We start from the raw sequence: 54,702 nt of genomic DNA, 5'->3' as shown, positions 1-54,702 counted from the left end.
GGCCGTGCGCAACGCCGGGGCGACGCTGCACTGGGGCGTCGACGACCCGCGCGAGGTCGAGGCGCTGCACCCCGGACTGACCACTGTGGACGCCTGGCGCAGCGTGGACCTGCCGCACCTGGACGCGTTGCCCAGGTCCGGCAGGATCCAGATGAAGGTCGTCAGCGCCATCCCGAAGCTCCGCGACGTCGGGAAGCTGCTGCGCCTGCGGTGGTGATTTCCGGGGTGGTCACTCGATGACGAAGTCGAACCGGGCCGTGTAGCGGTTGCCGACGAGCGGGCTTAGCTCGACCGTGCAGTCGCGGTTGATGAAGCCGTCGCGCCGGTTCGGCGCGGCCACGTTCATCCCGTACGCCTGGAGGTTGTCCGGGAAGAACAGCCGCGTCGTGAGGATCGGGCCGTTCCGGGGGAGAGGAGCGCTGAACGCCTTGGTGGTGCCGGCGGCGGTGAGCGCGACCACGGTGGCCGCACCCGTCGCCGGGAACGCCCGGCGTGAGTGGTTGTCGTGTTCGGGCATGTTCGGACTCCGATGGTTGCAACCCGCGGCAGGGGTCTTGGGCTGACCAAACGGCTGCGAACGTTAGTGACCCGACGATGCCCGGAACCAGGGACGGTCCAGACCAAAGGCGCCGATCAGAGATCGATGTGGGCTAGTTTGTCCGGATTCGCGATGTCGTAGACGGCGAGGACCTTGCCGTCGTGCACGGTGAACGTCGTGACGCGGCCGGCCACGTCGCCCTGCGCCGCCATGACGACGCCGAGGTCGCCGTTGACCAGCACAGGCCGCATCTCCGGGAACCCGTACTTGCGCACGAGGCCGAGGAAGAAGCGGGCGACCTTGTCCGCTCCGGCGACCGTGTTGACCGCCGTGCGCGCCTTGCCGCCGCCGTCGCCGATCATCACCGCGTCCGGGTGCAACAGGCCCAGCACGGCGTCGATGTCGCCGCTCGACATGGCCTGGAGGAACTTCTCCAGCACCTCCTGCTGCTCGGCCAGCGCGGCGCGCGGAGGTGGCTCGGCGCCCGCGACGGCCTTGCGCGCACGGGAGGCGTGCTGCCGGGCGGCCTCGGGCGTGACGCCCAGGACGTCCGCGATCTCCGTGAACGGCAACGAGAACGCGTCGTGCAGCACGAACGCGACGCGCTGCTCCGGGGTCAGCCGGTCCAGCACGACCAGCGCCGCCATGCGCACGCCGTCGGACCGCACCACCGATGCCAGCGGGTCGTCGTCCTCGCCGGTGGTGAGCAGCGGTTCCGGCAGCCACGAGCCCACGTAGGTCTCCCGGCGCACGGCCGCGGACCGCAGCCGGTCCAGGCAGATGCGGCTGACGACGGTCGTGAGCCAGCCGCGGACGTCCCGGATGCCCTCGGCCGCCGAGAAGCGCAGCCACGCCTCCTGCACGGCGTCCTCGGCGTCGGCGACGCTGCCGGTCAACCGGTAGGCGACACCGACGAGATGCGTCCGGTGGAGTGCGAAGTCCTCGGTGGTGGTCACGTTTGTAAGTTTTACAAGGCTTACACTCGCTCACGTGGCAGGACGCATCAGGGAGAGCGACATCGCATTGGTGCGTGAGCGCAGCCGCATCGATGAGGTCGTCGGCGACCAGGTTTCGCTGAAGAGAGCCGGTGGAGGCGCACTCAAGGGGCTTTGCCCCTTCCACGACGAGAAGACGCCGTCGTTCAACGTGCGCCCGTCGCACGGCACGTTCCACTGCTTCGGCTGCGGCGAGGGCGGCGACGTGATCGCCTTCGTGATGAAGGTCGAGCACCTGTCGTTCGTGGAGGCCGTCGAACGGCTCGCGGACCGGGCGGGCATCCAGCTCACCTACGAGGGCGGCGGCGTCACGATCCAGCGCGACCGCGGCACCCGCAGCAGGCTGATCGAGGCGCACAAGGTGGCCGCCGAGTTCTACGCCGAGCAGCTCGCCTCACCGGAGGCGCAGGCGGCGCGCGAGTTCCTGGCCGAACGCGGGTTCGACGAGGCGGCGGCACGCCAGTTCGGCTGCGGGTTCGCGCCCGGCGGCTGGGACAAGCTCACCAAGCACCTGCTGGGCCGCGGGTTCGAGCTCACCGAGCTGATCAAGTCGCAGCTCACCAAGGAGGGCAGGCAGGGGCCGATCGACCGGTTCCACCGGCGGCTGCTGTGGCCGATCAAGGACATCGGCGGCGAGGTCGTCGGGTTCGGGGCTCGGCGCATCTTCGACGACGACCCGATCCAGGCGAAGTACCTCAACACCAGCGAGTCGATGATCTACAAGAAGTCGCAGGTGCTGTTCGGGCTCGACCAGGCCAAGCGGGAGATCGCCAAGCGCAAGCAGGCCGTCATCGTCGAGGGCTACACCGACGTGATGGCGATGCACCTGGCCGGCGTGCCGACCGCGGTCGCCTCCTGCGGCACGGCGTTCGGCACGGACCACATGAACGTGCTGCGCAGGCTGCTGATCGACGACGACGTGAACGGCGAGGTGATCTTCACCTTCGACGGCGACGAGGCCGGCCAGAAGGCCGCGCTGAAGGCGTTCGAGGGGGAGCAGCAGTTCTCCGCGCAGACCTACATCGCGGTCGCGCCGGACGGCATGGACCCGTGCGAGCTGCGGCAGGCCAAGGGCGACGTGGCGGTGCGCGACCTGGTGGCGCGGCGCACGCCGTTGATCGAGTTCGCGATCAAGGCGCAGCTCAAGGCCTACGACCTCGACTCGGTGGACGGACGCGTCGAGGCGCTCAAGAAGATGGTGCCGTTCGTCGCGCAGATCAAGGACCGCGCCAAGCGCGACGGTTACGCGACGCGCCTGGCCTGGTGGGTGGGCTGGGACGACGAGGCCATGGTGGTGCGCCGGGTGCGTCAGGTCGCCGGCGGCAAGACGCCGGTCGTGGCTGCTCAGCGCGTCGACCCGAACCAGATGGCGCTGGGCGTGGAGGTCGACGGCCCGCCGCGGCCGAACCCGCGCGACCCGAGGCTGGTGCCCGAACGCGAGGTGCTCAAGGTCGCGCTGCGGCTGCCCGAGTACGCCGGGCCGCTGTACGACTCGTTGCCCGACGAGGCGTTCACGCACCCCGCTTACGTGGCGTTGCACCGCGCGATCCGCGACGCCGGCGGCGCGTCCTCCGGGCTCGCGGGCACGGCGTACCTCGACGCGATCTCGCAGGCCTGCTCGCACGCCTCGGTGCGGTCGGTGCTGACCGAGCTCGCGGTGGAACCGCTGGCGGTCAAGCAGGACGACGAGTTCCGCTACGTGTCGATGGTGATCGCACGGCTGCAGGAGGTGCAGGTCGGCAAGCAGATCGAGGACGTGAAGTCGCGGCTGCGCCGGCTGTCGCCGATCAAGGACGCCGACGAGTACCGGGCGCTGTGGGGCGACCTGGTGGCGCTGGAGGAGTACCGCAAGGCGCTCCTGCAGCAGAGCGCTGGAGTGCTGTAGTGGGGTTGTTCCGCCGCTTGTTCGGCTCCGGCGCGCCGGACGGGTTCACCGGGTCGCTGGAGCCGGACGAGACCGTGATCGCGTCCGCTCCCGTGCAGGACGGGCACCTCGTCGTCACCTCGCTCGGGCTGTGGGTGCCCGGTCCCAAGCGGATCGGGTGGCACCTGATCAGCAAGGTGAAGTGGGAGGGCGCGCTGCGGGTCGTCGAGGCGCGGGAGGCCGGCGCGGAAGGTCCCGTCGTGCTGCTGGAAGACCTTCCCGCGCAACGGTTCGCGGTCGAGGAGCCCGGCCGGGTGCTGCGGGCGATCAGCCAGCGCGTGGAGAGCTCGATCCGGCACCGGGAGCGCGTCGAGTCGCCGGGTGTGTGGATCCTGCAGCGCAAGATCCCCGGTCAGGACGGGGTCGTGTGGCAGGCGCGCGGGGACGCCGGGGTGGATCTCCCGGACGTGCGCGTGGCTGTTTCCGCGTTCGTTTCGAGGCTGTCGCACTGAAGGGCTGACGGGCTAGCAGTACGCGTGTACTGTTAGCCGTATGTGGGATCCGGCGCAGTACCTGGCCTTCGCCGATCACCGGGCGCGGCCGTTCTACGAGTTGATGGCACGCGTGGGGGCTTCGGAGCCCCGTCGTGTGGTGGATGTGGGCTGTGGGCCCGGAAACCTGACCGTGTCGCTGTCCTCGCGGTGGCCTTCCGCGGTCGTGGAGGCGTTCGACTCGTCGGTCGAGATGGTCGAGGCCGCCCGTGCCGCGGGTGTGGACGCGCGGGTCGGCGACGTGACGACCTGGGAACCGTTGCCGGACACCGATGTCCTGGTGTCCAACGCGGTGCTGCAGTGGGTTCCGTCACATCCCTCGATCGTGGAGAAGTGGGCGGCGGCGCTGCCTGCCGGCGCGTGGCTCGCGTTCCAGGTGCCCGGCAACTACTCCGACGCGTCGCACCGGTTGATCCGCGAGGTCGCCGGACCGTCGTTGGCGCACGTCTTCCGGGCGGAGAAACCCGTGCTGGACCCCGTGGAGTACGCCGAACTGCTGGCCGGCTGCTCCTCTGTGGACGCCTGGGAAACCACGTACGTGCAGCGGCTGTCCGGACCCGATCCGGTGCTCGAATGGGTTACCGGCACGGCGTTGCGACCGGTGCGCGCGGCACTGTCCTCATCGGACTGGGAGGCGTACGTCGCCGAGCTGGCACCGCGGCTGCGCGAGGCCTACCCGCAGCGGGCCGACGGCACGACGTGGTTCCCGTTCAGGCGGATCTTCGTGGTGGCCCGGGTGTGAAGATGATCACGCCCGAGGGGTGACGGGTCGCCCGTTGGCCTCCTCCTGGTGCCGCCACGGAGCCTTCTCGGCGGCCTTCTCCGCGGCATCCACGGCGAGGTCTTTTGCCTGGTGAGCGGCCTCGAACGCCTTGTCCTTGGCCTGGCTCGCAGTCCTGCGCACCGTGGGGTTCTCCGTGATCCGGTGCCAGAGCCTGACGATCTGGTCGTAGCGCTCCCGCCCGGCCTTGGCGCCGAGCACGTAGCCGACCGCCATGCCGACCAAGATGCCCTTCATGGGGTCTCCTCTCGCATTGTGGCTGGTCAGAGGCCATTTAACCGCAAAACGGGGGGTGCCTGCAGAACCCGTTTTGAGGCTCATGTAGAGTTACCCACTGTCAGGAGGAACCAAGCCTGACAGGCAAGACCACAACAGAACATTCCCCCATAGCTCAATTGGCAGAGCATGCGACTGTTAATCGCAGGGTTACTGGTTCGAGTCCAGTTGGGGGAGCGTAACAGCAGGTGAGGCCCCGTCCCTAGTGGATGGGGCTTCACCTCGTTTTGGGATTCGCATGCTTTACCCACTCCAGTGGGCGCGACTCACTCGGGTGTGACCACGGCCTCCAGGACCTTCGCGGCGCCCGTCTTGGCGACCTTGCGCTTGAAGTAGTTGTCTTGGGTCATCGAGACCTTGGCGTGTCCGAGCTGGTTGGCGGCGGCCCGTGCACTCAGGCCGGCGTCGTCCATCATCGAGGCCACCGTCTTGCGGTAGACGTGGCTGGTAACCCAGCCGTAGTCCGCCGCCGTGAACGTCTCCTTGAGGTCCGCGTTGGTGTTCGACGGGTCCCGCAGGCTGCCCATCGGCGCCGTGAAGATCGGATCATTGGGCTTGGCGTCGGCCGGACGTCGGCGGCGGAGCATCTCCACGGCCCAGGACGGCAGTTCGAGCGTACGGTATCCCGACTTGCTCTTGGGCTTCGGCTTGAGCACCAGTCCGACGCCCACGACCCGGATGACGATGGCCCGGAGCTCCACCGTCCCGGCGTCGAGGTCCACCGCGCCCCATACGATGCCTGCCGTCTCGCCGATGCGGAGCCCGGTCGCCAGCATCATGTCCGTGAAGTCCGGCAGGTCCCGGCGGACCGCGACCGGGTCAGCGGCGACCTTGGCACGCAGATCCTGAGCCTGGTTCAGCTCCAGAGCGCGAGCCGACTTGTACGAGCCCTCGATCGTCCGCACGGTCCCGCACCGGGTTGTGGTCGAACGCGTCGTGGCGAGCACACCGCTCAGAACCGTGCGGGTCATCTTCGCCACCGCGTTGCCGTGCTTCTCGGCCGTGTTCTTCACCACGCGGTCCACCCTGCAGACCGTGACCTCGCACATCCGCAGTTCGCCGATGGCGGGGATGATCTGCTGGTCCAGCCGGTCGCGGTATTGCTTGCCGGTGTTCGGCGACTTCTTGCCGGACTCAACCTCATATAGCCGACCGGGAACGGTGATCTTGATGAGCGGCACTCCCAAGCACTCAGTCAGCATCGCGGGGGTTGCCGTCGACGCCGAGAACCGAGTCCTCGTCATCCGGCGTGCCGACAAACGACCACTGGGAGTTGCCTGGAGGCGTCCTCGAACTCGATGAGTCCTTTGAGGACGGTCTACGCCGAGAGGTTCTTGAAGAGACTGGTGTCTCCATTGGTGTGGACCGACTGTCCGGCGTGCACAAGAACCTCACGCGTGGGATCGTCGCGCTCGTGTTCCGGTGTCACCTGGTTGGTGGTGCGCCACATGCAACGGATGAGGCCAAGGACGTGCGGTGGATGACACGCTCGGAGGTCAGTGCGTCCATGGACCCCGCGTTCGCGGTGCGCATCCTCGGTGCGTTCGGGCCGGAGTCTCAGGTACGTGCCCATGACGGCGTCAACCTGATCAACGTCTAATCCCACCTGATTGGCCGTGCAAACCCTGTCCGCGGCCCACGATCATGGAACCTTCAGCCCTCACTTGGGAGGTCGTTCCGTGGTGGATGTGTCAGCGCAAGCTCGGTTCGACATCACGACTGGTCATGCCAGCGAGCCAGCCTGGTCAGAACAACTGGACCTGATTCGCAAAGCAGGAGCGCAGTTCGATCGCGACACTAGGCAGTGGTTCCTCCTTGTCAGCCTGGACGATCTGCCACTAGATCGAATCAACATCTTGTTCGAAGCAGCATCCCGGTTCGGAACCCGCGTGGTGCTCCAGCAACTCACGTAGACCGATCTCGTAACTACCGCTGCGATGGCAGTGTCCAGAGTTTCTTCTCTTCATCAAGGCGGCCCCTGCGGGGCCGCTCAGGTCGCCGCTCCATCCCCGTTCGGCAGGGGCTTCACGGCCTCATCTCTTTGTCGCCGGGCAAGCGGGCGGGGCCCGGCCACCCGCCCGCACCCGGCGACGGAGGCAGGCCTACCCCGACCGAACGGGACAGCAACCCGACCGGCCCCACAGCCACCGCGAGAGAATGACGTTTCCGACGGGGTCCCCGCGCCCGTGTCCCGACATCGTTTAACGCCTGGACGCCGGCGCAAAGAGCGCTACGCGTCGCTACGCGATGGCCTACGGCCACTCTTGACACCACCGTCCAGCCGCTAAGCGCAGCAGGGACAAGGGAACGGGGAGGTGTGGTTGCTGATGCGTCTCTGAAGGTCGGTCGCGAACTCTCCGAACGAGCACCTTGCGTGCAAGCAACCGCCATCCGCGAAAAGTTCAAGTGATTTGCATCACAAATATTGGTCTAGACCCACTAGGCCATTCGAGTGACTTCCATGCGTGTAGTCCCTGGCCAGGATCGTCCAGTACGGACGGTCAATTTTGCATATGTGCGCAACAAATGCCTCCAGTGCCCCACATGTAGGGCCGAACACGAGTTCGACCAGTTGATCCAACAGGGTGCGCATGGTCAAATTTTGGTTACGCGCAGAACACGGCGCGTGACCTACTACAGAAGCGAGCCCTTGATGAAGTTTCCGATCTTGAAGTCTACCAACGGCCAGTGGTTCTTCCGCATCGTCGCGAGCAACAGCAACGTTCTCGCGCACAGCGAGACCTACTGGAACAAGGCGGATGCGCGGAGCGCCGCCCAGACGATCATCAACCAGGCTGGCAGCGGCCAGATCGTCGAGTAGAACTCCGCCTTAACGCGAAGCCCCGCCTTCCGAGGTGCTGCGAACAGCTCGGACTGCGGGGCTTCCACCAAGGCTACAACCTTTCGCCGAACCCGCAGTCAAGTCGAGATGAACTTGAACGATCCGTTTGAGGAGCGCACGTGGCAGTAGAAGTCGACTACAGGAGCACGACGAAGACGCACAACGAGGCTGTGGCGATTCGCGTCCACGATGGCCACCTGTTCCTCCTGGACTCGCCCAGGCCGGACGCCGACATCTTGGGTGCCTATGCACCCCAGCAGTGGAGCAGGGCTCGCGTGGTGACGAGCTGAGGGCGAGTCAAGGGAAGATCATCTCCGCACTTTACCCTTGCCAATCGGCGCGAAGTGACGCGAACTGTTGCCGGATTCCCTGCTGTTGAACCGCCGATACGCGCAGTTCACCACAGGTGAGGACCAACGACGACAAACGTCGAAAGATGTCGATCTTAAATCGCAGGGTTACTGGTTCGAGTCCAGTTGGGGGAGCGTAAGCCACTAGGCCCCAGTCATCCGACTGGGGCCTAGTGCTTTGTCGACACTTGGGTCAGCTTTGGGGGCATGGCCCGCTTCTCGAACCTCCGCCGCATCACCTCGCTGGACCCCGTCACCGACCACGAGGAGATCATGCGGATCTCCGCGGGCCTGGAGTTCCCGTGGGACTACCAGAAATCGCTGGAGCTCGCCCTGTTCCGCACGTACTGCGTGCCGTCGATCTCGGGCCTGCTGGAGCGCACTGGCGAGTTCGAACGCCGCCCGCAGAAGCGCTACGACGACACCGCCGTCCTCATGGCCGAGCTCGTCGAGCACGGCTACGACTCACCACGCGGCCGTGAGGCGCTGCGCGTCGTGAACCGGCAGCACGGCCGTTACGACATCTCCAACGACGACATGCTGTACGTGCTGGCGACGTTCATCTACGACCCGATCGACTGGCTTCTGCAGTACGGCTGGCGCCCGTTGACGCGCACCGAACAGCTGGCGGCGTTCCACTTCTACCGCGCGGTCGGCGCCCGCATGGGCATCCGGGAGATTCCGGGGGACTTCGACGCCTACCGGGCGTTCAAGTCGGCCTACGAGCAGGAGCACTTCGTTTTCGCGCCGTCGAACCGCCGCATCGGCCAGTACACCCTCGACCTGTTCTGCTCGTGGTACCCGTCGGTGCTCGCGCCGGTCGTCTCCCGCGCCGTGGTCGGCATGCTGGACCCGTTGATGGTGCGCGCGTTCGGGTTCACCGCGCCGCCTTCGTGGGTCGGGGCGGTGGGACGGCTGGCGTTGCGAGCACGAGCCCTGGTGGTGCGCCGCATGCCCGTGCGCCGGTCGTTGAAGCTGACCCGCGCCCGCAACCGCACCTATCCCGGCTACCCGGACGGCTACCGGCCGTCGGACCTCGGCGCGACCTCCAGCACCGCGCGCTGACCGTTGAGGGTGAAGCCCATGGCCTTGAGGAACTCGTTGCCGGGCTTGAAGTCCGTGAGGCTCACGTGGACGTGCGTCACGCCGGGATAGCGCTGCGTGAGCGCCTTCGCCATCTCGGTGCCGATGCCCCACCGCCGCAGGTCGCGCGGCACCAGGAAGAACCCGACGGTGGCGTGCCCCGGCTCCGGGTGGTCCACGACCAGGTCCACGAACCCGATCATCCCCTGCGCCTCCGCGACCAGCAGGTGCTTCTGCTCGTCACGCGCACCCTCCGGCAGCGCGTAGAAGAGGCTCTGCACGTCACCGGGCCCGGACGGATGACCCGTGGCGGCCTGGAACCAGTCGTCGCAGTCGGCGAACAGCCGCAGCACCTCGGGCTCGTCCGCCGGGGTGAAGTCGCGGAGGGTCAAACGCACGCGTGCAGCCTATGTGTCGCTCGCCACGGGGGCGCGCAAGACCCGTTCGGCGTGATCGGTATCCTCCACCACACAGCGTGAGCCGGGGGGAAGTAGCTCAGTTGGTCAGAGCAGCGGACTCATAATCCGTCAGGTCGTGGGTTCGAGCCCCACCTTCCCCATTCCGCTCTGGGCGAGGTGTGTCGACGGAAAGCGTCGACCGCCTCGCTCCATTGTGTTTCGCTTCGCTCGGCCGTCCGGGTGGTGTGCAGGAGGTTCGAGAACTACTGCGCGCGCAGGCCGTCCACGTAGATGGACAGGAAGCGCCGCCACTCGCCGGGCGAGTCCCGGATGACCTGCGCCATCGCCCTCGTGAGCGTGGCCATGTCCGCGATCGAGTAGTCGTCCCGCAGCACGCCCGCCTCGACCGCGCGGGCGATCAGGACCTCCGCGTGGCCCGCGCCCCGGTGGCACGCCGAGACGACCTCCGGGGCGTTCGGCAGGTCGCGGGCCAGGACGTCGTTGAGGCCGCGGTCCTGGGCTTGCAGGGCGAAGAGGTCGTCGAGGTAGCCGGCGAACGCGTGCCACGGGTCCGGGTCGGCCAGGGCCTTCTCGCCGATGACGTCCAGGGCGGCCAGGCGTTCGGGGAAGATCGCCGCCGCGAAGTCCTCGCGGGTCGGGAAGTGCTTGTAGAGCGTGCCGATGCTGACCTCGGCGCGGCGGGCGATGTGTTCCAGGGGGACGTCGAGGCCGCGTTCCGCGAACAGGGCGGCGGCCGCTGCCAGCAGTTTTTCGCGGTTGCGGGCCGCGTCCGCACGCAGGGGCCTCGACGCGGTGGACATGGTCGGATCCTACTCGGCACGGTTAAGTCGAGGGTGACCTCGACTTCCGTGGTAGCGTGGAACTAAGTCGAGGGTTGCCTCGAATTGGCGTCGGGAAGGAAACCCATGTCTCGCACTGCGGTTGTGCTCGGTGTCGGTCCCGGGCTCGGCATGTCCATCGCGCACCGGTTCGGACGGGAGGGGTACGGCATCGTGCTGGTTTCGCGCACCAGCGCCAGGCACGGTGGTTATCTCGACGAGCTCGCCGACGCCGGGGTCGAGGCGCGGGCGTTCGCCGTCGACGTGCTCGACCGCGGGCGGCTGCTGTCCACATTGGACGAAACAGGACCGGTCGACGTCGTGTACTACGGGCCTGGGGCCACGGACTTCGACGACCTGCCCGGCGAGATCACGTCGACCACGTCGGACGACGCACGGGCTGCGATGCGGTGGGTCTACCCGGCGATCGACGTCGTTCAGCACGTGCTGCCGAAGATCGTGGAGCGCGAAGGCGGGCTGCTGTTCGCCGGTGGGCTGAGCTCGGTGGTGCCGATGCCCGTGCTCGGTGCGTTCGCGGTGGCGTCGGCGGCGTTGCGCAACTACGCCGTGACGCTGAACGCGGCGTTGGCGGACAAAGGCGCTTACGCGGGCACGTTGACCATCGGCGGTGTCGTCGAACGTGGTGACATCCACCGCATGGTGCAAAACAGGCCGGAGCAGTTCGGTGACCTGGCCGGGCACACGCTCGACCCGGACGAGGTCGCCGAGGCCGCGTGGCGGATGTTCGTCCAGCGGGACCGGGCGGAGGAGGTGTTCTCGGCTCTCTGAGAGCTCGATGCGGGCTTGAGCCGCGGTGACTACGGTGGAACTCGTGCGAGTGGCGACCTGGAACGTGAACTCCGTCAAGCAGCGCGTGCCGAGGCTGCTGCCGTGGCTGGACCAGCGCAAGCCCGACGTCGTGTGCCTGCAGGAGACCAAGCTGGCCGACGACGCCTTCACCGCGCTGCTCGGTTCGGAGCTGGCCGACCGGGGCTATGAGGTGGCGCTGTTCGGCGAGACGCAGTGGAACGGCGTGGCGCTGTTGTCCCGCGTCGGGCTCACCGACGTCGCGGTCGGGGTGGCCGGGGCGCCCGGTTTCCCGCACGTCGAGGCACGCGCCGTAGCTGCCACGTGCGGCGGCGTCCGGGTGCACTCGCTGTACGTGCCCAACGGTCGCGAACCCGAGTCGGACCACTACAAGTACAAGCTGGAGTGGCTCGCCGCGCTGCGTGACGTCCTGGAAGCCGGCCCGGCGGACGCGTTGGTGTGCGGTGACATCAACATCGCGCCCACCGACGCGGACGTGTTCGATCCCGAGGCCTACATCGGGCAGACGCACGTGACCGAGCCGGAACGCGCGGCGCTGCGGGCGATCCAGGCGCTCGGGTTCCACGACGTGGTGCGCGACCGCTGGCCGAACGAACGGATCTTCAGCTACTGGGACTACCGGGCCGGGATGTTCCACCGGGACCTCGGCATGCGCATCGACCTGGTCCTGGCCTCCACCCCGGTCGCGGACCGGGTGCGGGCGGCGTGGATCGACCGGCACGCGCGCAAGGGCACCGGGCCGAGCGACCACGCGCCGGTGATCGTGGACCTGGACGAGGCACCGGACGGCGACATCGGGCCCGTGGTGCCGCCGCCGTCTTCGCCGGGGGCGAAGAAGAAGGTCAAACTGCCGCAGTCGAAGTGATCACGCCACGGGCAGTTGCCGGGTGGCGTCCGAGGGGCCGGGCAGCGTCACGGTGAAGGCCGCGCCGCCTTCCGCGGCCGGTCCCGCCGTGATCGTGCCGCCCATCCGCGTCACCAGCCCGTGCACCAGTGCGAGCCCGACGCCGGTCCCCACCGGCCGCGACTCCTTGTACCGGGCGTGCAGCACGCCCCGGTCGAACGCCACCGGGTAGTCCTCCGGTGCGAGTCCGGGGCCGCCGTCGCGCACCTGGAGCACGGACGACAGCGACAGCACCACCGGGCGGCCGGCGGGTGTGACGCGCAGGGCGTTCTCCATCAGGCCGTCGATGACCTGGCGCAGCCTTCGCGCGTCCGCCCACACCGTCGGCGAGGCGGACACCTCCAGCGAGAAGACCACGCCGCGGGCGTGTGAACGGGCGTGCCACACCTCGGCGGCGGAACGGACCACGGGCTCCAGGTCGACCGCGGCCATGTCCAGGCGGAAGTCGTCGGCGCCCAGGCGGGCGAGGTCGAGCAGGTCGGTCACCAGGCGGTCCAACCGCCGGGCCTCGTCGAGGATCACCGCGCCGACGGGAGCCACCTGGGAGCCCGAGACCACGCCGTCCGCGAGCGACTCCGCGAAACCCGTCACGGCGGTCAGCGGTGTGCGGAGCTCGTGCGAGACGGACAGCAGGAAGTCGCGCTGGCGGGATTCGCTGCGCTGCAGGGCATCGGCCAGCGAGTTCACGGACGTGGCGACCTCGGCCAGCTCGACCGTGCCCACCACGGGGACCCGCAGGTCTCGGCGACCCGCGCTCATCGAGTGCGCCACCGACGCCACGCGGCGCAGCGGGCGGGCCAGGACGGTGCCCAGGGCGAGACCCGCCACGCAGGCGACCACCAGGCCGATGCCCAGCGCGAAGATGATGTTGCGGACCAGCTTGCGGTAGGTGGTGCCGGTCTCGGTCTCCTGCACCAGCGCGAAACCGCCGGCACCGGACGCACGGGCCTCCACGTTCAGACGGCCGCTCACGCCGGACACGGGTGTGCCACCGAGCACCCGGCCCACCTTGACGTCACGTGCCGCCCGCACGGCCGCCTTGTCCGAGCCCGTCACCTCACCGGACGGCGAGATGCGGACGATCGCGATGCCCTGGCCCTCCAGCACCTGCTCGATCTTGTTGTTGGAGATCTGGCCGGAGACCACGTCGGCCTGGTTGCGCAGGATGTCGCGGCTCACCTGCTGCGACGTCGACAGCACCAGCCGGCTCGACACGACACCGGCCACCAGGACGGCGACGAACGCGACTCCCAGGCACAGCAGGGCGATGCGCGTGGCGAGGTTCATGACGCGTCCGCCGAGTAACCCACGCCCCGAACCGTCCGAATAGGACTGTCCGCGCCGAACTTCGCCCGCAGCTGGGCGATGTGCACGTCGACCGTGCGGGTTCCGGCGACGGAGGCGTAACCCCACACGGCGCTGAGCAGCTGCTCGCGCGAGAACACCTGGCGCGGGTGCTTCATCAGGTAGGCGAGCAGCCCGAACTCCGTCGAGGTCAGGGACACCTCGACGGAGCCGGCGAACGCGCGGCGCTCGCCGACGTCCAGACGCACCGACCCCACCTGCAGCACGTCCGGCACACCGCCGGCGGAGCGCCGCAGCACCGTGCGGACGCGCAGGGCCAGCTCGCGGGGGCTGAACGGCTTGGTGATGTAGTCGTCCGCGCCCAGCTCCAGGCCCAGCAACCGGTCCACCTCGTCGTCGCGGGCCGTCACGAACAGCACCGGCGTCCAGTCACCCGCGGCACGCAGCTCGCGGCAGACCTCGATGCCGTTCTTGCCCGGCAGGCCGACGTCCAGCACCACCGCGACCGGCGACAGCGAACGGACCGCGGCCAGTGCCGCGTCCCCCGAGGACTCGACCCGCACGCCGAAGCCGTCGCGCCGCAGGTACAGCGCGACGAGCTCGGCGATCGCCGGTTCGTCCTCCACGACGAGCACCAGGCCACGTTCCACGCGTTCACCCCGGCTGGTTGATGTCCGACTCGATGCTGTTCAGCGTTGATTCCACATCATCGAGGTCCGACGCCGGCGCCTCGCCCCGGCACGCCGTCAGCGACACCAGGAGCACGGCCGCGAGCACCCACCTCACTTGGACCCGCAGTGCTCGGACTTGAACTTGGCGACCTTCTCCGCGGCCTTGGACAGCTTCACCAGCTGCGCGTCCCGCAGTTTCAGGCGTGCGTCCAGGACGTCCGCGCGTGCCGTGTTGCCCGCCTTGCGGGCGTCGGCGGCCTTCTGCTCGAGCCACTTCTTGGAGCCCAGCGTCTCGGGGCCACCGTTGATCTTGTCGGTCAACGCCTTCACCCGAGCCTCGACGCGGGGCACGCGGTTGGAGCAGATCTGCTGCACCTTCTCCGGGCTGATCGTGATCGGTTCCTGCGCGGACGCGGTTCCCGCGCCCAACAGCAGCATCCCCGCCACGAGCCCACCGATTCGCGAAATGTTCATGCACAGAACGATGGCGGAGCACCATCAGAAGACGGTCCGCCGAATGTTCGGGTTCTGCAAAGATCAGCGCAACGGGACTCCGCGCGAGGCGGCGACCTGGAGCATCGGCCGCATCCGGTCCCACACCCGCTCGGACCGCAGCTTCTCCGCGGCACTGATGGCCTGCATCCCGACGGTCTGCCCCTGATCGTCGTCACCGTCCATGAAGTGGCACGACGCCAACGTGATCTGACAGAACGCCGAGCTGCGCGCCATCTCCGGCCCGAACCGCTCGATCGCGGACGTCAGCGCCGGGATCGCTCGCCGCGTGTCCCCGAGCTCGGCGTGCACGGTGCCGATCATGGCCGTCAGGTCGGTCTCGTCGTGGAACCTCGCCCAGTCCGGCACGTGCGCGTGGTCCGCCCGTGCGAACGCGTCCTTCGCCTTGCCCAACGCTCGCAACGCTTCGTCGGAACGGCCCTGACGCGCGCAAGCCCAGGCCTCGTTCGAATGCATGATGCTCGACGCCAACGGTGCGTGAGTGCCTCTCTGGAAGTAAGCCAACGCATCACCGGGTGCGCCGTGGTGCAGGTGCACGCGCCCACGCCGGTAAACGATGTTGGTCGTCAGGTCCTCGTCGTGCCGCGCGAAGTCGAGAGCGCGGTCGAAGTGGTGGTAGGCCGCCCCGACCTGACCGCTGTCGAACGACGTCCAGCCCGCCAGGTTGTGCAGATCGGCCACCGCGGACAGCAGGCGCGCGTGCACGTCGTCCGAAGCCGACGCGGCCAGCAGCTGCTGCGCCCAGTAGATCCGCACGACGACGGCGTCCCGGCACGCCCCACCGCCGTACCGGTAGTCGACCGACCTGAGCGAATGCGTCTGCGCCTCCAGCTGTTCCACATCGCTCATCCCGATGCGGGCGGAGTGCGGAGGAGGGAAGTACGCGGGATCTGCCATGTGGAATACCTCTGCGCCGACCAGAATTCGAGCGTAGGGTGCGCGGGACCGGGTGAGAAGAGGTCGCTGCACCGAATGGAATTCTGTGCGCGCGATGATTAAACAGGTATTAATGCGGGTATACCTGGCCCCGCCGATGCCGCAGAGTTGTTCCCATGAGGCGACGCGCGCACTTGCGGTTGGTGACTTCCTCCGAGGCCGGGGACTCGGCTTTGACCGAGGTCCTCAGCGCCGAGGACCTCGCGGAGGAACTCGGTCTCGACCCCCACGCCCGAGTGACGTGCGGCCTGCATCGTTGCTGGTTGCACCAGTGCGTCGCCTCACCGGACCACGTCATCCCCGTCACCGGGCACCGCTGGTGCCGTCCGTGCCGCTGCGCCCTCGACGTGGTCGTCGACGACACGACCGCTCGCCTGTCCTGTCCCAGGTGCGGCACGGGCACCCCGGACACGGCGGCGAACCGTCAGGTCGTGCGGGCGTGCCGCACCAGCATCGCGGCCGCCCACGCGCGGTAGAAGAACCCGGAAGCGTTAAGCCTGGTGGGTGAAGACGGCGGCCTCCGGGAGGTAGCTCGGGGGCCGCTGGCTGTCCTCCGGCACGTCGAGCAAGGCCCAGATGACGTGCCGCCCGCCACCGGCCGGCGTCTCGCCCATGGTGAAGTTGCAGACGGCGATCGACGCGACGTTGCGCCGCATGATGTTCCACTGCCTGAGGTCCAGGCGTGCGGTCGTGCGCACGGCGATGGACATCTTGTCGCCGCGCATGCGCAGCAGCAGTGCCAACGGGCTGTTGTCGTCCTCGATGTGCGACACGAGCTCCACCGCCACCTGCGGTGCCACGTCGAGCAAAGACTGGACGCCCCACCGTTCGCAGGCGCGTTCGGTGATGCGCTCGGCCACGTGTGGCAGGCATCGGCACGTGGGCAGTGCCGCGTCCACCCTGTCCTCGTGACGCAACCGCACGACGGAGGCCAACGCGGCCGTGGTGGTGGTGTGCATCGGAATGTGGCGGGGGAGTCCGCGCGAACCGAGCGTGGCCCGCAGCTGGTGATCACTGACGACGAGGCTCAGCGAGATGCCCGGCCAGCGCGCCGCGGACAGCCACACGACGTCGAACACCACGAGCAGCGCGGGCGACTCGGCGACGAGGTCGTCGAGCTCCACCACCACGCCGACGAGTTCCTTGGTCGCGCAGTCGAGCAGCACGTCCTGCACGCGCATGTACGTCGACCAGTCGAGGCGCCCGCGGAACCGGACGACGAGCACGCCGTTCTGCTCGCGGATGTCCACGTCGAGGCCGTCACCGGTCATGACCCGTCCCCTCCCGCAGTCGTCGCCGACCCGTCAAGGCTGGCGACGTGACGGCAGGAGCCCCAGGGGGTAACTACCCGTGTTTCGGCGTTGGTGCCTCCGGGGGACCGCGTTGCAGCAGGAGATCGGGCCGACCTAGGGTGCCGCTGTGGGCGGTTCGCTTTTCCCAGGTCGCAAAGGCAATTTGCCTGCTGACACAACTAGTTTCGTCGGCCGCAGGAACGATGTCGCCGAGGTGAGACGACTCCTGGCGGAGTCCCGTCTCGTCACCCTCACGGGTGTTGGTGGCGTCGGGAAGACCCGGCTGGCGCTGCGGGCCGCCGCCGAGACGCACCGAGCCTTCCGCGACGGGGTGTGGTTCGTCGAACTGGCCGGCGTCACCGACCCGGAACTGGTCGTGCACACGGTCCTGGAACAGCTCGGCGTCCACGACGACACGGTCCGCCAGCACCGCACCGTCCTGGTGGAACACCTGCGCGACCGGCAGGTGCTGATGATCCTCGACAACTGCGAGCACGTCGTCGAGGCCACCGCCGACCTCGTCGACGTGCTGCTGCGCGGCGTGCCGGGACTGCGGGTCCTGACCACCAGCCGCGAACGGCTCGGCATCAACGGCGAACACCTCTGGCAGGTCGTCCCGCTGCGGCAGGATCCCGCGCTGACCCTCTTCGCGGAACGGGCCGCGGCGGTGGAACCGGGCTTCACCATCGGCGCGGACAACCACCGCACGGTGACCCAGATCTGCGCGCTGCTGGGTGGAATCCCGTTGGCCATCGAACTGGCGGCGGTGCGCCTGCGCGTGCTGACGCTCGACCACCTCCTGTCCAGATTGGACGACACGTTCCGGGTGCTGGGGGAGGGCAAGCGCGGCGGCGACCCGCGCCACCAGACGTTGCTGGCCGCGGTCGACTGGAGCTTCCACCTCTGCACGCGGTCCGAGCAGATCCTCTGGGCGCGGGCGTCGGTCTTCTCCGGCACGTTCGACCTGGAGGCCGCGGAACGGGTCTGCTCCGGTGACAGCGTCGCGGTCGCGGAGATCATGCGCTCGCTCGCGGGCCTGGTGGACAAGTCGGTCGTCATCGCGGAACAACACCCGTCCGGCACGCGCTTCCGGTTGCTGGAACCGTTGCGCCAGTACGGCTTGGAGAAGCTGCGCGGCGCCGGCCGCGAGCAGGTGCTGCGGGAACGGCACCGCGACCACTTCATCGAGTGGGCCGAGCGCCGGGAAGAGGAGTGGTTCGGGCCGATCCAGCCGCAGATCTTCTCGCGCACGCGCCTGGAACACCCGAATTTGCGGTCAGCACTGGACTTCTGCTTCGAAGAGAGCAGCGAACGCGGCGTGCACCTCGCGTCGACGTTGTGGTTCTACTGGGCCTGCTGCGGCATGCTCGGCGAGGGCCGCCACTGGCTCGACCGCTCACTGCTCGTTCCGGCACCCGACGCCGAGCGCGCGAAAACCCTGTGGGTCAACGGATACGTGGCGACGTTGCAGGGCGATCTCACCGCGTCGGCGGCCATGCTGGAGGAGTGCCGCCAGTACGCGAAGGCCTCGGGGGACGCGACCGCGCTGGCCTACGCGACGCATCGGCTGGCGTGCACGCACCTCGTCGGCGACGACCTCGACCAGGCCGACGAGCTGTTCTCCGAGGCCATCGACCTGTACCGGGACCAGGGCACGGTCAACAGCCACACCATGCTCGCCGGCATCGAGCTCGCGATCTCGGCGACGTTCCGGCACGACTTCGCCACTGCGGAACGGCTCTGCCTCGAAGCGAAGACGGTCGGCGAGGCGCACGGCGAGCTGTGGGCGCAGGCGTACGCGATCTACGTGCTGGCGTTGTGCGCGTGGGCCAGCGGCGACTTCGACCGCGCCGACCAGCTCGGCCGCGAGTGCCTGCGGATCAAGCGGACGTTCCACGACCTGCTGGGCATCGTGCTCGCGATCGAGGTGCTCGCCTGGATCGCGGCCTCGCAGGGCAACGCGGTGCGCGCCGCCACGTTGCTGGGGGCCACCAGCGAGATCTGGCAGTCCGTCGGCTATCCCATGTTCGGCTCGCGCTATTTCGGCGCCCCGCACGGCGAGTGCGAGGCCACGATCATCGCGGCACTCGGCGAGCAGGAGTTCCGCGCCGTGTTCCGCAAGGGCATGGACCTGGAGCTCGACGACGCCATCTCGTACGCCATCGGCGAGGAGGTGGCCGAGGAGACGCGGGTGATGGCCGCGCTCACGCCGTTGACCAAGCGCGAGCAGCAGGTGGCCGACCTCATCGCCGGCGGCATGACGAACAAGGAGATCGCGGCGCGGCTGGTGATCGCCCGGCGCACCGCGGAGGGGCACGTGGAGCGGATCCTGCAGAAGCTCGGCTTCACCTCACGCGCCCAGATCGCCACCTGGGTCACCGAACGCCGCAACTAGGGCGTGCCGCCCACCCACCCGGTGGTCGTCTCCCCGCCGCGTGACCGGAGCTCCCGGACTTCTGCCGGATGGGCGCTGAGGCCGGTGGGCACCAGGCTCGGTGGATGTACTCGACCGTTCGGGAAAACGACGGTGTCGGGCGCCGGACGACCGTGCCCGCCGCGACCGGAAGTGACCGGATCTTCGCACTCGACGTACTGCGCGGGATCGCGATCCTGGGCACACTCGCCACCAACACATGGCTCTTCACGTCCGGTCTTCCCGGGACCGGGCAGCCCGACCGGCTCGGAACCTTCTCCAACTGGCTGCCCAACGGCAAGTTCCTCGGCCTGCTGACGATCATGTTCGGCATCGGCCTGGAGATCCAGCGCCAGGCGGCGTTGCGGGCCGGAAAGAGATGGCCGGGAAAGTACCCGTGGCGAGCGGCGCTGCTCTTCCTCGACGGTTTCCTCAACTACATCTTCGTCGTCCAGTTCGACGTGCTCCGCGCGTACGCGGTCGTCGGACTCCTCGTCGCCTTCCTGCTGCTGACCAGCGAGAAGGTTCAGTGGTGGCTGATCGGGGCGTTCCTGACCGCCCATCTCGGATGGATGACCTGGCAGGCCGTCGGCGGCGCGCGGGAGACACTCGCGCAAGGCCTCCCCTCGGCACCGGACCTCGGCAGTACAACGTCCTATTGGGACTCGGTCATGGCGAACGCCAGTGGCCTGGGCTCGGGGTTCGGACCTGGTTCGGAGTTCTTCACCATCCTGCTGATGGGCGCCGGCCTGTTCCTCGTCGGTGCCAAGCTCTACCGCCGCGGCATCTTCACCGATGCGAAACGCCGCCTCCGCTGGTGGCTGATCGCCATCGGGTTCGGTGTGGCACTGCCGCTGGACCACCTGCTGTCGCAGACCGAGGTGTTCCCGGCCGAGCTCAGCGGCTTCGCCCGCTACGGCACCGCGCCCGTGGTGGCCCTGGGCATCCTCGCGTCGGTGGCCGAGTTCTACCACAGGCGCGGCAAGATCGGTCTTCCCGGCCGGCTGCTGTCCTGCGTGGGCCGGATGGCGTTGAGCTGTTACCTGCTGCAGAACGTTCTCGGAGTGCTGGCCCAGTACACGGTGCTCAGGATGCCGGTGTTCGAGCAGCTCGGAAACACGCTGACCACCTACCTCGCGTACGCGCTGATCTCGGCGACGCTGATCGTGTTCTCCTGGCTCTGGCTGCGCCGCTTCTCCCGCGGCCCGTTCGAGCTCGCGTGGAACTGGGGATACCGCAAACTCGCCCGCGAGTGATCGAGCAGGGCACGGTCTGAGCAGGTAGCCGGGAGTCGTGTTCGCAACTCGCCGTCCGGTGAGGTGGATGAAGGGCTCCTTCCTCCACCTGGTGTGGATGAAGGAACCCTTCATCCACATAACTGCCCGGCAGGCGGGTCACGGACAAGACCTCTGGCAAGGCGCTCAGTCGACGCAGGGCACGCCGTCGTTCGGAGGCGGGGGCGGTGGTGCGGTGGCCAGTTCGGTCACCTTCGCCTGCACCTTCACCGGATCGACCTGGTTCACGTCCTGACCTCCGACGTTCGCACCGCCCTCGACCGGCAGCGTCTCGAACCGCACCTCGCTCGGCAGCCTGCGGGCGAACTCGGTGAGGTCGAACCGGGAGTCCAGCACGACGTCCTGCTTCGCCATGTCGATCATCGCCTGGGCGGCCGACACGTCCGCGCCCTTCAGGCGGTGGGCGACGGCCGCCAGGAACGCCTGCTGCCGCCTGGTGCGGTCCAGGTCCCCGTTGGGCAGGCCGTGCCGCTGCCGCACGAACGACAGCGACTGACCGGCGTCGAGGTGCTGCCGCCCGGCCGGGAAGTCGGCGCCGGACAACGGGTCCTTCGTCGCGTTGTTCAGGCACACGTCCACGCCGCCCAGTCCCTCGGCGATGTGGAAGAACCCGATCAGCGAGATCTCCACGAGGTGGTCGATCGGCTGGTTGAGGAACGTCGCCACCGTCCGCACCTGGGCGCGCCGGCCCGCCTCGCGCCCGGCTCGTTCCAGCGTCCGCTTGTCGTGCTGGCCCGCCGCCTGCAGCCGTTCCTCCTCGGCGATCTTCGCCCGGCCGTACGCCTCCTTGATCTTGCCCTCGCCGCCGGACGCCAGCGGCACGAGGTTGTCGCGCGGCACGGACATCGCCACGGCCGGGCCGGAATCGGGAACGTGCAACAGGATCAGCGTGTTCGCGTTGTAGCCGCCGCGGTCGCTCTCGCCCGCCTGCATGCGCCGCAGCACGTCGTCCGGCAGCGGTTCGCCGTGCAGATCCAGCCGGGTGGTGAGCCCCGTGATCAGGATGTTGCGGCCGGACACCGACCGCGGGGCGTCGTCCGGGATCGCGTCGGACCGCTCCACGCCGGTCGAGATCGTGGACACGGTGGCCCAGGCGATGCCCGACACGACGAGCACGGCCGCGCACGCGGCCACCCACGCGGTGCGGATCAGGACGAGAAAGGCCGTGCGGTGAAAGCGGCCACGTGATTGCATGAACAAGACACCCCCGCGGCTATTCTAGGTGCTCATGGGGGTACAGCTGCCGAGTTTGGCGGCGCTCGCGGTGCTGGCGGTGTTCATCCAGGCGGGGATCTGGGTGGACGGGGACAACCTCAGCTGGCCCTTCGGCGTCTGGATGATCGTGGGGGCGGTGCTGGCTTCGGCGCTCGTGCGCCGCATCGGTTTGTGGACGGTGGCACCGGCGCCACCTGTCGTGTTCGTGATCGTCGCGGTGGGCAACGCCGCCTGGCGGCGGTTGGCGTTCTGGGGGAACAGCGAGGAGTTCGTCGCGGACGCGGTCCCGTGGTTCGTCAACGGGTTTCCGTGGCTCGCGGCGTCGGTCGGCGCGGCACTGGTGGTCGCGGTCGTCCGCGTGTGGTCTGGGGGAACAAGGGGAAATGCAGGTCTTCGTCGACTCGGGCGGCAGTAGACGGGTGGTGGCCCGGCTGGTCAGCCTGACTGTCGCAAGTGGATTGATCGCGTTCGCCGTCGTGGTCGGCGGCACGCTGCTGGAAGTGTGGTGAGGCGCGCTCCGCGGCTGCACTGGATCTCCATCCTGCTCGGGTTGCTCGTGCTGATGAGCGTGGTCTCGTTCCACGCCTACACCGCGATCAGGCCCGAGCCGGTGCAGCACGCCCGTGAACACCGGGAGCTGCCGGAACGCACGCTCGCACTGGCGTTCCACGGCGGCCCGGATCCGAAGTGGACACCGCGGCTGCTGAACGCGTTGAAGGAGTCCGGTGTCAAGGCGACCTTCTTCGTCGTCGGCACGCAGGTCACCCGCAACCCGGAGGTGACCAGGCGCATCGCGGACGAGGGCCACCAGATCGCCGTCGACGGGTTCCGTGCCGAGGGCGACTGGGTGGACCCGCACAACCTCGCGTTCGCGCAGGCCGCCCTCGCCGACGTGCTGGGCGCGCACACGCGGCTCGTCGGCGCGCCCGTCGAGGTCGACAGCGGTGACCGCGACCACCAGGACATCGGCACGCTGGTGAAGATGTCGCTGCGCGAGCAACGGGGTGTCGTCCGGCTGCACGACGACGGCAGCATCGGTGCCGACATCGCCCGCGAACTGGCCAAGGCGCCGGGCTACCGGTTCGTCACGGTCACCGGCGACCGCCTGGTCGAGGCCACCGCGGCCGAACGCTTCACCGGCGCGGTCACCGCGTGGTCGCAGCGCAACGGCGGCGTCGTGCTGATGCTGCTCGGCACCGCCATCGCGATCGCCGCCCTGCTGGGCCTGCTGCGCACCCTCATGCAGCTCGGTCTCGCGCACACCGACCGCCGGCTGCGGCGCGAGGGCGAGCAGGAGCCGCCGCCGTGGATCGCCCCACCGGTCTCGGTGGTCGTCCCGGCGTACAACGAGGCGCTGAACATCGCCGCCACGGTGAGGTCCGTCGCCGCGAACAACCACTGCGCCGAGGTCGAGGTGATCGTCGTGGACGACGGTTCGGCCGACGGCACCGGCGACCGCGCCGAGGAGCTGAACCTGCCCGGCGTCAGGGTGATCCGGCAGGCCAACCAGGGCAAGCCGGCCGCGTTGAACACGGGGATCCGCGCGGCGAGGCACGACGTGCTGGTGCTGCTCGACGGCGACACGATCTTCGAGCCGGGCACGATCGGCGAGCTCGTGCAGCCGTTCGCCGACGCCGAGGTGGGCGCGGTCTCCGGCAACGCCAAGGTCGGCAACCGGCGCGGCCTGCTGGGGCGCTGGCAGCACCTCGAGTACTGCGCGGGATCCAACCTGGACCGGCAGATCCTGCACGCGCTGCGCTGCATCCCGACCGTGCCGGGTGCGATCGGGGCGTTCCGCAGGGCCGCGCTCACCGACGTCGGCGGCGTCAGCGACGACACGCTCGCCGAGGACACGGACCTCACGATGGCGGTCACGCGCGCGGGCTGGCGGGTCGCGTACCGGCAGCAGGCGAAGGCGTGGACGGAGGCGCCGAGCACGGTCCGCGGGCTGTTCCGGCAGCGCTACCGCTGGTCGTACGGGACGTTCCAGTCCATGTGGAAGCACCGCGCCGCATTGCTGGAGAAAGGGCCGATGGGCCGGTTCGGGCTCCTCTACCTGCTGGTGTTCCACCTGCTGCTGCCGTTGCTCGCGCCGATGATGGACCTGTACGTCCTCTACGGTTTCCTGGTGGCCGACGCGCCGCTGGCGTTGCTCGTGTGGACGGTGTTCCTGCTGCTGCAGACGGCGAGCGCCGGGTACGCGCTGAGGCTCGACGGGGAGTCGCTCAAGCCGTTGTGGGCGTATCCGCTGCAGCAGATCGTGTACCGGCAGCTGATGTACGCCGTGGTGATCCAGTCGTTGATCACGGCGTTCCACGGCACGCAGCTGCGGTGGATGTCGGTGCGGCGGACGGGTCTGCTCACGGAGGTGCCCGGCGGTACGGTGCACGTCACCTAGGAGCCAACCAGCACGGGAGCACCGGTGGGTCGCACGCCCCTGGACACGCCTGCGCGTCAGCAGGAGGTCTTCGCAGCGGTGCTCCACGTGCTGGCCGAGGTCGGCTACGCCCGGTTCAACATGGACCTGGTCGCGGCCAGGGCGCGGGCGAGCAAGGCGAGCCTCTACCGGCGGTGGCCGTCGAAGGCGCGGCTGATCACCGAGGCGTTGAAGGCCAACCTTCCGGTGCTGGCGCAGCCCGACGAGGGCACGTTCGCCGAGGACGTCCGCCAGATCATGCGTTCGTGGGGCGAGCCGATGCCGTTCGACACCGCCGGGATCTTCCTGGGACTGCTGGAGGGAAGCCGTCAGGACGCGGATCTGGCGTGCCTGCGGGCCGAGCACGTCGACCGCGCCTACACCGAGCACCTCCGGGTCGCGATCGACCGGGCGAAGGCGCGCGGCGAGCTGCCCGCCGGTCTCGACGGCGACGTCCTCGTCACCGCGCTGATCTCGACGTTCATCCTGCGGTCGGAGGAGGACGACGTGATCGGCAGCATCGTCGACGGCCTGTTGAGACCGCTGATCGGCTGATCTGGTCCCGGCAACTCGTCAGCGCGTAGTTTCTTCGCTACGTTCGGTCATGGTCTGAAAAGAACAGTTCTGTTCTATTGAGGGGGACTCCCGTGACTGAAGCTGCCGTCTGCCCCGTCCTGCACGAACGCGACCACCCCCTGCAGCCGCCGGTCGGGTTCGCCGAGGCCGTCACCGGCGGGCCGGTCAAGATGCGCTGGCCCAACGGCGTCGAGGCCTGGATGGTGTCGAGCTACGCCGGCGCCAGGCAGGTGCTCTCCGACCCGCGCTTCAGCACCCGCAAGGGCGGTCACCCGGAGATGCGCACCGACGAGGGTGAAGCCGTCATCGATCCCGACCAGCCCGGCAACATCAACGGCATCGACGGCGAGGCGCACCTGCGTTTGCGGCGCCCTCTCTCGCGCGGCTTCATGGTCAAGCGCATGAACGAGCTGCGCCCGCGCATCCAGCAGATCGTCGACGAGCACCTCGACGTGATGGAGGCCAAGGGCGCACCGGCCGACCTGGTCAGCTCGCTGTGCCTGCCGCTGCCGTCGCTGGTGATCGCCGAGCTGCTGGGCGTGCCGCCGGAGCACCAGGAGCTGTTCCAGGCCACGGCCAGGGCCATGTTCGGCAAGAACGGCTCCAAGGACGAGTACATCGCGCACGCGACCAAGCTCGGCGAGGTCCTCGCGCCGATCGTCGAGGCGAAGAAGGCCGCGGGCACCACGGACGACCTGATCGGCCTGATGGCCAACGACACCGACTTCAGCATGGACGAGCTGATCTTCCTCTGCATCGGGTTGCTCGCGGCCGGCCACGAGACGACGTCGAACTTCCTCGGGCTGTTCACGCTGCACCTGTTCGAGCGGCCCGACCAGCTGGCGATCCTGCAGCGGGACCCGAGCCGCGCCGACGTGATGGTCGAGGAGCTGATGCGCTACACCGTCGGCCAGCTCGGCGGGGCGGGGCTGACCCGCAGGGCGACCGGGGACGTCGAGGTCGACGGCGTGCTGATCAAGGCGGGGGAGTGGGTGAGCGTGTCGCTCCACGCGAACCTGGACGAGGCGCTCTGCCCGCGGGCGGGCGAGCTGGACCTGGAGCGCGACGCCGTGTCGCACCTCGGTTTCGGGTTCGGCCCGCACCAGTGCCTCGGCGCCAACCTCGCCCGCGCGGAGCTGCAGATCGGGTTGCGCTCGCTGTTCGAGCGGTTCCCGGCCCTTCGTCCCGCGGTGCCCGTGCGGGAGATGAGCTACCGCACCGACATGATCACGTACGGCGCGGCCGAGATCCCGGTGGTGTGGTGATGCCGGGAAACGCGACAGTCCGGATAGACCAGACGAAGTGCATCGGATCCGGTCAGTGCGTGCTCGCCGCACCGGAGGTGTTCGACCAGTCCGACGACGACGGGCTCGGCCTCGTGGTGATCGCCCGGCCGCCCGCCGACCTCGTGCCCGGCGTTCGTGACGCGGTGGACAGGTGTCCCGCTCAGGCAGTCAACCTGGAAGAGTGACCTGAATCCGCCGTTCCGGTGAGGCGTCATCACCGGAAATTGATTCAGGTCCTTTTTGCCGACACCCCGATGGCCCCTTTCCGGTCACGCTGTTCGTCCAGAATCGTAGGCGCGACCACCACGGCGTTGTGGTGGTCGCGCCCGCACGTCTCCGAAGAGTCGAAAGACCCTTCCCGACCAGGCCGGACAACGGGGATGGTGACGGCGGCGCGGTGAGTACCGGCGGTGTGCAACGGGTACCTGTGCAACGGGTGACCAGCGCACGTCAGGAGGACCAGCTATGTTCAACGGCGATCCATTTCCACCTCGTGTGGACAAAACAGACGTGCGGCACGTCGAAACGCTGACGAGCGCTTTGCGGGCGTTGGACTACGAATACGGCGGAGGCGCCTGCCGGGATGCCTGCGTCGCGTTGCTGAACTGGGCGAACCCCCTGCTCGACACCGGCTCGCCCGGCCCCGTGCTGCAACGGCTCCAGGTGGCCATCGCGGACCTGCACAACCTGGCCGGCTGGGCGTCGTTCGACATGGGACTGCTTGAGTCCGCACACCTGCACTTCGGCCGTGCGATGGATCTCGCGCGTGCGTCGGGCAACAGCGCGTTGGAGGCCAACATCCACTACCGGATGGGCCGCGTGCATCTGCACTACGAACTCGCCGAGGACGCGTTGGCGTCGTTCCAGCGCGGTTTGCCCATCGCGCAGGCGAGTGGGTCCACTCTGGCCGTGTCGATCCTGCACGCCAACGAGGCGTGGGCGTTCGCGAAGATGGGTGCGGAAAAACAGGCGTTGCGTCAGTACGCGCGTGCGGAGGAAGAATTCGAACGCGCAGAGGGCGAAGAAGCGCCGCCGTGGGCGCGGTTCTTCGACCTGGCCGACCTGGTCTCGATCGGCGGCATGGTCCACACCGAACTCGCCCGCACGTGCGACGTGAAGTACGCGCGGTCCGCGATCCCGTTGCTCACCAGGGCCATCGCCTCCGGCGGAGAGGAGGCCTCGCGCAGCCAGTCGTTCCGGCTCGCCGCGCTGGCGGTCAACCACCTGGTGCAGAACGAGGCCGAGCAGGCGCGGGACGTCGGCGAACAGGCGATGGCGCTGTCCGGTCCCATCCGCTCGGTCCGCACCCGCGATCGCATGCGGCCGTTGAAGCAGGAGGCGGAGCGGTTGCGCGGCAACGAGGCCGCGGACGAGCTGGCGTCACGCCTCGGCGTGTTCATGTCGACGTCGCGGGGAGCGGCCTGACCCCGTGCCGTGACGGTGGATGAAGGGCTCCTTGCTCCACCTGGTGTGGGTCAAGGGCGCCTTCATCCACGTGACCACGCGCCTGGCGAGGCCTGCTGCCGGTCGCGGCACTGGCTGGAAGGCGTCGCCGGAGCCCGAGGAGAGGTTTGGGCTTCGAGCCCCGGCGACACCATGGGGCCGGACGGCGCCCAGCTGGGGGCCTTGACGCCGTCCGGTGTCCACAGGGGCCGGTCAGCAGCGGATCTCGGTGCTGACCTCGTAGGTCGTGCCGTCGACGGTCCACTCGCCGTGGGCGGACGTGCAGACGTCGAGCGTGTCGCCGGGGCCCGACCACAGTTCCTGCTGCCGGTAGCTGCCGTGCCTGCCGCCCGCGTAGCCGTACGGCTCGTGGTAGTTGGGGCCGCCCCACTTCTCGATCACGATGGCCGGGGTGTAGGGAGCACCGCCGTTGTGGACGTCGGACCAGGTGTAGATGTAGGCCCAGTTCTTGCCGCAACCCTTGAACTGCTTGACCGAAGCCCACTTCTGGCCGCCGGAACCGATGTAGGCGGTCTTGCCGATCTGCGTCACCGGGCCGCAACCGGGAGCGCTTTCCGCCTGCGCCTGGCCGGAGGTGGCCACTCCGAGGAGCAACGCGGCGACGGCGACGAAGGTTGTCCTCTTCATGGGCGAGAAGCATCACGCGACCCGCTGACATTTCGCTGACACCTCGGGTTACCGGCTGGTTAGGATCGGCACATGCAACGGCGGTGGGGGTTCAAGGTTCTCGGATCGTTGCAGGTCATCGACTCGGGCCGGGTCGTGGAGCTCCGCTCGGCCAAGCAGCGTGTCCTGCTCGCCGCGTTGTTGATGAAAGCCAACGCGCCGGTCTCGTCGTATGAACTGATGGAGCACCTCTGGGGCGAGGAGCCGTCCGGTTCCGCGCGCGCGACCCTGCAGACGTACGTCATGCGGCTTCGCCAGTCACTGGACGACCTCGCGGACCGGCAGCTCGTCCGCACCTGGCCGACCGGTTACTCGATCCACGTCGACGACGACCAGCTCGACCTGCTGATGTTCCAGCGGCTGCGGGCAGAGGCCCGGCGCGCGCCCGATCTGGAGACCGAGGCGCGGCTGCTGGGCGAGGCGGCGGCGCTGTGGCGGGGGCCCGCGCTCGACCAGGTGTCCTCGCTGCGGATGGAACAGACCGACGTGCAGCGGCTCAACGAGCAGCGCTGGGAGGTGCTGGAACGCCGCAACGACGCCGAGCTGCAGCTGGGGCGGCACGACCAGATCGTCGACGAGCTGCGGTCGCTGGTCGCGGAACACCCTCTGCGGGAACGCTTCTGGTACCAGCTGATGCTGGCGCTGCACCGGTCCGGGCAGCAGGCGCAGGCGCTCGACGTCTTCCGCCGCGCGAGCGAGGTGCTCGCCGACGAGCTCGGCATCGACCCGAACGCCGAGCTGCGCGCGTTGCACATGGAGGTCCTCGCGGGATCGTCCGCGCCGGTCGCGGTGCAGACGGGACCGTCCTGGCTGCCACCGGCCGTCGGTGACTTCTCCGGCCGGTGCGACGAGGTCACGCGGCTCACCGCCGGGTTGCGAGCCGGCGGGACCTGGACGATCACCGGGCCGGGCGGGGTCGGCAAGACCTCGCTGGCCGTGCACTGCGCGCATCTCGTCAGGGACGCGTTCCCGGACGGGCAGCTGTACCTGAACCTGCGCGGTGGCGAGCAGAAGCCCGTCGAGCCCGCTGCCGCGCTGGACCGGCTGCTGCGCGGCCTCGGCGTGTCGGGCGGTGCCATTCCGTCCTCTGTGGACGATCGAGTCGACCTGTACCGGGACCTGTTGTCGGACCGGAAGATCCTGGTCGTTCTGGACAACGCGGTCAACGAGGCCCAGGTCCGGCCGCTGCTGCCGGGGACCACGTCCGGTGCCGCGCTGGTGACGTCACGGGCGGCGCTGGCCGGGCTCGAAGCCGCTCACGTGGTGCCGTTGGACGTGCTGCCCCCCACCGACGCGCTGGCACTGCTGCGGGCCGCGATCGGCGAGGCGCGGTGTGCCGCGGAACCCGTTGCGGCGCAGGCGATCGTGACGTACTGCGGACAGCTCCCGCTGGCCCTGCGGGTGGCCGCGGCCCGGCTGGTCGCGCGGCCGCACTGGCAGCTCGCGAAGCTCGCCGGGCGGTTGTCCGACGAGCGGCGCCGGTTCGACGAGCTGTCGCTGGGAGACCTGGACGTGCGTGCTTCGCTGGCGCTGTCCTACGACGGCCTGGACGAGACGCACCGCACGGCGTTCCGGCTGCTGTCGCTGGTCGACACGCCCGACTTCCCGGCCTGGGTCGCGTCACCGCTGCTGGGACTGGATCTCGACGACGCCGAGGACCACGTCGAGGCGCTGGTCGACGCGCGCCTGGTCGAGTACGCGGGCCGGGACGCGCTGGGCCAGGTGCGCTACCGGCTGCACGACCTGCTGCGGGCGTTCGGACGGGAAGCCGCTGACGAAGATCCGGCGGTGGCGCTGAAGGCGTTGTTCGAGCAGTGGCTGGACCTGGCCACGCGGGCCGACGCCGAGCTGCCGCACCAGGCGATCCGGCTGGAACCGCACGCGCTGGCACGGTTCGACCTCGGTGACGCGGCCGACTGGTTCGACGCGGAGTGGCAGAACATCCACGCGGTGATCACGCAGGCGGCCGCGCTCGGCCTGGACGAGCTGGCCGCCGAGCTGGTCATCCGGTCGGCCGCGTTCTGCGACCTGCGGGCCCGCTTCGACGACTGGGCGCAGATCAACGAGCTCGGGCTGTCCTGCGCGCCGCCGGAACGCAAGCCGATCCTGGTGCAGCAGCGGGGAATCCTGTCCGGCCGGATGCACAGGTACGCCGAGGCGTCCGCCGACTTCGCCGCCGCGCAGGAGGCGTTCGCCGCGGCCGGTGACGTGTGGGGCGAGGCCTACGCGTGGTACGGCATGGGGTGGATGCACGAGTGGAGCGGCCGGTCGGTCGAAGCCCGTGCGGCACATCGCGAGGCCATGACCCGGTTCGTGGCGTCGGGCAACCCGCACGGCGAGGTCGAGGTGCTGTGCTCGCTGGGCGCCATCGAACGGCGGGCCGGCGGGCTGGCCGCGGCGCAGGAGTACCTGGAGCGGGCGCGGCGGATCGCCCGTCAGCTGGGCGACGAGCAGAGCGAGCTGATGGCCACGCTGGAACTGGGGCGGCTGCACCAGTTCACCGGTGAGCTGGAGATGTCGGCGACGTTCCTGCGCTCCTCGCTGGCGGCCGCGCAGAAGCTCGGCGACCCGGACTTCGCCGCGAACATGCGGTTGTTCCTCGCCGACACGCTGATCCGGTCCGGGCAGCTCTCGCTCGCCGAGGAACAGCTGCGGCAGGCCTGGGAGTACTTCGAGGAGCACAACGACCAGCACGGCCGGATCTGGGTGTGGCGCTTGAGATCCGGGTTGGCGCAGACGCCGGAGGAGGCGCTGCGGCTGGCCACGCTGGCGGTGAACCAGGCGCGGGAGATGGACTCGCCGCCCGAGTACGGGCGGTCGTTGCGGGTGCTGGGCAACGCCCTGGAACGCGCCGGACGGCTGGACGAGGCCCGCGAGCACTGGCGCCAGGCCGAGGAAACGCTGACGGCGGCCGGGTTCCAGGCGGAGGTCGACGAGCTCCGCCTGGCCACGTCCTGACCCTGGCGGGATGAAGGGCTCCTTCATCCACCTGACGTCGATGAAGGAGCCCTTCATCCCAACCGATCAGCTCTGGTTCTGGCTCAGCACGGTGTCGACGGTGACCCCGGACGCGATGATCATGCTGAGCAACGGGTCCGGCACCTGGCGGTGGAACTGCACGACGTAGTTGTCCGCGGTCGTGAACAGCGCCTTCGCCATGCCCTGCCACGTCTTGGTGATGCGCGCGACCTCGGTCTCGGTGTGGTCGCGCAGCGAGAAGTTCCACGCGCGGAAGTTCTCCGCGTAGATGCCGCCGACCTTCATCCCGTTGCACACGTAGGCGAAGCGGACCTTGCCGAAGACGTTCTCCTGGATGATCTCGCCGATCGGCATGCCGTCGCCGCGCTCGACCAGGACCTTGGACTTCCACATGGTCGCCGGACGTACCAGCCGGAGCACCGGATGCCCGTGCACGTCCCGGATCTCCAGGCGGACGTCCAGCATCGAGTCGAGCTTCGTGAAGGCGCGCAACGCCTTGGCGGCACCGGACTGTCCGACCTGCTCGACGGTGCCGATGTGGCGGGCGTGCTGGTCGTAGATGACGTAGGAGTTCGACATCTCGATGAGCTTCGCCTTCTGGTTCACCACCAGGACGGGCTCGGTGAAGAGCGTGCCGCCGCCGCCCTGGACGGGCTGCCCGACGCCGGCGCGCTGCACCTGCTGCGCGACGCGTTCCTGGCCGGTGCCGCCCATCTGCATCTCGAGGTGGTGGGCGTCGGTCTGCTGCTGGCGCGGCTGCACGTGCGACGTCCACTGGGTGCCGTCCCACCAGCGCACGAAGCGCGGATCAGCGTTGTCCGGGTACCAACCGGGCGCGGTGTTCATGCCGGAGAGCGTACGACCTCAAGACAGCCGTTGGTGCCAGGCGACGGGGCACGGTTGTCGCCTGGCAGCTCTTCAACGGCGGGTCAGCTGATCGTGATCGCGCTCGCCGGGCAGAGGCTCGCCGCTTCCTTCGCGGTGGCCTCGTGCGCGGCGTCGGGGTGCTCCACCAGCAGCACCACGGTGCCGTCTTCTTCGCTCTGGTCGAAGAGGTCCGGATCCGTCAGCACGCACATCCCGGAACCGCAGCACTTCGACTGGTCGACGGAAATCTTCATGACGACCACGCTACTGGCAACGAGTGGACTCCGTAGATGCCCATGTTCGTGCGCAACGGCACCTCCTCCGGTGCCACGTCCAGCCGGAGGTCGGGGAACTCCTGGAACAGCTTGGTGAACGCGATCCGCATCTCGATGCGGGCGAGCTGCTGACCCAGGCACTGGTGGATGCCGTGCCCGAACGCGACGTGGCCGGACGCCGGGCGGCGCAGGTCGAGCTCGTCCGGGTTGCCGGGGAACTTCTCCGGGTCCCGGTTCGCGGCCGGCACGTGCATCAGCACGGTGTCACCGGCCTTGATGAGGTGCCCGTCGATCTCCACGTCCTCCAGCGCAGACCGCATCGGTCCGAAGTGGATGATCGACAGGTACCGCATGAGCTCCTCGACGGCGTTGTCGATGATCTCCGGCTCGTCCTTGAGGATCTTGAGCTGGTCCGGGTGCTCCAGCAGCGTGAACGTGCCGATGCCCAGCATGTTCGCCGTGGTCTCGTGCCCGGCGAGCAGGAGCAGCATCGCCATGTTGGCGGCTTCCTCGTCGGTCGGCTCACCGGTGGCCAGCAGGTCGCTGATCATGTCGTCGCCGCCGGGGTTCGCCTTCTTGCGGGCGATCAGCTCGCGCATGAACGCCTGGATCCGTTCGAAGGCCGCCATGGCCTCCTTGAACGTGACGTCCAGGCTCAGCATCTTCGCGGTGTCCTCCTGGAACCGGTGCCGCTCGTCGTAGTCGACGCCGAGCAACGCGCAGATCACCAGTGACGGCACCGGAAGCGCGAACTCCTTGACCAGGTCGGCCCGCCCGTCGAAGGTCCGCAGGTGCTTGAGCTGGTCGTCGACGATTCCGCCGATCCACTCGGACAGCTGGTTCATCCGCCGGACCGTGAACTGGCCCTGCAGCATCTTGCGCAACCGGGTGTGGTCCGGCGGGTCCTGGCTGAGGAACATGCCGGGCTCGGCCTTGCGCCGGTCCTCCTCCTCGGGCAGTTCGCCCTGGAACCGCTTGTCGAGCAGGTGGAACCGCTCCGGCCGGTTGCTGAACTTCGGGCTCCCCAGGATCTCCCGCACCTGGTGGTGCCCGGTGACGAGCCAGCCGAGGTGACCGTCGGCGAACTTCAGCCTGCTGATGCGGGCCTTCTCGCGGATCTCGGTCACCTCCGCGGGCGGGTCGAACGGGTTCTGGCGCGTGGTGGGCAGCTCTTCGGAGATCACTTCGGTCATCTCGCACACCTCCCAGTGCTCGGCAGAGGACCTATTTCGAATCTACAGAACCTTCATGACTCTGTGAAGATGAAGCCAGGGTCACGGTCCGCCACGAACTGAAATCTGTCCGCATCCGCCTGTCGTGGGTCGCGACGGCCACGGCCGCCCCGGTCCGCTGCAGTGCCTCCGTCAGCTCGTCGACCAGCGCGATCGACAGGTGGTTGGTCGGTTCGTCGAGCAGCAGCACGTGCGGGCGGCTGCTCAGCAGGATCGCCAGCTCCAGTCGCCTCCGCTGCCCAGTCGACAGGCGGCGGACCGGACGCGCGAGGTCTTCTCCTCTCAGCAGACCGAGTTCCTCCACCCGCGAACACAGCTGCGCCGCCGTGGCGTCCTCGTTCTCGAACGACGACTCCTGGGCGAGCAACGCGACCCGGCCGGCGTGGTGCACGGTGCCGACGGCAGGGGAGAGGCGGCCGGCCAGCACGTTCAGCAGCGTCGACTTGCCGGCCCCGTTCGGGCCGGTGATCAGCAGCTTCTCGCCCGCGCCGAGGGAGATCGGCTCGGTCAGCTTCAACCTTTCGGGTACTTCCAGCGGGGTCGCGTGCAGCAGGTCGCCCTCGGCGGAGAGGTCCGGCGGGGCGAAGCGCAACGGCGGCGGGGGAGCGTCGACGCGCTGGTCGCCCAGCGCCTCCAGCCTCCTGGCGACGTTGCGCATCCTGTTCGCCGCGCGCGTGCCGCGCTTGTGCCGGAACGCGCCCTTCGGCGGGCGCCACGCGTCCTTCAGCCGGGACTGGGCGCGCTCGACCTTCTCGGTCAGCTCCTCGTGCTCGGCCTCCTCCTGGGCGAACCGCTGTTCCCAGCGCTGCCGTTCGGCGCGCTTGGCCTCCTGGAACGCCCGGTAGCCGCCGCCGTGCAGGTGCACCTCGCCGTCCGGGGCCGGGTCGAGGTCGAGCAACTGCGTGCAGACGTCGTCCAGCAACGTGCGGTCGTGGCTCACGAGCACCACGACGCCGTGGTGCTGCCGGAGGCGTTCGGTGAGGAAGTTCAGCGCGTGCGCGTCCAGGTGGTTGGTCGGTTCGTCGAGCAGCAGGACGTCCGCGCGTTCGGCGAGCAGGCACGCGAGCCGGACGCGATAGCGCTCACCGACGCTGAGCTCGGCGAGCTTCTGCGCCCGGTCGTGGTCGGCGCCGAGTGCTTTGAGTGCGATGTCGGCGCGGCGTTCGGCGTCCCACGCCTCGATGTCCTCGGCGTGCGCCAGCGCCTTCTCGTAACGCTGCTGGTCGAACGGCGTGGCCGCACTGTCCAGTTCGGACAGTGCCTGACGGCTTCCGCTTAACGCGTCGTTGAGCAGGTCCCCCACCGTTTCGTCGTCGTCGAACGGCATTTCCTGGCGCACCAGGCTCAACGAACCGTGCCGCGTGACAGTTCCCTGGTCCGGTGCGAGATCGCCGGCGAGCAGCCGCAGCAGGGTGGTCTTGCCGCGACCGTTCTCGCCGATGACGCCGAGTCGTTGGCCCGCGGAGACTTTCAGCGAGATGCCGTCGACGACAGGGCCGGACTCGTAGCCCTTGGTGAGGTCGTGGGTCGTCAAGTGAACATGCGAGCGCATGCGGGATCTTCTTTCGGGTACGCGAAATCAGGACGTGGTGTGGTGGCACACGTCCTGCGTCAGAGGTAGAAGACCCCGTACCCGAATCTCACGAAACCCACGGTACTTACGGCCGCAACGCCTTTTCGACGGCCAGCTTCAGGTCCCGCACGCTTTCCGCGGTGCCCGGTTTCGGGCAGTCGGCGCTGCCGCCGCCGACGAGCCGGTAGAAGAGCAGGCCTTCCAGGAACGCGGTGAAGTGCGCGCCGGCCCGTTCCGGATCCTCGTGGCCCAGCTGCCGCGCGAGCGCGGTCGCCTGCTCGCGCGGGGTGTGCACGAGGATCGACCTGAGCTCGGGGTGGTGGGTCGCTTCGAGCATCGCCGCGTACCTGGCGAGCGTGCGGTTCCGTTCGACGAGCCAGCTGTCGAGCGTCCTGGCGAGACTGCCCGCGACGTCGTCGGGATCCGGCGCGACGTCCAGCCGCTCCAGCTCCGCGAGCCGGGCCACGAAGCCCTCGACCAACGCCTTGCGCGTGCGGAAGTACGCGCTGGTGGACCCCTCCGGCAGCCCCGCCCGGCGGTCGACCGCGCGGTGGGTGAGCCCGCGCATGCCCTGTTCGGCGACGAGCTGGATGGCCGCGTCGGTGATCAGGTCCCTGCGCACTGTGCTCCCCGTCTCTCTACAGCTGTAGTCTACAGGTGTAGCGTCTTCTACACCTGTAGAGGAGGCTGGGATGAAGGCGATCGTGGTGGGCGGCGGCATCGGCGGACTGGCGGCGGCGGTCTCGTTGCGCCGAGTTGGCTGGGAGGTCCAGGTCCTGGAACGCGCCGCCGCCTTCGCCGAGATCGGCGCCGGCGTGGGCGTGATGCCGAACGCGTTGCGGGCGCTGGAGTGGATGGGCGTCGCCGACGAGGTCCGGCGGCTCGGTACCCCGCGCGTGTCGGGCGGCGTGCGGGCGTCCGACGGGCGCTGGCTCGTGCACCTGCCGGAGGCCGGTCAGGAGCGGGTCATCGCGATGCACCGCGCCGATCTGCACGGCGTGCTGCTGCGCGCGCTCCCGCCCGAGATCCTCTTCAACAACGTCGAGGTGACCGGCGTTGAGGAGCTGGACGCGGACCTCGTGGTGGCGGCGGACGGCATCAACAGCCGCCTCCGCGCGGAGCTGCTGCCCGACGCGCCGGGACCGGTGTACGCGGGGGCCACGGCGTGGCGAGGGGTCGCGCCGGGGCCCTACGACCTGCCGATCACGCAGACACTCGGTCCCGGCGGCGAGGCGGGCGTCCTGCCGCTCGGTGACGGCCGGGTCTGCTGGTACGTCGCCGCGGTCGCGCCCGCGCAGGCCGGCCTGGACCCGCTGGAGCTGTTCGGAGGCTGGCACGACCCGCTGCCGCACCTGATCCGGTCGACGTCCCAGGTGCTCCGGCACGACATCTACGAGCTGCCGCTGCTGCCCACGTTCGTGCGCGGCCGGGTGGCGTTGCTGGGTGATGCGGCGCACGCGATGACGCCATACCTCGGGCAGGGGGCGTGCATGGCGCTGGAGGACGCCGTGACGCTCGCCTCGGTCGACGGTGATCTCGCGCGGTACGACGCGCTGCGCAGGCCGCGGACGCGGGCCGTGTGGCGGGGCTCGCGGCGGGCCGGGAGGTTCGGGATCGAGGTGCGGTCGCGGCTGGGGCTGGAGGTGCGGAACTTCGCGCTCCGCTCGGTGCCGGGATCGGTGGCCCTGCGGGGAATGAGCCGTTTCACCACCTGGCAAGTGCCTTCGATGCCGCGATGACGTGCACAGTGGACGGCCCTGGGCGGCGAGCCACGCGTTCGGAGCCGTCCGATTCCAAGATCGGATCGCTCCCGCCGAAGTTCACTCGATCGGGTCGAATCCACCAGTGAACTAGATCACTGGTCAATGTTTGGTTTCGGCGAGATAACAGTCCAAAACCACCCTTTGTCCCGTGCTTTGTCACCCGGTTGCGGTATCAAGTACTCGCTGAGCGTGTCAGACGCGGTCCAGTGATCCAGATGGCGTAGCGCTAGAGGCGGTTTCGGCCACACGAAAGCGCAACTACGGTGCCTCGCCATGACCCCCGTCCCGACTGATGTGATGCCCCGTTCCCTCACGGCGCTCCCCCCGGCGCAGGACGAGAACATCGGCGAGATCGACATCGCCGAGGCAGAGGACTTCGTCCGCCAGCACCACGCGGAGGCCCCCGACCTGGGCCCGGTGGAGGCTCGCCTGGCCGAGGTGCACGCGGAGATCGCCGCGACCGGCACCTACCGCCACACCACAGCCGAACTGACCTTCGGTGCACGTGTGGCCTGGCGCAACAGTTCCCGCTGCATCGGCAGGCTGTACTGGCGCAGCCTGAAAGTGCGCGACCTGCGGGAGGTGTCCACCCCGGCCGACGTGGCCGCGGAGTGCGTCGAACACCTTCGCGTGGCGACGAACAAGGGCAAGATCAGGCCCGTCATCACGATCTTCGCCCCGGCCGAGCCCGGCCTGCCCGCCCCGCAGATCCTCAACGAACAGATCGTCCGCTACGCCGCCTACCGCGGCTCCGACGGCGGTGTGCTCGGCGACGCCCGCAACCTGGCGCTCACCGAGCTCGCGCTGAAGCGCGGCTGGCAGCCACCGGCGTCGCGCGGCCCGTTCGACGTGCTTCCGCTCATGGTGTCCTGCCAGGGCCACGAGCCGGCGCTCGTCGAGATCCCGGCCGACGCCGTGCTCGAAGTCCCGTTGTCCCACCCGGAACTGCCGTGGCTCGCGTCGCTCGGCGTGAAGTGGCACGCCGTCCCCGCGATCAGCAACATGCGGCTGCGCATCGGCGGCATCGACTACCCGTCGGCGCCGTTCAACGGCTGGTACATGGGCACGGAGATCGGCGCCCGCAACCTCGCCGACCACGACCGGTACGACCTGCTGCCGTACATCGCCAAACGAATGGGCCTGGACATGTCGTCGGAGGCGACGTTGTGGCGTGACAGGGCTTTGATCGAGCTCAACCGCGCCGTCCTGCACTCGTTCGGCGAGGCGGGGGTCACGATCACCGATCACCACACCGAGTCGAAGAGGTTCCTGACGCACCTGGAGAAGGAGGAGGCGGCTGGACGTTCCTGCCCCGCTGACTGGTCGTGGATCGTGCCACCCGTGTCGGGCGGGCTCACGCCGGTCTACCACCGCTACTACGACACCGGTGAACTGCTGCCGAACTTCTTCCCCGCGGCCAAGCCCGGTTGTCCCGTGCCGCACTGATCTGGCGGCACACTGACCGGGTGCAGCTCACCCGAAGTCTCACCCTGACCGACGCCGTCTTCGTCGGGCTCGGCTCGATGATCGGCGCCGGCGTGTTCGCGGTGTTCGCCCCGGCCGCGGCGGCGGCCGGGTCAGCGTTGCTCGTCAGCCTCGTCATCGCGGGCGTGATCGCCTGCTGCAACGCGTTGTCGAGCGCCTGGCTGGCCGCGAGGTACCCGCAGTCCGGTGGCACGTACGTCTACGGGCGTGAACGGCTCGGCCGGATCTGGGGTGACCTGGCCGGCTGGGCGTTCGTGCTCGGCAAGACGGCGTCGTGCGCGGCCATGGCGCTGACGGTCGGCAACTACGTCGGTGCGCCCAAACCCGTTGCGGTGGCGGCAATCGTCGCGCTGACCGTGCTGAACCTGACCGGCGTCCAGAAGTCCGCGCTGGCCACCAGGGTCATCGTGATCGCGGTGCTGCTCGTGCTCGCCGCGACCGCGGTGACAGCGCGCGAAACCACGCAGCCGGCGGAGTTCCTGCCCGCAGGAATCCTTCCCGCCGCCGCGCTGCTGTTCTTCGCGTTCGCCGGCTACGCGCGCATCGCCACACTCGGAGAGGAGGTCAAGGAACCGCAACGGACGATCCCCAGAGCGGTGGTCATCGCCCTCGCGATCACCCTCGTCGTCTACGCGGCCGTCGCGCTCACGGCGTTGAGCGCGCTGGGCGCCGACCTGGCCACGAAGACGCTCGCCGACGTGTCACCGGCCCTGGCTCCCGTGATCCGCGCGGCCGCCTGCCTGGCCGCGCTGGGCAGCCTGCTGTCGTTGCAGCTCGGCGTGAGCCGGACCGCGCTGGCGATGGCGCGGGACCGCCGGTTGCCCCGGCAGCTGGCGGATCTGCGGGTCGCCGAGATCTGCACCGGGCTCGCGGCGATCGCGCTGGTGCTCGCCGTGGACGTCACGCGCGCGATCGTGTTCAGCTCGTTCTGCGTGCTGCTCTACTACGCGATCGCCAACGCCAGCGCGTGGACGCTCGGTAAACGAGTTGTGCCCGCGATTGGGCTGGTGGGGTGCCTGACCCTGGCCGGTGCGGTGCTCTGGCAACTTTGAATGCTCCCCGCCCTGCATGGGCTGTGTGGGGATTTTCGGCTCAGGCTGCCTGCTTGTCCGGCGGACGAGCAGGTCTTGTGCCGTCATCACCGACCGGGTTCAAACCTGCCCGGACCAGCATCACCGCCGCGGAGTTCTTGTCCCTGGCGGACACGGCTCCGCACGACGTGCAGGTGTAGGTGCGTTCGGACAGTGGCAATGCGTGCTTGGTTCTCGCACCGCATGCCGCGCAGTCCATCGTGGTGTGTTTCGGGTCCACCAGCCGCAAGTCGCGGCCGTGTTTGCGGGCCATCGCGATCAGCTCGCGCTTGGTGGCGCCGATCGCGGCGTCCGCGGCTTTGCGGGCCATCGTGGATTTCGCCAGGAACTTCGGCCGGAAGTCCTCCACCGCGAGCACGTCATGGTCACGCACGACCCGCTTGGCCCACTTGCGGCCGGTGTCCTGCCGCTGCCGGGCGACCTTCTTCTGGATCTTCGCCGCCTGCCGCCTGGCCTTCCGGTAACCCTTCGAACCGGGCCTGCCCTTGTCCGGGCGGCGACGGGCCATCATCCGCTGATACCGGGCCAGCCCCTTCGCGGCATTCCTGCCGTGCTCGGGGTGCGGCAGATCGTGCGCGTCGCTGGTGGTCGTGGCGAGTTCCCTCACGCCCCAGTCGACACCGATCACCCGGCCGGTCACGGGCAAGGCCTGGACGTGCGTCCGGACGACGAAGGAGCAGTACCAGTGGCCGAGGCTGTCGCGATAGACGCGCACCGACGACGGCACGGCAGGCAACTCCCGCGACCACACCGGCCGCACCACGATCCCGCCCGCCAGGCGCAGCACACCCTCACGCAACCCGAACCCGCGCCGGGTGTAGTTGAGCGTCGGTTCGGCCAGCGACCGCTTCTTGAACCGCGGCATCCCGGCACGCCGCCACTGCGGCACCCGCTCCCGCACATCCTTGAGCGCCTTGGCACGCGACGCACCGAAATCCCGGACGACCTGCTGCTGCGCCACCGACGACCCAGCCCGCAACCAGGTACGCCCGCCGCGCCAGTCCGTCAGGAGTTTGTCCAACTGCGCCGGGCCGCACGTGCGCGGGTCATCAGGGTTCTCGCGGTTGTGCCGATGAGTCTCACGCGACTGTGCGACGCACTGATTCCACACCCACCGGCAGCGATCCCACTCCACCAGCAACGCGCGGCACGCCGACGAAGACAAACGCAGCCGGTAGGTATACCGGGCCACGCCTGCCTCATCTGCCATGAAGGCGACTGTATCGAACAGATGTTCATCCCTGTTGAGGCCGGCTTCTGGCAATTGTGATGTGGCCCAGGTCACCTTTGATCGCGTAACGTGCGTACGGTGAGAGTGGGAACACCCGCAGAGTCGCGGCCCGCCGAGCGCCGAGTCGCCTGCGTACCGGAAACGGTGTCGTCGCTGGTCGACGCCGGACTGACCGTGCACGTGCAGGAAGGCGCCGGGCGTCACGCGCACGCCGTCGACGCCGCCTACCGCGCGGCCGGGGCGACCGTGACGCCGGAGGACCCGACGCCGGAGTCCGATGTCGTCGTGTCCGTGCAGCCGTTGACCACGGATCAGGCCGAGAAGCTCAAACCCGGCGCCATCACGATCAGCTTCCTGCAGCCGGGCAGCGAGAGGGAGCTGCTGGAGGTCTACCGGCGGCGGCGCGTCACGTCGTTCAGCTTCGACCTGCTGCCGCGGGTGACGCGGGCCCAGAGCGCGGACGCGCTGTCGTCGCAGGCGCTGGTGGCCGGCTACCGCGCCGTGCTGGTCGCCGCCGAACGACTACCGCGCTTCCTGCCCATGTTCACCACCGCCGCGGGCACCGTGCCGCCGGCCAAGGTCCTGGTGCTCGGTGCCGGTGTCGCGGGACTGCAGGCGATCGCGACCGCGCGCAGGCTCGGTGCCGTCGTCGAGGCGTACGACGTGCGCAAGGCCGCGGGTGAGGAGGTCCGCAGCCTCGGGGCCAAGTTCCTCGAACTCGACCTGGAGACGCAGTCCGGTGTCTACGCGTCCGTGCAGTCCGAGGAGTTCCTGGAACGCCAACGGGAACTGATCGGCGAGCACGTGGCGGCGTCCGACATCGTGATCACCACGGCGGCGGTCCCCGGCCGCAAGGCGCCGGTGCTCGTGACGACCGACATGCTCAAGGCGATGGCGCCCGGTTCCGTCCTGGTCGACCTGGCCGCGGAGTCCGGCGGCAACTGCACGGCTTCCGTTGCGGGACAGGAGACCTGGGTCGGCGAGGTGCTGGTGCACGGCGTGCGGAACCTGCCGTCGTCGATGCCGGTGCACGCGAGCCGCCTCTACGCGCGCAACGTGCTCAACCTGCTCAAGCTGATGATCGCGGACGGAGAGGTGCGGCCGAACCTCGGCGACGAGGTGCTCGACGGCTGCTGCCTCACCCACGACGGTCAGATCCGCAAGGAGTCGCCGTGATCGACCTGCTGACGATCTTCGTGCTGGCCGTGTTCGTGGGCTTCGAGGTGGTCTCGAAGGTGTCCACGATCCTGCACACGCCGCTGATGTCCGGCGCGAACGCCATCCACGGCGTGATCCTCGTCGGTGCGATCCTGATCACCGGGTCCGCCGGGAGCACCCTGGAGCTGGTGCTCGGGCTGCTCGCGGTCTTCCTGGCCACGGTCAACGTCGTCGGCGGCTTCGTGGTGACCGACCGGATGCTGGAGATGTTCCGGAAATGACGGTCCAGCTGATGTACCTCGTCGCGGCGCTGTGCTTCATCCTGGCGCTGAAGGGCTTGAGCTCGCCCAAATACGCCCGCTACGGCAACTTCATCGGCGCGTTCGGCATGCTCGTCGCCGTCGTGACCGCGTACCTGCACGGCGTCGTCCACAACGGACTGTGGATCCTGCTCGCGGTCGCGCTCGGTGTGGGGGTGGGCATCCCGGCCGCGCGCTCGGTGAAGATGACCGCCATCCCGCAGATGGTGGCCCTGTTCAACGGAGTCGGTGGCGCCGCGGCGGCTTTGGTGGCGCTGGCGGAGTTCTTCTCGGTGCCGGACACCGCGGTGATGTTCCGGTTCGCGACCGTGCTGACGGTGCTGATCGGCACGGTCAGCTTCTCCGGTTCGGTGGTCACGTTCCTGAAGCTGCAGGAGCTGATGACGACCCGTCCGGTGCTGCTGCCGGCCGGGCAGCAGCTCGCGATCGCCGCCGGTGTCTCCGCGGTTGCCCTGTGCGCCCTGACGATGGCGGTGCCGAACGGGTTCCTGCTGTGGTTGCTGGCGGCTGTCGGGCTCGCGCTCGGCGTGCTGTTCGTGCTGCCGGTGGGCGGCGCGGACGTGCCGATCGCGATCTCGCTGCTGAACGCGTTCACCGGCCTCGCGGTCGCCGCGTCCGGTTACGTGCTGGCGAACACGCTGCTGATCGTCGCCGGCACGCTCGTCGGCGCGTCCGGCACCATCCTCACCCGGCTGATGGCGCAGGCGATGGGACGCTCGCTCGCCAACATCCTGTTCGGTGCCTTCAAGGCGACAACCGTTGCCGCACAAGGGGAAGAGCAGCGCTCGGTCAAGTCCGGCACGGTCGAGGACGTCGCGATCCTGTTGGGGTACGCGAACAACGTCGTCGTCGTGCCCGGCTACGGACTCGCGGTCGCGCAGGCCCAGCACGCCGCCCGTGAGCTCGTGACGCAGCTCGAACAGCGCGGAGTCAAGGTGTCGTACGGGATCCACCCCGTCGCGGGCCGGATGCCGGGACACATGAACGTGCTGCTGGCCGAGGCCGACGTGCCGTACGAGCAGCTCAAGGAGCTCGACGACATCAACCCCGGCATCACCTCGGTCGACGTGGCGCTCGTCGTCGGCGCGAACGACGTGGTGAACCCCGGCGCGCGCGACGAGCCGTCCAGCCCGATCTACGGCATGCCGATCTTCGACGTCGACCGCGCGAAGTCCGTGGTGTTCATGAAGCGGTCGATGCGGCCGGGCTTCGCGGGCGTGGACAACGAGCTGCTCTACAACCCCAAGACGACGCTGTTGTTCGGTGACGCCAAGGACTCGCTCACGAAGCTGCTGGCGGCGGTGAAGCAGCTGTAGCCAGCAGTTCCGTCACATCGGCCGCGGACAGCGCGGGCAGCAGCCCGATCACCGCGTCCGCGCCGACGGCACGCCAGTGCTCGGCGTCCTCGAGCGTGTGCACCTCGTCGACGCCGAACCGCACGCCGAAGCTGTGCACGGTCGCGATCAGGTCGCGCATCGCCTGGCGCAACGGCGAATCCGGCCTGGGCGCTTCCGCGCGGGTGATCACCGCGCGGACCGGCACCTCGGTCAGCACGGTCAGTTCGTCGTAGCCGCCGTGGAACCCGTCCAGCGCCGTCACGATGCCGCTGTCGTGCAGCACCACGGCGTTGTCGTCGCCGGCCAGCACCGACGAGATGTCGAGCGCGATCCGCAGCCGTTCCGCCGGCAGGCCCGTCTCGTCGAGCGCGCGCTTCACGTCGGCGACCAGGTCTTCGTCCCGAGACTGCAAGGCGCCCAACGCGATGTGCAGCGTGGGCGCCCGGTCACCGAATTCCTCCACCCATCTCGCCGCCTGCGCGCACGCCTCGCGCAGCAGCCACCTGCCGATGGGCAGCGACAGGCCTGTCGAGTCCGCCAGGGCCATGGTGTCGTTGTGGCTCAGGTCGTCCCAGTGCAGACGGGCGACGGCGCCGAGCACCTCGCGGGTGTCGAGGTCGTGCACCGGCGCGTAGACGACCTCGATCTCACCGTGCTCCCACGCGCCCGGCATCGAGGCGGCCAGCGCGTACCTGCCGCGGCGGCGGGCGTCGTCGTGCGGGTCGTGCAACGCCCACTGCCGCTTGCCGCGCGCCTTCGCCTGGCGCAGCGCGGCGTTGGCGCACCGCATCAGCTCGTTGGCGGTCGCGAACGCGGGAGGCCGGTCCACGACGCCGATGCTGGCCGACAGCGCGATGCCGTGATCGTCCACAAAGGTCGGTTCGGCGAGCGCGTCCTGGATCTCCTCGACCGTCGTGGTGACGTTGTCGTCGATCGTCATCATGGCGAACTCGTCGCCACCGATCCTGGCCAGCACGGCCTTCTTCTCGGCGGCGAGCTTGCCGAGCCGCGACGCGACGATCTTGAGCAGCTTGTCGCCCGACTCGTGGCCGATGCCGTTGTTGACGACCGAGAACGCGTCCAGACCCAGGTGGTACAGGGTGACCGGGTCGCTCGTGACCCGTCGTTCGACCTGCGCGACGAAGTGCCCGCGGTTCGACAGGCCGGTCAGCGAGTCGTGCAGCAGCTGGTGGTCGAGGCTGCGTTGCAACAGGTGCAGCTCGCTGATGTCCTCGACCATGGTCACGTGGTGCGTCGGCTCGCCGTCCGCGTCGCGCAGCAGCGACACCGCGAGGTGCACCCACACCGGTTCGCCGTCCGCGCGGATCAGTTTGCGCTGGTCGCGGAACCGGTCGAGGCGCCCCTCGCGCACCTGCCGGTACGAGGCGGCCAGCGCGGCGGCGTCCTCGGGGTGGAAGAAGTCGATCAGCTCGCGCTCCACGAGCTCGGTGCCCGACTCCAGGCCGACGATCTCCGCGAGCGTGTCGTTCGCCTCGACGCACTTGCCGTCGAAGCCGGTGATCGCGATGCCCAGCGCGGAGGACGCGAACACCTCCTGGAACCGCGCCTGGCTGACCTTCAGGGTGCGTTCGACCCGCTGCTTGGCCCGCACGATCGCGACCTTGATCTGCTCCTGCTGGTCGAACGCGTCCATCCGCATGGCCTGTGCGTACGCGGAGCTCAACCGGGCGAGCAGAGGTAGCTCGAAGGTGGACGAAAGAACCTCGATCGTGGCACGCAGGGAGTCAGGTCCGGTTGCGTGCAGTGACACCAATCGATCGGCTACCGATTCAGGTGACTCCGGAAGCTCCACCAGAGAATCGAGCAGAGCCTGCTCGATTTCGGCATGGGACAGCGGGATGTACGCCGTTGACGTCAACGCGTGCATCCAGCGGGCGGCGAGTTCCGGAAGTTCCATTCTGTGCACAGAGCGTACGGACTCCGTGTTTTGAAGCCAACATCAGCAACGCGTGCTAGCCCTTCCGGCCTACCACCGCGTAGATGCCCGCCTTGTCCGGATCGTCGGTGTTCGTGCCCTCCGGCCGCCACAGCGGCAGCGGCACGATCCCCGGCTCCACCACGTCGAACCCGGCGAGCAGCCCCTCGATCTCGGTCTTCGTGCGCGGGAACATCGGGTTCTGGCTCTTCTTCATGACCTCGACGACCCCGGCCATCTCCTCGGGCTGCAGGTCCTGGGTGAACTGCGAGAAGGCCAGGTAGCTGCCCTGTGGCACGGCATCGCGGTAGGCCGCCACGATCGCCGCGGGGTCCGCCTCCGGTGGCACGAAGTGGAAGACGCCGACGGTCAGCACGCCCACGGGCCGCGTGAAGTCGATGAGACCGCTTTCACCCGCCGCCTTCAGCACGGCGGCGGGCTTGGTCAGGTCCTCCTGGATGATCGTGGCGTGCGGGTCGTTCTCCAGGATGAGCTGGCTGTGCGCGACCGCGACCTCCTCGAAGTCCACGTAGACGACGTGGGCGTCCGGGTCGGCCTTCTGCGCGATCTCGTGCACGTTGCCGACCGTCGGGATGCCGGACCCGAGGTCGAGGAACTGGCGGATGCCGCTCTCCATCATGAACAGCACGGCCCGGCGCAGGAACGCCCTGTTCAGCCGCGCGATCGTGCGCGCGTTCGGCTGGGCCTGCAGGAACTTCTCCGCCAGCGCCCGGTCGGCGGCGAAGTTGTGCCCGCCGCCGAGCAGGTAGTCGTAGAGGCGAGCAGCGCTCGGTTTCCCCGTGTCGACGCCTTCCGGAACCCAGCTCACCCGTTCAGACATGGCCACAGGCTACTGACGCGCCACACGCGTGCGGCAGGGGTGGAGCCCATTTGGTCCAGCGCAACCCGCTGCTATCACTGGAAAGTGTGAATCAGGGCGGTGGCGACCGCGACGCCCAGCGCGGTGCCGAGTCCGCGCGCGACGTTGACCAGCCCGCTCCCGACGCCCGCCGACCCCTCCGGCAGCGCACTCATCACCCGTTTCGTGCAGGCGGGCGCGATGATGCCGAGCCCGATGCCGGCCGTCACGAGCTGAACCACTTGTGGCACAGGCAGAATCAGCGCTGTCCCGGCGATCAGCGCCCCGACGGCGATGCCCGGCCGGTGCAGTGCGGTCGCCGCGATGGCGAAACCGAGCGGCAGCGCGGCCGTCGTGAGTCCAATGTGTGCCAACGGTTGTTGCATGGTGAACGGCAGCAACGTCATCGGCGCGAACAACGCGGCGTACGTGAGCAGCACCCCGGCCAGTCCCGGCAGGACCCGCCACGTGGGCTCCGCCTTCTCGGGCTTGGTCTTCGTGCGGGGGAGCAGGTAGTGGCCCGCGATCAGGGCGACCACGCCGATCGGCACGTTGATCGCGAACACCGCCTGCCACCCGTGGTGCTCGGTGAGGTACCCGCCGAGCAACGGCCCGGCCGCGAGCCCGGTGGCCTGCGCGGCGGCCTGGATGCCGAGCGCCTTCCTGCGACTTTCCGGTGCCACCGCCGTGGTCACCAGCGCGACGCTGTTGGCCTGCAACATCGCCGCCCCCACCGCCTGCGCCACGCGGGCCGCGATGAGCGCGTCGAACCCCGGCGCGTACACGCACGCGATGGACGCGCCGGTGAAGAGCGCGAACCCGCAGCTGTAGACGATCTTGCGCCCGACCCGGTCCGCGATCCTGCCCATTGGGACGAGCAGCGCCACGAGCGTGATCAGGTAGCTGAGGGAGATCCACTCCGGATCGTTCTGGAAGTGCCGGCTCATCGCGGGGAACGCGAGCGTGACGATCGAGGCGTCCAACTGCCCCATGAACGCCCCGAAGCACACCGTCGCGATGACCAACCACGGCGCATACGACCGGCGTGCGATCCACGTCGGCCTGGGGGACTCCGTGACGAACCAGTTCATCGCACTCAGATTATATCTGACACAGAGCTATTTCTTCACGTTCAGTAAGATTTCCGCATGTCAGACGAAGCCCGCACGCTCACCGACGTCGTCACTCGCCTGCGCCGGGCGCTGCGGACGAGCATCCGTGCGGACTGGCCGTGGGAATCCCTGCCGATGGCGCAGGTAGAGCTGCTGCAGACCCTCGCGGAGCGCCCGCCGATGAAGGTGGGCGACCTCGCCGCGGTGCTCCGGCTCGCCCCCAACACCGTCTCCGGCCTGGTGTCCCAACTGATCGACTCGGGCCTCGTCGTGCGCGGCGGAGACCCCAAGGACAGGCGGGTAGCACGACTGTCCGTCTCACCACGTGGACACGAACAGCTGCTCGTCTGGCAGCGCGAACACGAGAAGCGCATCGGCTCCGCCCTGTCGAAGCTGGAGCCCTCCGAACGCGAGGACGTCGTCCGCGCCCTGAAGGCCCTGGACCACCTGGTGGAGCACCTTGCCGAACCCAACTGAGCCGATCGACCCGGACGTCGACCTGCACGTTCCGGCCCAGCGCACCGAGCTGCACCTGCCGTTCGTGGCGCTGGTGTCGCTGGGCGGCGGCCTCGGCGGCGTTGCGCGCTATGGGCTGTCACTGGCCGTGCCGGGCGCATGGGGGTTGTTCTTCATCAACGTGCTGGGGTCTTTCCTCATCGGCATGCTGATGGGAATCGTGCCTCGACCGCTGGTGCGCGCCTTCTTCGGCGTTGGGCTTCTGGGCGGATTCACGACCTTCTCGTCGTACGCGGCCTCGTGGTCGTGGGCGCTGGTGGTTACGCCGGTTTGTGCTGTGGCGGCGGCGTTTCTCGGGGTGCGGGTGACGCGGTGACGGTGCTTGCGGTGTTCTTCGGTGCGGCTCTTGGGGCTCCGGCGCGGTACCTGCTCGATCGGTTCGTGCAGTCGCGGCACGAGTCGGATTTCCCGTGGGGGACTTTGACGGTGAACCTGATCGGGTGCTTCCTGATCGGGTTCTTGGTCGGGACGGCTTGGATGCCGCTGCTCGGGGTCGGGTTCTGCGGCGGGCTCACGACGTACTCGACGTTCAGCTACGAGACGGTGAAGCTGCTGGAGGCCGAGAAGTACCGCCTGGCGCTGCTGAACGTCGTGGTCAGTGTCGCTCTGGGGGTGGGGGCAGCGGCCGTGGGCTTGGCGCTGGCACGCTGATCTCTCCGTCTCGCGAGGTGGATGAAGGGTTCCTTCCTCCACCTGGCGTTGAGGAAGGAACCCTTCATCCACGTAACCGCCCAGCAGGCGGGTTGCGGACAAGACCTCTGGCAAGGCGCCTAGGAGACGTCCTTCAGCCGGGACAGCACGTCGGGCAGCGTGCCGGTGTGCACGACGCCAAGTCGTTGCGTGGCACGGGTCAGCGCGACGTACAGGTCCGACGCGCCGCGCGGCGACTCCTCCAGAATCCCTACCGGGTCGACAACGACCACGGAGTCGAACTCCAGGCCCTTCGCGTCGGTCACGCCGAGCACGACGACCTGGGCCTCTTCCAGGTCGTTGCCCATCGACGACCCCGGCACCGCGGCGACCACGGCCGAGCCGACCGGCTGCAGCAGCGCGGCCGGCACGATCACCGCGATCTTGCCGTCGCCGACGGCGGTGATCTCGTCCGCGATGAGCGCGGGTACCGAGGACTCGAACGACGGCACGCGGGAGACCCACGGCGGCACACCGGTCTCGCGCACGGAGGTCGGTGGGACCAGAGAAGAATCCACCGAGGCGAGGACGTCGGCGGCCACCTCCATGATTTCGGCCGGGGTGCGGTAGTTGACGGTCAGCTCCGTGAGACGCCAACGGTTCTGCACGTACGGGGACAGCACGGTGTCCCACGAGGTGGCGCCGCCGATGTCGCCGGTCTGGGCGATGTCGCCGACGACGGTCATGGACTTCGAAGGACACCTGCGCATCAGGGTGCGCCACGCCATGGCCGAGAGTTCCTGGGCCTCGTCGACGATGATGTGGCCGAACGTCCAGGTGCGGTCGGCGGCAGCGCGTTCGGCCGCGGTCTCGTAGCGGTCGACGCCGTGGCGCTCGGCCAGCCTGTACGCATCCATCAGGTCGGTGGCCATCAGGATTTCGGGGTCGGCGTCGTCCTCCAGGTCGAGGATGTCGAGGACGCCCTGGGCGTACTCGATGGCCTGGCGGCGCTGGCGTTCGGCGCGGGCCTTGGCCTCGGTGTCGTCCTCGCCGAGCAGTTCGGCGGCCTCGTCCAGCAAGGGCACGTCCGCCGGGGTCCAGTCGTCGCCCACCCGGTGCAGCAGGTCGCGTTCCTCGCGGGTGAACTTCGACATCGCGCGGTTGCGGCGCTTCGGGTTCGCGTAGAGCTCGGAGAGCAGCGAGAACGGGGTCAGCACCGGCCACAGCGACGAGATGGCCGCCTGGACCTCGTCGGACTCGCGGAGCTCGCGGCGGATGTCGTCCATGTCCGTCTTGTCGAGCAGATGCCCACCGAGACGTGAAGCCACCATCGAGGCCAGGGTCGAGATGATCTCGCGGGTGAACGTGCGGCGGGCCTCGTTGTGCGGGCGGCGGGTCCGGCGCGCCCTGCCCCGTGCGTCGGAGATCGCGCGGCGGTCGAGGCGCAGCACGTCGTTGTCGAAGCGGATGTCGACGAACGCCGGTGCCTCCTGGCGGTCGCGCACGGCCGCGGCGATCACGTCGGCCATCTGGATGCGGCCCTTGACGGCGGCGACCTCGGCCGGCTCGCGACCGGTGGCCGTCAGGCCCGGGTACAGCTCGCCGACCGTGGACAGCAGGACGCCGGTCTCGCCCAGCGACGGGAGGACCTGACTGATGTAGCGCAGGAACGTCGTGTTCGGGCCGACCACGAGCACACCGCGTTTCGCCAGCTGCCGGCGGTGTGTGTACAGCAGGTACGCGGCGCGGTGGAGGGCGACCGCGGTCTTGCCGGTGCCCGGACCGCCCTGCACGACGACGACGCCGTTGAGCTCGGACCGGATGATGACGTCCTGCTCGGCCTGGATCGTCGCGACGATGTCGCTCATCTGGCCGGTGCGCGACTCGTTCAGCGCGGCCAGCAGGGTCGCCTCGCCGGTCAGGCCCTCGTTGCGGGACGGCTCGACCGAGTTGATGTCGAGCACCTCGTCGTCGAGGCCGATGACCTTGCGCGAGCGGGTGCGCAGGTGCCGGCGCCGGCGCACGCCGTCGGGAGAGGCGGCGGTCGCGAGGTAGAACGGCCTGGCGGCGGGTGCCCGCCAGTCCATGAGCAGCGGCTCGTATTCCTTGTCCTCGTCGAAAAGACCGATTCGGCCGATGTAGAAGCGGTCCCCGTTGTGGAAATCGAGCCGGCCGAACGCGAGTCCGTTCTCCACCGCGCTGTACTGGGCCAATTGATCTGTGTACATCGCCACGGAGGTGTCGCGCTCTGACCGCATCTGGTGCGTGCCGCCAGTTTGTCGCAACGATTGTGCGAGTCGTTTCGACGTCTGTTCGCGGAGGTCGTCGAGCCGGCCGTACAACATGGCCACGTATTCCTGCTCCGGCTCCATTTCGGCGAGCCGGAGGTCATCGGAGGGGCTTGACAACTTGCCTCTTTTCTCGATACTGTGCGACGTCAGGTTTTATCCTGCATCGGTCATTCCTGCCCGCACCCCGATCGTGCGAGCGCAGACTGTCTAATCTACACGCAAATCAGCGTGATGCAGGTACGCCTTCCGCAGCAGTGTGGTGAGTTCAACGCGCTCCTGCGCCGTCAACGGCGCCAGCAACTCCTCCTCGTGCGCGCGAGCCGTCTCCAGGCGGTCGCACAACGCCCGCCTGCCCACGTCGGTGATCGACACGGCGAACCGGCGCCGGTCGTGCTCGTCCCGTTTGCGCTGGGCGAACCCGCGTCCCTCCAGGTCGTCCAGCACGGACACCAGGTCGCTCGCGTCCATCCGCACCGCGTCGCTGATCCGCTTCTGCGCCACCGCCTCCCGCTCGGCCAGGAACGCCAGCACCGTCACGTGCGGTGCCCGCAGGTCGCCGCGCGCGAGCCTGCGGGCTTCCCTGACCAGCTGGAGCATCAGGTAGCTGGGCAGATGCAGAAGCTGATCAATGCTCATGTACCTCAGCATAGAAAAGATCTGTCCCCCGATCGTGGATAGCGCTGCGTGATGAACCGGTCCGCAGGGGGTCCGTGCGGGTGAGCGTTGGGGTGACGTTTCTCCACAAACCACCTGCGCACGGCATGGTGGGGGTATGACGCGTGCGGAGATCGTCCGGCTCGCCCGCTGTGTGGTGCGCAGGCCGAGGTGGCAGCTCGTCCTCGCGGTTCTGCTGTCCGCGTGGACCTTCGCCTGGGTGCTCGGCCAACTCGCCGAGAGACCCCTCACCCCGCTCGGAGTACTCGCCTGGACCGGTATTCCCCTCGACGCGGCATCCGTCTGGGTGCAGGAACGTGAGAGCGTTCTCGTCTGGCTCGCCACGCTCGGCGGGCTGAGCTGGGCCGCCACCACCGAGCAGGGCCAGCTGCCCGCGCTCGCCGGGTGGTTCGCGGTCCTGGTCGCGGGAGAAGCAGCCGGGTACGAGCACGCGGTCCAACGCGCGATGCTCAGCATGGCCGTGTTCCTGGTCGTCCTCGCGGTCGTGTCGCTGGGCGGCCGGCGCGCGTTCGTCGTCGACCGCGTCGCCGTCATGCCCAGGGACGTGATGCGAGCCGGCGTCACGGCCGCCGTGCTGACCGCCGTCGTCCCCCTCATCGCCCCTGGTCTGGCCCTGACGCGTCTCGTTAGGCCCTATGTGACGAAACCCCCGAGGCCGCTGCGGCGGGTTGACGTGCCCCTGCTGCGGGAAACCGGGTGACGTGAGTGACTACCTGCCGCCCCCGGCGCCCCCGCGAAGTGCTCTGACGCTGCGGTTGTGGCTCGCCGGGTTCGGCCTGGTCTTCAACTCGGTGGCCGGGTGGCTGGCGCTGCGAGCTGACCTCGTCTGGCTCGCGGTCGTGCTTTTGCTACTCGCCGTTGTCTGCGTTGTGGACTTCGGTTGGGTAGTTCACCGCAAACGCCGCGGAGATCCGGGCTGAAACCTGTCGGGAACCTGTGCTTGGGCATATCGGGTCATATGGATAAAGATGTTCGCGTGCATGAAGACCCGGCTAGGGGCAGGTTAGCCAGGGTGATGCGTCGACAGCCGGTGCAACAGCGTGGCGCGGCTACCGTCTCCGCGATCCTGGACGCTTGTGCGAGCCTGCTGAACGAATACGACTACGACGACATCACCACGGCGCGCATCGTCGATGTGGCCGGAGTGCCCATTGGTTCCTTCTATCAGTACTTCCCGGACAAACGATCTGTTGTCCACGCACTCGCACTGCGCGGGATGGAGACCTATCTCCGCGAGGTCGAGGAGCTCTTCGCCGCGGACCTGATCGCGGACACGTGGCGCGAGGCCATGGCCCAGATCGTCAGCGTCTACCTGCGGATGCTGGGTGAGGTGCCCGGCTTCGGACGGGTGCGGTTCAGCGACATGCTGGACAGCCACCGGCTCGACTCCAGCGTCGACCAGTACGAGCTCATGGCCGAACGGCTGGCGGAGATGTTCGTCAACCGGTTCGGCGCGCACGGCGACGCCCCGGTGACGCTCACCTTCCGCATCGCCGTGCAGACCGCGGACGCGTTGTTCAAGCTCGCCGAACGCGTCGACCCCGAAGATCGCGCGTACGTGGTCGGCACGGCGAACGAGCTGCTCACCGGCATGCTCGGGTCAGTTCTGGAGGCGCCCTCAGAGGCCGTACGCCTCGAGCAGCCGTAGCCAGACCTCGCTGATCGTCGGGTACGAGGGCACCGCGTGCCACAACCGGTCCACGGTGACTTCCCCGACGATCGCGACGGTCGCCGAGTGCAGCAGCTCGGCGACGTCCTGGCCGACGAACGTGACGCCGACCAGCGTCCGCGTGCGCTCGTCCACGACCATCCGCGTCCTGCCGTGGTACCCGTCCGCGTGCAGCGACGAGCCGGCGACCGCGATGTCGAGGTCGACGACCTTGATCTCGCGCCCGGCCTTGCGGGCTTCCTCGGCCGTGTGGCCGACGAACGCCACCTCGGGGTCGGTGAACACCACCTGCGGCACCGCCACGTGGTCCGCCCACGCCTGCCCCGCCGACCGCGGCTTCGGCTCGAACCCGCGGGAGCGCTCCAGGATCGCCGTGCCGACCGCCCGTCCCTGGTACTTGCCCTGGTGCGTCAGCAGCGCACGCCCGGTGACGTCACCGGCCGCGTACAGCCATCGTCCGTCCACACCGGACACCAGGCCGGAGTCGTCGATGGTCAGCGGCTTGCCGTCCTTCGTCGCCGGCACCCGTCCGGTCGCGACGAGGATCTCCGAGCCCTTGAGCACCCGGCCGTCCTGCAACGTCAGCGCACCCGGCGCGATGGCCGACGCACGGGCGTTGAGCAGCACCTCGACGCCGTCCTCCTGCAGCCCTTCGACGACCAGCGGCCCGACGAACTCCTCCAGCCGCGGCAACGGCCGGTCACCGGACACGACCAGCGTCACCTTCGACCCGAGCCGCGCCCACGCCTGCGCCATCTCGACGCCGACCACGCCACCGCCCAGCACCACCAGCGAGTCCGGCACCTCGCGCGCCGACGTCGCATCCCGCGACGTCCACACAGGAGTGTCGGCGATACCTTCGAGCGGCGGCATCTTCGGCACGCTGCCGGTGCACACCACGACGGCCTGGCGCGCCCGGTGCACGTCGCCGCCGACGGTGACCTCGCGTTCGCCGGTGACCTCGCCGTCGCCGCGGATGACCGTGATGTTCTCCGACTCGGCCCACTTGACCTGGCCGGAGTCGTCCCAGTTCGACGTGAAGCTCGTCCGGCGGGCGAGCACCGCGGCGGGGTCGAGCGAGCCCGCGTGCACGCCCTGCACGCGCCGGGCGGCCGCGAGCGCGTGACCGGGCCGCAGCAACGCCTTCGACGGCATGCACGCCCAGTACGAACACTCGCCGCCGACCAGCTCCTTCTCGATCATGGCGGTGGACAGGCCTCCCGCGGCCGTCCGCCACGCCACGTTCTCCCCTACAGGGCCACCACCGATGACGATGACGTCGAAGTCCATGGCGCCCACAGTAGGCGCGAACCAACCACCTGGCCGGAAGTCCTGCCCGCTCTGGCGCCCAAGCCCGGCGTGCCAGGTGCTCGATGAACGGCGCATTCGTCCACCTCAGGTGGACG

General features: G+C 68.9%; 59 protein-coding genes and 2 tRNA genes (1 of these 61 only partly in view). 35 read left to right on the top strand and 26 right to left on the bottom strand.

Going from position 1 to position 54,702, the window contains the following annotated elements; genetic code table 11:
* On the top strand, positions 1-217 hold the end of the coding sequence (locus tag ABZV40_RS30920; protein WP_355449287.1) for a class I SAM-dependent methyltransferase. The gene continues 596 nt to the left of window position 1, outside the view; the window shows 217 of its 813 coding nt (coding positions 597-813); the start codon falls outside the window, past its left edge; the stop codon is at positions 215-217.
* Positions 218-229: 12 nt separating this feature from the next.
* Here ABZV40_RS30920 and ABZV40_RS30915 read toward each other — a convergent pair whose 3' ends face one another.
* Together ABZV40_RS30915 and ABZV40_RS30910 are read right to left on the bottom strand one after the other, a co-directional pair.
* Entirely contained in the window at positions 230-517 is a 288-nt protein-coding gene (locus tag ABZV40_RS30915; RefSeq protein ID WP_355449284.1) for a hypothetical protein, read from the bottom strand.
* A gap of 116 nt (positions 518-633) precedes the next feature.
* On the bottom strand, positions 634-1,494 hold the full coding sequence (locus ABZV40_RS30910) for a sigma-70 family RNA polymerase sigma factor (RefSeq protein ID WP_355449281.1): 861 nt from the start codon (positions 1,492-1,494) through the stop codon (positions 634-636).
* A 34-nt stretch (positions 1,495-1,528) separates the two neighbouring features.
* Between ABZV40_RS30910 and dnaG the strand changes: the two genes are divergently transcribed.
* Genes dnaG through ABZV40_RS30895 form a run of 3 tightly spaced genes read left to right on the top strand, consistent with a single transcriptional unit; the run spans position 1,529 to position 4,690 of the window.
* Entirely contained in the window at positions 1,529-3,418 is a 1,890-nt protein-coding gene (dnaG, locus tag ABZV40_RS30905; protein ID WP_355449278.1) for a DNA primase, read from the top strand.
* Positions 3,418-3,909: a hypothetical protein gene (locus tag ABZV40_RS30900; protein WP_355449275.1), complete on the top strand. Its 492-nt coding sequence runs from the start codon at positions 3,418-3,420 to the stop codon at positions 3,907-3,909. The genes dnaG and ABZV40_RS30900 overlap by 1 nt, the downstream gene beginning before the upstream one ends.
* 40 nt (positions 3,910-3,949) lie before the next feature.
* Positions 3,950-4,690 carry a trans-aconitate 2-methyltransferase gene (locus ABZV40_RS30895; RefSeq protein ID WP_355449272.1) on the top strand — a complete coding sequence of 247 codons (741 nt, stop codon included), beginning with the start codon at positions 3,950-3,952 and terminating at the stop codon, positions 4,688-4,690.
* Positions 4,691-4,696: 6 nt separating this feature from the next.
* Here the strand turns inward: ABZV40_RS30895 and ABZV40_RS30890 are convergent, their stop codons facing one another.
* On the bottom strand, positions 4,697-4,966 hold the full coding sequence (locus ABZV40_RS30890; protein WP_355449270.1) for a hypothetical protein: 270 nt from the start codon (positions 4,964-4,966) through the stop codon (positions 4,697-4,699).
* 143 nt (positions 4,967-5,109) lie between these two features.
* Between ABZV40_RS30890 and ABZV40_RS30885 the strand changes: the two genes are divergently transcribed.
* Positions 5,110-5,182, top strand: a tRNA-Asn gene (locus ABZV40_RS30885).
* Between the two features lie 89 nt (positions 5,183-5,271).
* Here the strand turns inward: ABZV40_RS30885 and ABZV40_RS30880 are convergent.
* Positions 5,272-6,186 (bottom strand): site-specific integrase, encoded by a 915-nt coding sequence (locus tag ABZV40_RS30880; protein ID WP_355449417.1) that lies wholly within the window; start codon positions 6,184-6,186, stop codon positions 5,272-5,274.
* A gap of 68 nt (positions 6,187-6,254) precedes the next feature.
* Between ABZV40_RS30880 and ABZV40_RS30875 the strand changes: the two genes are divergently transcribed.
* From ABZV40_RS30875 to ABZV40_RS30860, 4 genes are all read left to right on the top strand, one after another.
* Complete coding sequence (locus tag ABZV40_RS30875; protein WP_355449267.1) at positions 6,255-6,605, top strand: NUDIX hydrolase; 351 nt, start codon at positions 6,255-6,257, stop codon at positions 6,603-6,605.
* Between the two features lie 1,053 nt (positions 6,606-7,658).
* Positions 7,659-7,826: a YegP family protein gene (locus ABZV40_RS30870; protein WP_355449264.1), complete on the top strand. Its 168-nt coding sequence runs from the start codon at positions 7,659-7,661 to the stop codon at positions 7,824-7,826.
* A 140-nt stretch (positions 7,827-7,966) separates the two neighbouring features.
* Positions 7,967-8,137 (top strand): hypothetical protein, encoded by a 171-nt coding sequence (locus ABZV40_RS30865; RefSeq protein WP_355449261.1) that lies wholly within the window; start codon positions 7,967-7,969, stop codon positions 8,135-8,137.
* Between the two features lie 267 nt (positions 8,138-8,404).
* The gene (locus ABZV40_RS30860; RefSeq protein ID WP_355449259.1) at positions 8,405-9,262 is read left to right on the top strand and encodes an oxygenase MpaB family protein; all 858 of its coding nucleotides are present in this window, start codon (positions 8,405-8,407) and stop codon (positions 9,260-9,262) included.
* On the opposite strand, the gene ABZV40_RS30855 is transcribed toward ABZV40_RS30860, so the two are convergent.
* Positions 9,217-9,678 (bottom strand): GNAT family N-acetyltransferase, encoded by a 462-nt coding sequence (locus tag ABZV40_RS30855; protein WP_355449256.1) that lies wholly within the window; start codon positions 9,676-9,678, stop codon positions 9,217-9,219. The genes ABZV40_RS30860 and ABZV40_RS30855 overlap by 46 nt on opposite strands.
* Positions 9,679-9,764: 86 nt before the next feature.
* Here ABZV40_RS30855 and ABZV40_RS30850 point away from each other — a divergent pair.
* Positions 9,765-9,839: transfer RNA gene (locus ABZV40_RS30850), tRNA-Ile, on the top strand.
* 102 nt (positions 9,840-9,941) lie between these two features.
* Here ABZV40_RS30850 and ABZV40_RS30845 read toward each other — a convergent pair.
* Entirely contained in the window at positions 9,942-10,499 is a 558-nt protein-coding gene (locus tag ABZV40_RS30845) for a helix-turn-helix domain-containing protein (RefSeq protein WP_355449253.1), read from the bottom strand.
* A 105-nt stretch (positions 10,500-10,604) separates the two neighbouring features.
* Here ABZV40_RS30845 and ABZV40_RS30840 point away from each other — a divergent pair, with 105 nt between their 5' ends.
* Positions 10,605-11,306 carry an SDR family NAD(P)-dependent oxidoreductase gene (locus tag ABZV40_RS30840; protein WP_355449250.1) on the top strand — a complete coding sequence of 234 codons (702 nt, stop codon included), beginning with the start codon at positions 10,605-10,607 and terminating at the stop codon, positions 11,304-11,306.
* Positions 11,307-11,340: 34 nt separating this feature from the next.
* Entirely contained in the window at positions 11,341-12,210 is an 870-nt protein-coding gene (locus ABZV40_RS30835; RefSeq protein WP_355449248.1) for an exodeoxyribonuclease III, read from the top strand.
* On the opposite strand, the gene ABZV40_RS30830 is transcribed toward ABZV40_RS30835, so the two are convergent.
* The 5 genes from ABZV40_RS30830 to ABZV40_RS30810 all read right to left on the bottom strand — a co-directional run bounded on the left by ABZV40_RS30830 (position 12,211) and on the right by ABZV40_RS30810 (position 15,635).
* Positions 12,211-13,536 carry a HAMP domain-containing sensor histidine kinase gene (locus ABZV40_RS30830; protein WP_355449246.1) on the bottom strand — a complete coding sequence of 442 codons (1,326 nt, stop codon included), beginning with the start codon at positions 13,534-13,536 and terminating at the stop codon, positions 12,211-12,213.
* Positions 13,533-14,204, bottom strand: a complete 672-nt coding sequence (locus ABZV40_RS30825; protein WP_355449243.1) for a response regulator transcription factor — start codon at positions 14,202-14,204, stop codon at positions 13,533-13,535. The genes ABZV40_RS30830 and ABZV40_RS30825 overlap by 4 nt, the downstream gene beginning before the upstream one ends.
* 4 nt (positions 14,205-14,208) lie before the next feature.
* Positions 14,209-14,340 (bottom strand): hypothetical protein, encoded by a 132-nt coding sequence (locus ABZV40_RS30820; protein ID WP_355449240.1) that lies wholly within the window; start codon positions 14,338-14,340, stop codon positions 14,209-14,211.
* Positions 14,337-14,699 carry a hypothetical protein gene (locus tag ABZV40_RS30815; protein WP_355449237.1) on the bottom strand — a complete coding sequence of 121 codons (363 nt, stop codon included), beginning with the start codon at positions 14,697-14,699 and terminating at the stop codon, positions 14,337-14,339. Before ABZV40_RS30815 ends, ABZV40_RS30820 begins: the two co-directional genes overlap by 4 nt.
* 63 nt (positions 14,700-14,762) lie before the next feature.
* Positions 14,763-15,635 (bottom strand): hypothetical protein, encoded by an 873-nt coding sequence (locus ABZV40_RS30810; RefSeq protein WP_355449234.1) that lies wholly within the window; start codon positions 15,633-15,635, stop codon positions 14,763-14,765.
* A gap of 155 nt (positions 15,636-15,790) precedes the next feature.
* Between ABZV40_RS30810 and ABZV40_RS30805 the strand changes: the two genes are divergently transcribed.
* Positions 15,791-16,150 carry a hypothetical protein gene (locus tag ABZV40_RS30805; protein WP_355449231.1) on the top strand — a complete coding sequence of 120 codons (360 nt, stop codon included), beginning with the start codon at positions 15,791-15,793 and terminating at the stop codon, positions 16,148-16,150.
* Positions 16,151-16,165: 15 nt separating this feature from the next.
* On the opposite strand, the gene ABZV40_RS30800 is transcribed toward ABZV40_RS30805, so the two are convergent.
* Complete coding sequence (locus ABZV40_RS30800; RefSeq protein WP_355449228.1) at positions 16,166-16,945, bottom strand: hypothetical protein; 780 nt, start codon at positions 16,943-16,945, stop codon at positions 16,166-16,168.
* A gap of 235 nt (positions 16,946-17,180) precedes the next feature.
* Between ABZV40_RS30800 and ABZV40_RS30795 the strand changes: the two genes are divergently transcribed.
* Positions 17,181-19,361, top strand: coding sequence for a LuxR C-terminal-related transcriptional regulator (locus tag ABZV40_RS30795; RefSeq protein WP_355449225.1), 2,181 nt, complete (start codon positions 17,181-17,183; stop codon positions 19,359-19,361).
* A 104-nt stretch (positions 19,362-19,465) separates the two neighbouring features.
* The gene (locus ABZV40_RS30790; protein ID WP_355449222.1) at positions 19,466-20,635 is read left to right on the top strand and encodes a DUF418 domain-containing protein; all 1,170 of its coding nucleotides are present in this window, start codon (positions 19,466-19,468) and stop codon (positions 20,633-20,635) included.
* A gap of 165 nt (positions 20,636-20,800) precedes the next feature.
* Here ABZV40_RS30790 and ABZV40_RS30785 read toward each other — a convergent pair whose 3' ends face one another.
* The gene (locus tag ABZV40_RS30785) at positions 20,801-21,868 is read right to left on the bottom strand and encodes an LCP family protein (RefSeq protein WP_355449219.1); all 1,068 of its coding nucleotides are present in this window, start codon (positions 21,866-21,868) and stop codon (positions 20,801-20,803) included.
* Between the two features lie 34 nt (positions 21,869-21,902).
* On the opposite strand from ABZV40_RS30785, the gene ABZV40_RS30780 reads away from it, so the two are divergent.
* The 7 genes from ABZV40_RS30780 (at position 21,903) to ABZV40_RS30750 (ending at position 27,592) form a co-directional block, all read left to right on the top strand.
* Complete coding sequence (locus ABZV40_RS30780; protein ID WP_355449216.1) at positions 21,903-22,304, top strand: DUF6542 domain-containing protein; 402 nt, start codon at positions 21,903-21,905, stop codon at positions 22,302-22,304.
* Complete coding sequence (locus ABZV40_RS30775; protein ID WP_355449213.1) at positions 22,273-22,398, top strand: hypothetical protein; 126 nt, start codon at positions 22,273-22,275, stop codon at positions 22,396-22,398. Before ABZV40_RS30780 ends, ABZV40_RS30775 begins: the two co-directional genes overlap by 32 nt.
* Positions 22,395-24,287: a bifunctional polysaccharide deacetylase/glycosyltransferase family 2 protein gene (locus tag ABZV40_RS30770; protein ID WP_355449210.1), complete on the top strand. Its 1,893-nt coding sequence runs from the start codon at positions 22,395-22,397 to the stop codon at positions 24,285-24,287. Before ABZV40_RS30775 ends, ABZV40_RS30770 begins: the two co-directional genes overlap by 4 nt.
* 24 nt (positions 24,288-24,311) lie before the next feature.
* Positions 24,312-24,860, top strand: coding sequence for a TetR-like C-terminal domain-containing protein (locus tag ABZV40_RS30765; protein ID WP_355449207.1), 549 nt, complete (start codon positions 24,312-24,314; stop codon positions 24,858-24,860).
* Between the two features lie 92 nt (positions 24,861-24,952).
* Positions 24,953-26,146 (top strand): cytochrome P450, encoded by a 1,194-nt coding sequence (locus ABZV40_RS30760; protein WP_355449205.1) that lies wholly within the window; start codon positions 24,953-24,955, stop codon positions 26,144-26,146.
* On the top strand, positions 26,146-26,352 hold the full coding sequence (locus ABZV40_RS30755; RefSeq protein WP_355449203.1) for a ferredoxin: 207 nt from the start codon (positions 26,146-26,148) through the stop codon (positions 26,350-26,352). The genes ABZV40_RS30760 and ABZV40_RS30755 overlap by 1 nt, the downstream gene beginning before the upstream one ends.
* Before the next feature lie 325 nt (positions 26,353-26,677).
* Complete coding sequence (locus tag ABZV40_RS30750; RefSeq protein ID WP_355449200.1) at positions 26,678-27,592, top strand: hypothetical protein; 915 nt, start codon at positions 26,678-26,680, stop codon at positions 27,590-27,592.
* A gap of 231 nt (positions 27,593-27,823) precedes the next feature.
* On the opposite strand, the gene ABZV40_RS30745 is transcribed toward ABZV40_RS30750, so the two are convergent.
* Positions 27,824-28,258 (bottom strand): hypothetical protein, encoded by a 435-nt coding sequence (locus tag ABZV40_RS30745; protein ID WP_355449197.1) that lies wholly within the window; start codon positions 28,256-28,258, stop codon positions 27,824-27,826.
* A 72-nt stretch (positions 28,259-28,330) separates the two neighbouring features.
* Here ABZV40_RS30745 and ABZV40_RS30740 point away from each other — a divergent pair, with 72 nt between their 5' ends.
* A complete protein-coding gene (locus ABZV40_RS30740) occupies positions 28,331-31,255 on the top strand; it encodes a BTAD domain-containing putative transcriptional regulator (protein ID WP_355449194.1) in 2,925 nt (974 codons plus the stop codon).
* Between the two features lie 66 nt (positions 31,256-31,321).
* On the opposite strand, the gene ABZV40_RS30735 is transcribed toward ABZV40_RS30740, so the two are convergent.
* The 5 genes from ABZV40_RS30735 to ABZV40_RS30715 form a co-directional block, all read right to left on the bottom strand.
* Positions 31,322-32,122 (bottom strand): phospholipid scramblase-related protein, encoded by an 801-nt coding sequence (locus tag ABZV40_RS30735; protein ID WP_355449191.1) that lies wholly within the window; start codon positions 32,120-32,122, stop codon positions 31,322-31,324.
* A gap of 83 nt (positions 32,123-32,205) precedes the next feature.
* Complete coding sequence (locus tag ABZV40_RS30730; protein ID WP_355449188.1) at positions 32,206-32,397, bottom strand: ferredoxin; 192 nt, start codon at positions 32,395-32,397, stop codon at positions 32,206-32,208.
* Positions 32,394-33,611: a cytochrome P450 gene (locus tag ABZV40_RS30725; RefSeq protein WP_355449185.1), complete on the bottom strand. Its 1,218-nt coding sequence runs from the start codon at positions 33,609-33,611 to the stop codon at positions 32,394-32,396. Before ABZV40_RS30725 ends, ABZV40_RS30730 begins: the two co-directional genes overlap by 4 nt.
* Before the next feature lie 31 nt (positions 33,612-33,642).
* A complete protein-coding gene (locus ABZV40_RS30720; protein ID WP_355449182.1) occupies positions 33,643-35,184 on the bottom strand; it encodes an ABC-F family ATP-binding cassette domain-containing protein in 1,542 nt (513 codons plus the stop codon).
* A 124-nt stretch (positions 35,185-35,308) separates the two neighbouring features.
* Positions 35,309-35,845, bottom strand: a complete 537-nt coding sequence (locus ABZV40_RS30715) for a TetR family transcriptional regulator (protein WP_355449180.1) — start codon at positions 35,843-35,845, stop codon at positions 35,309-35,311.
* A gap of 70 nt (positions 35,846-35,915) precedes the next feature.
* On the opposite strand from ABZV40_RS30715, the gene ABZV40_RS30710 reads away from it, so the two are divergent.
* From ABZV40_RS30710 to ABZV40_RS30700, 3 genes are all read left to right on the top strand, one after another.
* On the top strand, positions 35,916-36,962 hold the full coding sequence (locus ABZV40_RS30710; protein WP_355449176.1) for an FAD-dependent monooxygenase: 1,047 nt from the start codon (positions 35,916-35,918) through the stop codon (positions 36,960-36,962).
* A gap of 321 nt (positions 36,963-37,283) precedes the next feature.
* Complete coding sequence (locus ABZV40_RS30705) at positions 37,284-38,432, top strand: nitric oxide synthase oxygenase (RefSeq protein WP_355449414.1); 1,149 nt, start codon at positions 37,284-37,286, stop codon at positions 38,430-38,432.
* Positions 38,433-38,452: 20 nt separating this feature from the next.
* Complete coding sequence (locus ABZV40_RS30700) at positions 38,453-39,523, top strand: APC family permease (protein WP_355449174.1); 1,071 nt, start codon at positions 38,453-38,455, stop codon at positions 39,521-39,523.
* A gap of 40 nt (positions 39,524-39,563) precedes the next feature.
* Here the strand turns inward: ABZV40_RS30700 and ABZV40_RS30695 are convergent, their stop codons facing one another.
* Positions 39,564-40,772: a transposase gene (locus ABZV40_RS30695; protein ID WP_355449171.1), complete on the bottom strand. Its 1,209-nt coding sequence runs from the start codon at positions 40,770-40,772 to the stop codon at positions 39,564-39,566.
* Positions 40,773-40,871: 99 nt separating this feature from the next.
* On the opposite strand from ABZV40_RS30695, the gene ABZV40_RS30690 reads away from it, so the two are divergent.
* The 3 genes from ABZV40_RS30690 to ABZV40_RS30680 are packed head-to-tail and all read left to right on the top strand — an operon-like array spanning position 40,872 to position 43,587.
* Positions 40,872-41,969 carry a Re/Si-specific NAD(P)(+) transhydrogenase subunit alpha gene (locus tag ABZV40_RS30690; RefSeq protein ID WP_355449168.1) on the top strand — a complete coding sequence of 366 codons (1,098 nt, stop codon included), beginning with the start codon at positions 40,872-40,874 and terminating at the stop codon, positions 41,967-41,969.
* A complete protein-coding gene (locus ABZV40_RS30685) occupies positions 41,966-42,232 on the top strand; it encodes an NAD(P) transhydrogenase subunit alpha (protein WP_218148043.1) in 267 nt (88 codons plus the stop codon). The genes ABZV40_RS30690 and ABZV40_RS30685 overlap by 4 nt, the downstream gene beginning before the upstream one ends.
* A complete protein-coding gene (locus ABZV40_RS30680) occupies positions 42,229-43,587 on the top strand; it encodes an NAD(P)(+) transhydrogenase (Re/Si-specific) subunit beta (protein WP_355449165.1) in 1,359 nt (452 codons plus the stop codon). Before ABZV40_RS30685 ends, ABZV40_RS30680 begins: the two co-directional genes overlap by 4 nt.
* Here ABZV40_RS30680 and ABZV40_RS30675 read toward each other — a convergent pair.
* From ABZV40_RS30675 to ABZV40_RS30665, 3 genes are all read right to left on the bottom strand, one after another.
* Positions 43,553-45,379, bottom strand: a complete 1,827-nt coding sequence (locus ABZV40_RS30675) for a diguanylate cyclase (RefSeq protein WP_355449162.1) — start codon at positions 45,377-45,379, stop codon at positions 43,553-43,555. The genes ABZV40_RS30680 and ABZV40_RS30675 overlap by 35 nt on opposite strands.
* 202 nt (positions 45,380-45,581) lie before the next feature.
* On the bottom strand, positions 45,582-46,385 hold the full coding sequence (locus tag ABZV40_RS30670; protein WP_355449159.1) for an SAM-dependent methyltransferase: 804 nt from the start codon (positions 46,383-46,385) through the stop codon (positions 45,582-45,584).
* A 74-nt stretch (positions 46,386-46,459) separates the two neighbouring features.
* On the bottom strand, positions 46,460-47,494 hold the full coding sequence (locus tag ABZV40_RS30665; protein ID WP_355449156.1) for an MFS transporter: 1,035 nt from the start codon (positions 47,492-47,494) through the stop codon (positions 46,460-46,462).
* A 57-nt stretch (positions 47,495-47,551) separates the two neighbouring features.
* Here ABZV40_RS30665 and ABZV40_RS30660 point away from each other — a divergent pair, with 57 nt between their 5' ends.
* From ABZV40_RS30660 to crcB, 3 genes are read left to right on the top strand one after another with little or no spacing between them, the layout of a single operon-like run.
* Positions 47,552-47,992 (top strand): MarR family winged helix-turn-helix transcriptional regulator, encoded by a 441-nt coding sequence (locus tag ABZV40_RS30660; protein WP_355449153.1) that lies wholly within the window; start codon positions 47,552-47,554, stop codon positions 47,990-47,992.
* Complete coding sequence (locus ABZV40_RS30655; RefSeq protein ID WP_355449150.1) at positions 47,976-48,347, top strand: CrcB family protein; 372 nt, start codon at positions 47,976-47,978, stop codon at positions 48,345-48,347. The genes ABZV40_RS30660 and ABZV40_RS30655 overlap by 17 nt, the downstream gene beginning before the upstream one ends.
* Positions 48,344-48,682, top strand: a complete 339-nt coding sequence (crcB, locus tag ABZV40_RS30650; protein WP_355449147.1) for a fluoride efflux transporter CrcB — start codon at positions 48,344-48,346, stop codon at positions 48,680-48,682. Before ABZV40_RS30655 ends, crcB begins: the two co-directional genes overlap by 4 nt.
* 119 nt (positions 48,683-48,801) lie before the next feature.
* On the opposite strand, the gene ABZV40_RS30645 is transcribed toward crcB, so the two are convergent.
* On the bottom strand, positions 48,802-51,069 hold the full coding sequence (locus ABZV40_RS30645; protein WP_355449144.1) for an AAA family ATPase: 2,268 nt from the start codon (positions 51,067-51,069) through the stop codon (positions 48,802-48,804).
* Positions 51,070-51,159: 90 nt separating this feature from the next.
* Positions 51,160-51,588, bottom strand: a complete 429-nt coding sequence (locus ABZV40_RS30640) for a MarR family transcriptional regulator (RefSeq protein ID WP_355449142.1) — start codon at positions 51,586-51,588, stop codon at positions 51,160-51,162.
* A gap of 136 nt (positions 51,589-51,724) precedes the next feature.
* On the opposite strand from ABZV40_RS30640, the gene ABZV40_RS30635 reads away from it, so the two are divergent.
* The 3 genes from ABZV40_RS30635 to ABZV40_RS30625 all read left to right on the top strand — a co-directional run bounded on the left by ABZV40_RS30635 (position 51,725) and on the right by ABZV40_RS30625 (position 53,275).
* Positions 51,725-52,327 carry a hypothetical protein gene (locus ABZV40_RS30635; RefSeq protein WP_355449139.1) on the top strand — a complete coding sequence of 201 codons (603 nt, stop codon included), beginning with the start codon at positions 51,725-51,727 and terminating at the stop codon, positions 52,325-52,327.
* A 1-nt stretch (position 52,328) separates the two neighbouring features.
* Positions 52,329-52,547: a DUF6343 family protein gene (locus tag ABZV40_RS30630; protein ID WP_355449136.1), complete on the top strand. Its 219-nt coding sequence runs from the start codon at positions 52,329-52,331 to the stop codon at positions 52,545-52,547.
* A 95-nt stretch (positions 52,548-52,642) separates the two neighbouring features.
* Positions 52,643-53,275, top strand: coding sequence for a TetR/AcrR family transcriptional regulator (locus ABZV40_RS30625; RefSeq protein WP_355449133.1), 633 nt, complete (start codon positions 52,643-52,645; stop codon positions 53,273-53,275).
* On the opposite strand, the gene ABZV40_RS30620 is transcribed toward ABZV40_RS30625, so the two are convergent.
* A complete protein-coding gene (locus ABZV40_RS30620; protein WP_355449130.1) occupies positions 53,246-54,586 on the bottom strand; it encodes an NAD(P)/FAD-dependent oxidoreductase in 1,341 nt (446 codons plus the stop codon). The two genes, ABZV40_RS30625 and ABZV40_RS30620, sit on opposite strands and share 30 nt — an antisense overlap.
* Positions 54,587-54,702: the final 116 nt, after the last annotated feature.

This window comes from Lentzea sp. NPDC004782 (assembly GCF_040609115.1).
In the GTDB taxonomy this organism is placed as follows: Bacteria; Actinomycetota; Actinomycetes; order Mycobacteriales; family Pseudonocardiaceae; genus Lentzea.
This window is presented reverse-complemented; position numbering and strand designations above follow the sequence as displayed.

What these genes read in the sequence shown, in the direction of transcription:
- ABZV40_RS30915 (WP_355449284.1), bottom strand. Translation starts at nt 517, where the DNA reads ATGCCCGAACACGACAACCACTCACGCCGGGCGTTCCCGGCGACGGGT.
- ABZV40_RS30895 (WP_355449272.1), top strand. Translation starts at nt 3,950, where the DNA reads ATGTGGGATCCGGCGCAGTACCTGGCCTTCGCCGATCACCGGGCGCGG.
- ABZV40_RS30890 (WP_355449270.1), bottom strand. Translation starts at nt 4,966, where the DNA reads ATGAAGGGCATCTTGGTCGGCATGGCGGTCGGCTACGTGCTCGGCGCC.
- ABZV40_RS30870 (WP_355449264.1), top strand. Translation starts at nt 7,659, where the DNA reads ATGAAGTTTCCGATCTTGAAGTCTACCAACGGCCAGTGGTTCTTCCGC.
- ABZV40_RS30860 (WP_355449259.1), top strand. Translation starts at nt 8,405, where the DNA reads ATGGCCCGCTTCTCGAACCTCCGCCGCATCACCTCGCTGGACCCCGTC.
- ABZV40_RS30845 (WP_355449253.1), bottom strand. Translation starts at nt 10,499, where the DNA reads ATGTCCACCGCGTCGAGGCCCCTGCGTGCGGACGCGGCCCGCAACCGC.
- ABZV40_RS30840 (WP_355449250.1), top strand. Translation starts at nt 10,605, where the DNA reads ATGTCTCGCACTGCGGTTGTGCTCGGTGTCGGTCCCGGGCTCGGCATG.
- ABZV40_RS30830 (WP_355449246.1), bottom strand. Translation starts at nt 13,536, where the DNA reads ATGAACCTCGCCACGCGCATCGCCCTGCTGTGCCTGGGAGTCGCGTTC.
- ABZV40_RS30815 (WP_355449237.1), bottom strand. Translation starts at nt 14,699, where the DNA reads ATGAACATTTCGCGAATCGGTGGGCTCGTGGCGGGGATGCTGCTGTTG.
- ABZV40_RS30810 (WP_355449234.1), bottom strand. Translation starts at nt 15,635, where the DNA reads ATGGCAGATCCCGCGTACTTCCCTCCTCCGCACTCCGCCCGCATCGGG.
- ABZV40_RS30805 (WP_355449231.1), top strand. Translation starts at nt 15,791, where the DNA reads ATGAGGCGACGCGCGCACTTGCGGTTGGTGACTTCCTCCGAGGCCGGG.
- ABZV40_RS30800 (WP_355449228.1), bottom strand. Translation starts at nt 16,945, where the DNA reads ATGACCGGTGACGGCCTCGACGTGGACATCCGCGAGCAGAACGGCGTG.
- ABZV40_RS30790 (WP_355449222.1), top strand. Translation starts at nt 19,466, where the DNA reads ATGTACTCGACCGTTCGGGAAAACGACGGTGTCGGGCGCCGGACGACC.
- ABZV40_RS30785 (WP_355449219.1), bottom strand. Translation starts at nt 21,868, where the DNA reads ATGCAATCACGTGGCCGCTTTCACCGCACGGCCTTTCTCGTCCTGATC.
- ABZV40_RS30780 (WP_355449216.1), top strand. Translation starts at nt 21,903, where the DNA reads ATGGGGGTACAGCTGCCGAGTTTGGCGGCGCTCGCGGTGCTGGCGGTG.
- ABZV40_RS30775 (WP_355449213.1), top strand. Translation starts at nt 22,273, where the DNA reads ATGCAGGTCTTCGTCGACTCGGGCGGCAGTAGACGGGTGGTGGCCCGG.
- ABZV40_RS30755 (WP_355449203.1), top strand. Translation starts at nt 26,146, where the DNA reads ATGCCGGGAAACGCGACAGTCCGGATAGACCAGACGAAGTGCATCGGA.
- ABZV40_RS30745 (WP_355449197.1), bottom strand. Translation starts at nt 28,258, where the DNA reads ATGAAGAGGACAACCTTCGTCGCCGTCGCCGCGTTGCTCCTCGGAGTG.
- ABZV40_RS30740 (WP_355449194.1), top strand. Translation starts at nt 28,331, where the DNA reads ATGCAACGGCGGTGGGGGTTCAAGGTTCTCGGATCGTTGCAGGTCATC.
- ABZV40_RS30735 (WP_355449191.1), bottom strand. Translation starts at nt 32,122, where the DNA reads ATGAACACCGCGCCCGGTTGGTACCCGGACAACGCTGATCCGCGCTTC.
- ABZV40_RS30730 (WP_355449188.1), bottom strand. Translation starts at nt 32,397, where the DNA reads ATGAAGATTTCCGTCGACCAGTCGAAGTGCTGCGGTTCCGGGATGTGC.
- ABZV40_RS30725 (WP_355449185.1), bottom strand. Translation starts at nt 33,611, where the DNA reads ATGACCGAAGTGATCTCCGAAGAGCTGCCCACCACGCGCCAGAACCCG.
- ABZV40_RS30710 (WP_355449176.1), top strand. Translation starts at nt 35,916, where the DNA reads ATGAAGGCGATCGTGGTGGGCGGCGGCATCGGCGGACTGGCGGCGGCG.
- ABZV40_RS30705 (WP_355449414.1), top strand. Translation starts at nt 37,284, where the DNA reads ATGCCCCGTTCCCTCACGGCGCTCCCCCCGGCGCAGGACGAGAACATC.
- ABZV40_RS30695 (WP_355449171.1), bottom strand. Translation starts at nt 40,772, where the DNA reads ATGGCAGATGAGGCAGGCGTGGCCCGGTATACCTACCGGCTGCGTTTG.
- ABZV40_RS30680 (WP_355449165.1), top strand. Translation starts at nt 42,229, where the DNA reads ATGACGGTCCAGCTGATGTACCTCGTCGCGGCGCTGTGCTTCATCCTG.
- ABZV40_RS30670 (WP_355449159.1), bottom strand. Translation starts at nt 46,385, where the DNA reads ATGTCTGAACGGGTGAGCTGGGTTCCGGAAGGCGTCGACACGGGGAAA.
- ABZV40_RS30665 (WP_355449156.1), bottom strand. Translation starts at nt 47,494, where the DNA reads ATGAACTGGTTCGTCACGGAGTCCCCCAGGCCGACGTGGATCGCACGC.
- ABZV40_RS30660 (WP_355449153.1), top strand. Translation starts at nt 47,552, where the DNA reads ATGTCAGACGAAGCCCGCACGCTCACCGACGTCGTCACTCGCCTGCGC.
- ABZV40_RS30640 (WP_355449142.1), bottom strand. Translation starts at nt 51,588, where the DNA reads ATGAGCATTGATCAGCTTCTGCATCTGCCCAGCTACCTGATGCTCCAG.
- ABZV40_RS30635 (WP_355449139.1), top strand. Translation starts at nt 51,725, where the DNA reads ATGACGCGTGCGGAGATCGTCCGGCTCGCCCGCTGTGTGGTGCGCAGG.
- ABZV40_RS30625 (WP_355449133.1), top strand. Translation starts at nt 52,643, where the DNA reads ATGCGTCGACAGCCGGTGCAACAGCGTGGCGCGGCTACCGTCTCCGCG.
- ABZV40_RS30620 (WP_355449130.1), bottom strand. Translation starts at nt 54,586, where the DNA reads ATGGACTTCGACGTCATCGTCATCGGTGGTGGCCCTGTAGGGGAGAAC.